General features: G+C 61.2%; 50 protein-coding genes and 3 tRNA genes (1 of these 53 running past the window's edge). 25 read left to right on the plus strand and 28 right to left on the minus strand.

Annotated elements, in window-relative coordinates; genetic code table 11:
• Positions 1 to 65: 65 nt before the first annotated feature.
• A tRNA-Gly gene (locus tag BFN10_RS26660) sits at positions 66 to 141 on the plus strand.
• 89 nt (positions 142 to 230) lie between these two features.
• Here BFN10_RS26660 and BFN10_RS26665 read toward each other — a convergent pair.
• Positions 231 to 1,022 (minus strand): response regulator transcription factor, encoded by a 792-nt coding sequence (locus BFN10_RS26665; protein ID WP_071492228.1) that lies wholly within the window; start codon positions 1,020 to 1,022, stop codon positions 231 to 233.
• 139 nt (positions 1,023 to 1,161) lie between these two features.
• Between BFN10_RS26665 and BFN10_RS26670 the strand changes: the two genes are divergently transcribed.
• Together BFN10_RS26670 and BFN10_RS26675 are read left to right on the plus strand one after the other, a co-directional pair.
• A complete protein-coding gene (locus BFN10_RS26670) occupies positions 1,162 to 2,265 on the plus strand; it encodes a polyamine ABC transporter substrate-binding protein (RefSeq protein WP_071492229.1) in 1,104 nt (367 codons plus the stop codon).
• A gap of 59 nt (positions 2,266 to 2,324) precedes the next feature.
• Complete coding sequence (locus tag BFN10_RS26675; RefSeq protein ID WP_071492230.1) at positions 2,325 to 2,576, plus strand: hypothetical protein; 252 nt, start codon at positions 2,325 to 2,327, stop codon at positions 2,574 to 2,576.
• 11 nt (positions 2,577 to 2,587) lie between these two features.
• On the opposite strand, the gene pdxR is transcribed toward BFN10_RS26675, so the two are convergent.
• Complete coding sequence (gene pdxR, locus BFN10_RS26680; protein ID WP_071492231.1) at positions 2,588 to 4,093, minus strand: MocR-like pyridoxine biosynthesis transcription factor PdxR; 1,506 nt, start codon at positions 4,091 to 4,093, stop codon at positions 2,588 to 2,590.
• Positions 4,094 to 4,170: 77 nt separating this feature from the next.
• Between pdxR and BFN10_RS26685 the strand changes: the two genes are divergently transcribed.
• Complete coding sequence (locus tag BFN10_RS26685; protein WP_071492232.1) at positions 4,171 to 5,832, plus strand: M24 family metallopeptidase; 1,662 nt, start codon at positions 4,171 to 4,173, stop codon at positions 5,830 to 5,832.
• A gap of 140 nt (positions 5,833 to 5,972) precedes the next feature.
• On the opposite strand, the gene BFN10_RS26690 is transcribed toward BFN10_RS26685, so the two are convergent.
• From BFN10_RS26690 to BFN10_RS26720, 7 genes are all read right to left on the minus strand, one after another.
• Positions 5,973 to 8,141 (minus strand): hypothetical protein, encoded by a 2,169-nt coding sequence (locus tag BFN10_RS26690; RefSeq protein WP_071492233.1) that lies wholly within the window; start codon positions 8,139 to 8,141, stop codon positions 5,973 to 5,975.
• Positions 8,142 to 8,259: 118 nt separating this feature from the next.
• Complete coding sequence (locus BFN10_RS26695) at positions 8,260 to 9,999, minus strand: dipeptidase (protein WP_071492234.1); 1,740 nt, start codon at positions 9,997 to 9,999, stop codon at positions 8,260 to 8,262.
• Between the two features lie 95 nt (positions 10,000 to 10,094).
• Positions 10,095 to 11,312, minus strand: a complete 1,218-nt coding sequence (locus BFN10_RS26700) for a phospholipase D-like domain-containing protein (RefSeq protein ID WP_071492235.1) — start codon at positions 11,310 to 11,312, stop codon at positions 10,095 to 10,097.
• 154 nt (positions 11,313 to 11,466) lie between these two features.
• The gene (locus tag BFN10_RS26705; protein ID WP_071492236.1) at positions 11,467 to 12,114 is read right to left on the minus strand and encodes a MotA/TolQ/ExbB proton channel family protein; all 648 of its coding nucleotides are present in this window, start codon (positions 12,112 to 12,114) and stop codon (positions 11,467 to 11,469) included.
• Positions 12,115 to 12,131: 17 nt separating this feature from the next.
• On the minus strand, positions 12,132 to 14,414 hold the full coding sequence (locus BFN10_RS26710) for a TonB-dependent receptor (protein ID WP_071492237.1): 2,283 nt from the start codon (positions 14,412 to 14,414) through the stop codon (positions 12,132 to 12,134).
• A gap of 24 nt (positions 14,415 to 14,438) precedes the next feature.
• On the minus strand, positions 14,439 to 15,167 hold the full coding sequence (locus BFN10_RS26715) for an energy transducer TonB family protein (protein WP_071492238.1): 729 nt from the start codon (positions 15,165 to 15,167) through the stop codon (positions 14,439 to 14,441).
• Positions 15,168 to 15,169: 2 nt separating this feature from the next.
• Entirely contained in the window at positions 15,170 to 15,577 is a 408-nt protein-coding gene (locus BFN10_RS26720) for an ExbD/TolR family protein (protein WP_071492239.1), read from the minus strand.
• A gap of 190 nt (positions 15,578 to 15,767) precedes the next feature.
• Between BFN10_RS26720 and BFN10_RS26725 the strand changes: the two genes are divergently transcribed.
• Together BFN10_RS26725 and BFN10_RS26730 are read left to right on the plus strand one after the other, a co-directional pair.
• Positions 15,768 to 16,322 carry a GNAT family N-acetyltransferase gene (locus tag BFN10_RS26725; protein ID WP_071492240.1) on the plus strand — a complete coding sequence of 185 codons (555 nt, stop codon included), beginning with the start codon at positions 15,768 to 15,770 and terminating at the stop codon, positions 16,320 to 16,322.
• Positions 16,319 to 17,893 (plus strand): alkaline phosphatase D family protein, encoded by a 1,575-nt coding sequence (locus BFN10_RS26730; RefSeq protein WP_071492241.1) that lies wholly within the window; start codon positions 16,319 to 16,321, stop codon positions 17,891 to 17,893. The genes BFN10_RS26725 and BFN10_RS26730 overlap by 4 nt, the downstream gene beginning before the upstream one ends.
• Before the next feature lie 68 nt (positions 17,894 to 17,961).
• On the opposite strand, the gene BFN10_RS26735 is transcribed toward BFN10_RS26730, so the two are convergent.
• Entirely contained in the window at positions 17,962 to 18,588 is a 627-nt protein-coding gene (locus BFN10_RS26735) for an alanyl-tRNA editing protein (protein WP_071492242.1), read from the minus strand.
• Between the two features lie 89 nt (positions 18,589 to 18,677).
• Here BFN10_RS26735 and BFN10_RS26740 point away from each other — a divergent pair, with 89 nt between their 5' ends.
• Positions 18,678 to 19,622, plus strand: a complete 945-nt coding sequence (locus BFN10_RS26740; RefSeq protein WP_071492243.1) for a LysR family transcriptional regulator — start codon at positions 18,678 to 18,680, stop codon at positions 19,620 to 19,622.
• Here BFN10_RS26740 and BFN10_RS26745 read toward each other — a convergent pair whose 3' ends face one another.
• On the minus strand, positions 19,623 to 20,030 hold the full coding sequence (locus BFN10_RS26745) for a PA2817 family protein (protein WP_010211653.1): 408 nt from the start codon (positions 20,028 to 20,030) through the stop codon (positions 19,623 to 19,625).
• Between the two features lie 75 nt (positions 20,031 to 20,105).
• A complete protein-coding gene (locus BFN10_RS26750) occupies positions 20,106 to 22,553 on the minus strand; it encodes an acyl-CoA dehydrogenase (RefSeq protein ID WP_071492244.1) in 2,448 nt (815 codons plus the stop codon).
• 158 nt (positions 22,554 to 22,711) lie between these two features.
• On the opposite strand from BFN10_RS26750, the gene BFN10_RS26755 reads away from it, so the two are divergent.
• The 4 genes from BFN10_RS26755 to BFN10_RS26770 all read left to right on the plus strand — a co-directional run bounded on the left by BFN10_RS26755 (position 22,712) and on the right by BFN10_RS26770 (position 25,889).
• Entirely contained in the window at positions 22,712 to 23,371 is a 660-nt protein-coding gene (locus tag BFN10_RS26755) for a transglutaminase-like domain-containing protein (RefSeq protein ID WP_071492245.1), read from the plus strand.
• A gap of 57 nt (positions 23,372 to 23,428) precedes the next feature.
• Complete coding sequence (locus tag BFN10_RS26760; RefSeq protein WP_058427209.1) at positions 23,429 to 24,046, plus strand: glutathione S-transferase family protein; 618 nt, start codon at positions 23,429 to 23,431, stop codon at positions 24,044 to 24,046.
• A gap of 134 nt (positions 24,047 to 24,180) precedes the next feature.
• Complete coding sequence (locus tag BFN10_RS26765) at positions 24,181 to 25,113, plus strand: ABC transporter ATP-binding protein (protein ID WP_058427204.1); 933 nt, start codon at positions 24,181 to 24,183, stop codon at positions 25,111 to 25,113.
• On the plus strand, positions 25,110 to 25,889 hold the full coding sequence (locus BFN10_RS26770) for an ABC transporter permease (RefSeq protein ID WP_025858807.1): 780 nt from the start codon (positions 25,110 to 25,112) through the stop codon (positions 25,887 to 25,889). The genes BFN10_RS26765 and BFN10_RS26770 overlap by 4 nt, the downstream gene beginning before the upstream one ends.
• 58 nt (positions 25,890 to 25,947) lie before the next feature.
• On the opposite strand, the gene BFN10_RS26775 is transcribed toward BFN10_RS26770, so the two are convergent.
• On the minus strand, positions 25,948 to 26,487 hold the full coding sequence (locus BFN10_RS26775) for a TetR/AcrR family transcriptional regulator (protein WP_071492246.1): 540 nt from the start codon (positions 26,485 to 26,487) through the stop codon (positions 25,948 to 25,950).
• 91 nt (positions 26,488 to 26,578) lie between these two features.
• Here BFN10_RS26775 and BFN10_RS26780 point away from each other — a divergent pair, with 91 nt between their 5' ends.
• The 3 genes from BFN10_RS26780 (at position 26,579) to BFN10_RS26790 (ending at position 30,970) form a co-directional block, all read left to right on the plus strand.
• The gene (locus BFN10_RS26780; RefSeq protein WP_071492247.1) at positions 26,579 to 27,772 is read left to right on the plus strand and encodes an MFS transporter; all 1,194 of its coding nucleotides are present in this window, start codon (positions 26,579 to 26,581) and stop codon (positions 27,770 to 27,772) included.
• A 123-nt stretch (positions 27,773 to 27,895) separates the two neighbouring features.
• Entirely contained in the window at positions 27,896 to 29,044 is a 1,149-nt protein-coding gene (locus tag BFN10_RS26785) for a TDT family transporter (RefSeq protein WP_071492248.1), read from the plus strand.
• A gap of 57 nt (positions 29,045 to 29,101) precedes the next feature.
• Complete coding sequence (locus BFN10_RS26790) at positions 29,102 to 30,970, plus strand: MFS transporter (protein WP_071492249.1); 1,869 nt, start codon at positions 29,102 to 29,104, stop codon at positions 30,968 to 30,970.
• Between the two features lie 109 nt (positions 30,971 to 31,079).
• On the opposite strand, the gene sugE is transcribed toward BFN10_RS26790, so the two are convergent.
• The 3 genes from sugE to rdgC form a co-directional block, all read right to left on the minus strand.
• Positions 31,080 to 31,394 carry a quaternary ammonium compound efflux SMR transporter SugE gene (gene sugE / locus BFN10_RS26795; protein ID WP_071492250.1) on the minus strand — a complete coding sequence of 105 codons (315 nt, stop codon included), beginning with the start codon at positions 31,392 to 31,394 and terminating at the stop codon, positions 31,080 to 31,082.
• A 106-nt stretch (positions 31,395 to 31,500) separates the two neighbouring features.
• A complete protein-coding gene (locus BFN10_RS26800) occupies positions 31,501 to 32,466 on the minus strand; it encodes a bile acid:sodium symporter family protein (protein ID WP_071492251.1) in 966 nt (321 codons plus the stop codon).
• Between the two features lie 137 nt (positions 32,467 to 32,603).
• Positions 32,604 to 33,524, minus strand: a complete 921-nt coding sequence (gene rdgC / locus BFN10_RS26805; RefSeq protein ID WP_065901389.1) for a recombination-associated protein RdgC — start codon at positions 33,522 to 33,524, stop codon at positions 32,604 to 32,606.
• Between the two features lie 159 nt (positions 33,525 to 33,683).
• Between rdgC and BFN10_RS26810 the strand changes: the two genes are divergently transcribed.
• The 5 genes from BFN10_RS26810 to BFN10_RS26830 all read left to right on the plus strand — a co-directional run bounded on the left by BFN10_RS26810 (position 33,684) and on the right by BFN10_RS26830 (position 38,786).
• A tRNA-Val gene (locus tag BFN10_RS26810) sits at positions 33,684 to 33,759 on the plus strand.
• Between the two features lie 19 nt (positions 33,760 to 33,778).
• Positions 33,779 to 33,855, plus strand: a tRNA-Asp gene (locus BFN10_RS26815).
• 303 nt (positions 33,856 to 34,158) lie between these two features.
• A complete protein-coding gene (locus BFN10_RS26820; protein ID WP_071492252.1) occupies positions 34,159 to 35,742 on the plus strand; it encodes a BCCT family transporter in 1,584 nt (527 codons plus the stop codon).
• Between the two features lie 27 nt (positions 35,743 to 35,769).
• Positions 35,770 to 37,776 carry a CocE/NonD family hydrolase gene (locus BFN10_RS26825; RefSeq protein WP_071492253.1) on the plus strand — a complete coding sequence of 669 codons (2,007 nt, stop codon included), beginning with the start codon at positions 35,770 to 35,772 and terminating at the stop codon, positions 37,774 to 37,776.
• Between the two features lie 83 nt (positions 37,777 to 37,859).
• Entirely contained in the window at positions 37,860 to 38,786 is a 927-nt protein-coding gene (locus tag BFN10_RS26830; protein WP_058427309.1) for a LysR substrate-binding domain-containing protein, read from the plus strand.
• 12 nt (positions 38,787 to 38,798) lie between these two features.
• Here the strand turns inward: BFN10_RS26830 and BFN10_RS29910 are convergent, their stop codons facing one another.
• The 3 genes from BFN10_RS29910 to BFN10_RS26840 all read right to left on the minus strand — a co-directional run bounded on the left by BFN10_RS29910 (position 38,799) and on the right by BFN10_RS26840 (position 42,003).
• Positions 38,799 to 38,921, minus strand: a complete 123-nt coding sequence (locus tag BFN10_RS29910) for a hypothetical protein (protein ID WP_256572963.1) — start codon at positions 38,919 to 38,921, stop codon at positions 38,799 to 38,801.
• 110 nt (positions 38,922 to 39,031) lie between these two features.
• Positions 39,032 to 40,198, minus strand: a complete 1,167-nt coding sequence (locus tag BFN10_RS26835) for a catalase family protein (protein ID WP_071492254.1) — start codon at positions 40,196 to 40,198, stop codon at positions 39,032 to 39,034.
• The gene (locus BFN10_RS26840) at positions 40,195 to 42,003 is read right to left on the minus strand and encodes a di-heme-cytochrome C peroxidase (protein ID WP_071492255.1); all 1,809 of its coding nucleotides are present in this window, start codon (positions 42,001 to 42,003) and stop codon (positions 40,195 to 40,197) included. Before BFN10_RS26840 ends, BFN10_RS26835 begins: the two co-directional genes overlap by 4 nt.
• A 258-nt stretch (positions 42,004 to 42,261) precedes the next feature.
• Here BFN10_RS26840 and bamJ point away from each other — a divergent pair, with 258 nt between their 5' ends.
• The 4 genes from bamJ to BFN10_RS26860 all read left to right on the plus strand — a co-directional run bounded on the left by bamJ (position 42,262) and on the right by BFN10_RS26860 (position 44,577).
• Entirely contained in the window at positions 42,262 to 42,993 is a 732-nt protein-coding gene (gene bamJ, locus BFN10_RS26845; RefSeq protein ID WP_071492256.1) for a BamJ family beta-barrel-assembly machinery protein, read from the plus strand.
• Between the two features lie 323 nt (positions 42,994 to 43,316).
• Positions 43,317 to 43,775, plus strand: coding sequence for a YkvA family protein (locus tag BFN10_RS26850; protein ID WP_071492257.1), 459 nt, complete (start codon positions 43,317 to 43,319; stop codon positions 43,773 to 43,775).
• Between the two features lie 92 nt (positions 43,776 to 43,867).
• Complete coding sequence (locus BFN10_RS26855) at positions 43,868 to 44,209, plus strand: helix-turn-helix domain-containing protein (protein ID WP_071492258.1); 342 nt, start codon at positions 43,868 to 43,870, stop codon at positions 44,207 to 44,209.
• Positions 44,206 to 44,577, plus strand: a complete 372-nt coding sequence (locus tag BFN10_RS26860) for a hypothetical protein (RefSeq protein ID WP_005786715.1) — start codon at positions 44,206 to 44,208, stop codon at positions 44,575 to 44,577. Before BFN10_RS26855 ends, BFN10_RS26860 begins: the two co-directional genes overlap by 4 nt.
• On the opposite strand, the gene BFN10_RS26865 is transcribed toward BFN10_RS26860, so the two are convergent.
• Together BFN10_RS26865 and BFN10_RS26870 are read right to left on the minus strand one after the other, a co-directional pair.
• Entirely contained in the window at positions 44,574 to 46,343 is a 1,770-nt protein-coding gene (locus BFN10_RS26865; RefSeq protein ID WP_071492291.1) for a bifunctional diguanylate cyclase/phosphodiesterase, read from the minus strand. The two genes, BFN10_RS26860 and BFN10_RS26865, sit on opposite strands and share 4 nt — an antisense overlap.
• 118 nt (positions 46,344 to 46,461) lie before the next feature.
• Complete coding sequence (locus tag BFN10_RS26870) at positions 46,462 to 48,543, minus strand: carboxy terminal-processing peptidase (RefSeq protein WP_173668602.1); 2,082 nt, start codon at positions 48,541 to 48,543, stop codon at positions 46,462 to 46,464.
• 138 nt (positions 48,544 to 48,681) lie between these two features.
• Between BFN10_RS26870 and BFN10_RS26875 the strand changes: the two genes are divergently transcribed.
• Positions 48,682 to 49,644 carry a zinc-binding dehydrogenase gene (locus tag BFN10_RS26875; RefSeq protein WP_071492260.1) on the plus strand — a complete coding sequence of 321 codons (963 nt, stop codon included), beginning with the start codon at positions 48,682 to 48,684 and terminating at the stop codon, positions 49,642 to 49,644.
• A 126-nt stretch (positions 49,645 to 49,770) separates the two neighbouring features.
• Here BFN10_RS26875 and BFN10_RS26880 read toward each other — a convergent pair whose 3' ends face one another.
• The 6 genes from BFN10_RS26880 to BFN10_RS26905 all read right to left on the minus strand — a co-directional run bounded on the left by BFN10_RS26880 (position 49,771) and on the right by BFN10_RS26905 (position 55,131).
• Positions 49,771 to 50,424, minus strand: coding sequence for an HAD family hydrolase (locus tag BFN10_RS26880; protein ID WP_071492261.1), 654 nt, complete (start codon positions 50,422 to 50,424; stop codon positions 49,771 to 49,773).
• A 30-nt stretch (positions 50,425 to 50,454) separates the two neighbouring features.
• A complete protein-coding gene (locus tag BFN10_RS26885) occupies positions 50,455 to 51,444 on the minus strand; it encodes an ABC transporter ATP-binding protein (RefSeq protein WP_071492262.1) in 990 nt (329 codons plus the stop codon).
• Positions 51,441 to 52,241 (minus strand): ABC transporter permease, encoded by an 801-nt coding sequence (locus BFN10_RS26890; protein ID WP_071492263.1) that lies wholly within the window; start codon positions 52,239 to 52,241, stop codon positions 51,441 to 51,443. Before BFN10_RS26890 ends, BFN10_RS26885 begins: the two co-directional genes overlap by 4 nt.
• Positions 52,228 to 53,064, minus strand: a complete 837-nt coding sequence (locus BFN10_RS26895; protein WP_071492264.1) for an ABC transporter permease — start codon at positions 53,062 to 53,064, stop codon at positions 52,228 to 52,230. The genes BFN10_RS26890 and BFN10_RS26895 overlap by 14 nt, the downstream gene beginning before the upstream one ends.
• A complete protein-coding gene (locus tag BFN10_RS26900; RefSeq protein WP_071492265.1) occupies positions 53,061 to 53,867 on the minus strand; it encodes an alkaline phosphatase family protein in 807 nt (268 codons plus the stop codon). Before BFN10_RS26900 ends, BFN10_RS26895 begins: the two co-directional genes overlap by 4 nt.
• A 187-nt stretch (positions 53,868 to 54,054) precedes the next feature.
• Complete coding sequence (locus tag BFN10_RS26905; protein WP_071492266.1) at positions 54,055 to 55,131, minus strand: ABC transporter substrate-binding protein; 1,077 nt, start codon at positions 55,129 to 55,131, stop codon at positions 54,055 to 54,057.
• 347 nt (positions 55,132 to 55,478) lie between these two features.
• On the opposite strand from BFN10_RS26905, the gene BFN10_RS26910 reads away from it, so the two are divergent.
• Positions 55,479 to 56,204 carry a UTRA domain-containing protein gene (locus tag BFN10_RS26910; RefSeq protein WP_033900319.1) on the plus strand — a complete coding sequence of 242 codons (726 nt, stop codon included), beginning with the start codon at positions 55,479 to 55,481 and terminating at the stop codon, positions 56,202 to 56,204.
• Here the strand turns inward: BFN10_RS26910 and BFN10_RS26915 are convergent.
• On the minus strand, positions 56,185 to 56,786 hold the 3' portion of the coding sequence (locus BFN10_RS26915; protein ID WP_071492267.1) for a metal ABC transporter substrate-binding protein. Its footprint extends 313 nt past the window's final position; the window shows 602 of its 915 coding nt (coding positions 314-915); the start codon falls outside the window, past its right edge; its stop codon occupies positions 56,185 to 56,187. The two genes, BFN10_RS26910 and BFN10_RS26915, sit on opposite strands and share 20 nt — an antisense overlap.

The raw sequence follows: 56,786 nt of genomic DNA on the forward strand, positions 1-56,786 counted from the left end.
GTGGCCTAGGACACCGCCCTTTCACGGCGGTAACAGGGGTTCGAGTCCCCTAGGGGACGCCATTTGCGGGAATAGCTCAGTTGGTAGAGCACGACCTTGCCAAGGTCGGGGTCGCGAGTTCGAGTCTCGTTTCCCGCTCCATATTCGACAAAAACGCCGATCAGCAATGATCGGCGTTTTTGTTTGTGCGTGATTTGTGCAGAGCCGCCGCAGGCCCGCTGCGGCAGCGTTCAATGCGCCGTCTGGGCCTCCTGCGCCGGCATGAAAAAACGCGCAAACAACTCGGACTGAGACTTGATGTTCAGTTTGTTGTAGAGGTTGCGACGGTGAACTTTGATGGTCTCTGCCGACAGGTTCAGCTTGCCGGCGATTTCTTTGTTGGAAAAACCGCTCAACAGCAACTTGAGCACATCTTTTTCGCGCGCAGTGATTTGTGTGCCCAGTTGCACGATGGCCTCTGACCAGGGTGGCGGTTCGTCCTGGCTTTTTTCCGCATCAGTCTCAAAGCACATGCGTTGATGCATCAACGCCATCACCCATGGCTTGATAATGTCCAGGGTCGCGATCTGCTGTGGGCTGTATCGCGCGTTGCTGCCGAATGAAATGCACAGCGTTCTGTCGGCGTCGAGTTGTACGTTGTACTGCACCTCATCCACGCTGATGTACTGGGCGAAATACTGGTGGTAATACTCGGTGGTCAGGAAGTGCTCCGGCGCAATGTCGGACAGATGAAAAAAGCCGCTCTGCGGGTTTTCGCGGTTGGCAATGTAGAACGGGTCGAGCAGGTACAGCCCTTTTACGTAGCGCTGGGTCAACGCGTCCACTTCGTCCGCATCGGCGACCTCAGTCACGCTGACCACCCGTACCTGGTGGTCGCTGAAGATCAGCACGACCCAGTTGTCGATCTGGACGTATTCCTTTAGCACGCGAACCAGTGAGCTCCAGAACGCCGGTCGGTTCAGTTGCATGATCAGCGTCCCGGCCGACCGATGCCAGGCCAGGTTGTGAAGGTCGAGCGACATGTACTACCCCTTTAGGGTTAGGCATTCATGGGGCTGGGCTAAGTACTTCTAGGTATTTACTAATCGGACGTGCCGAGTATATTCACCCCTCAGCGGATGAAGGCCATGATGGCCTGTCGTTTTTGACAAGGATAGCGATATGAGTCAACCCCGTTTGCGCGCCATGTTCATGGCGGCGCTGGTCTGTATGGGCGCGAGCGCGCCGGTCTCGGCGGCCGAACCCCGGGTCAACCTCTACAACTGGTTCGGGCTGATCGCCCCGGAAACACCCAAGGAATTCGAGCAGAAAACCGGCACCCGGATGCACATGGATGCCTTCGACAGTGCCGAGATCATGCAGAGCAAGGTCATGGCCGGGCGTACCGGGTATGACGTGGTCGTCGCCACGTCGAATGTCTTGCCCAGCCTGATCAAGGCCGGCGTACTGGCGCCGCTGGACCGCTCTCAACTGAGCAACTTCTCGCATATCGATCCGGAGATGCTGGCGCTGCTCTCCGCCAATGACCCGGGTAACCGCTACGCCGTGCCCTACCTGTGGGGCACCACCGGCATTGGTTACGACGTGGATAAGGTCAAGGCCGCCCTGGGCGAGAATGCCCCGGTGGACAGCTGGGACCTGATCTTCAAGGAAGAGAACATCAGCAAGCTCAAGTCGTGTGGCGTGGCGATGCTCGATTCCCCGAGTGAAATCATTTCGATCGCCTTGCATTATCTCGGGCTGCCCAGCAACAGCCAGAACCCTGAGGATTACCAGAAAGCCCAGGCGCTGCTGCTGAAGATCCGCCCTTACGTCCTTTACTTTGATTCATCCAGAACGGATGCCGACTTTGCCGATGGCAACATCTGTGTGGTGGTGGGCTGGGCGAGCGGGGCGCTGACGGCACAGGCCATCAATGAAAAAAACAACACCGGGCGCAAGATTGCCTACAGCCTGCCGCGCGAGGGCGGGTTGGTGTGGTCGGAAAACTTCGTGCTGCTCAAGGATGCGCCGCATGCCAGGCAGGGTCTGGCGTTTATCAACTACATGCTTGAGCCGCAAGTGATTGCCAAGAGTTCCAACCACACGCTGTACCCCAACGCCAACAAGGACGCTACCGAGTTGGTCGAACAGAAGCTGCGCGACAACCCCTGGATTTATCCGTCCAAAGAGACCATTGCCACACTGGTTCCCCTTGAACCGCTGCCCTTGAAGTTGGAGCGAATCCGCACGCGTGTGTGGACCAAAGTGAAGAGCGGCACGTGACCGGCTGAATGACCAGGCATGCCGGGCGGTTGCAGGCGTGCCGTTGAAGGAGATCAATCATGGGCCAAGCGGAATATCAGCGCGACGTGAAGTCGGACGATGACGAGGCGTACACGCAAATCGAAGAACAGATCGGCCACTGTACGCCCGAACAAGCCTGGGCCATGTATTACGTCTCGACCGGCATGGTGCGTGAGTACATTACACGGGCGGTGATGGAGCATATTGGCCGGGGCAACCGGGCGCTGCTGCTGGAGTTCCCGGAATTGGCCCGGGCCGAAGAGAAATCCCGCTTCCTGCTGCCGCTCTAACCCCATGCCGATCAGCGATGATCGGCATTTTTGTGCGCGCGCGGGTTTGCCGCTTTGGCCAGGCGCACCGTGGCCTCACGAATTTCCGCCTGATTGAGTGAGGCAAAGCCCAGGCGCAACGCATTTTCCGGCCGGTCCATCGGCGAAAATTGCCGACCACTGCGTACGACCAGCCCATGCTCCAATGCGGTGGCCACCATCTGATCGACGTTTATCCGATCTTCAAAACGCACCCACAGCGCCAGCCCGCCTTCGGGTTCGCGCACCATGATCCGATCACCGAATGCCGCATGTAGACAGCCCTGCAAGGTTTCGCGGCGGGCGCGGTATTCCTTGGATACCCGACGCAGGTGTTTCTTCAATTCACCCGCGTTGATCAGGTCCGCGAGCATCTTCTGCGCCACCGCGTCGGCATCGCCCAGCATCAACGCAGCGTTGCCGTGCAGGGCTTCAATGACGGGTGTGGGAGCCACCACATAGCTGCAGCGAAACGTCGAGCCGAGCGCCTTGGACAGCGAGCCGACATAGAGCACATGGCGCTGTGAGCGGTCGCTGGCCAGCGGCAGGTAAGGTCGTCCGTTGAAGTGATATTCGTGGTCGTAATCTTCTTCGATGATGCAGAAGTCATGCAGCGCCGCCAATGCCAGCAACTGTTGCCGCCGCGCTGCGTGCAGGCTCACGGTGGTGGGGAATTGGTGGTGTGGTGTCAGATAGATCATCCGCACCTTGTGCTCGCGACACAGGTGATCGATCTGGTCGGTGCGGCAGCCTTCGTCGTCGACGTCCACCGTGACCAGTTGCGCGCCCAGCTTGCGGAAAATCTCCCAGGCCGGCGGGTAGCTCAGGCGTTCCACCAGCACCACGTCGCCAGGCTTGAGCAGCAGGCTGGCGCTCAGGTACAGCGACATCTGGGTGCCTTGGGTCAGGCAGATATTCTCGGCGCTGACCGTCAACCCGCGGTTGTTGCGCAGCATTTCGGCCAGGGCGCAGCGCAACTCATAGCCGGTGCCCTCACTGCCATAGCGCACCGTATTAGAGGCGAAGCTGTTGCGCAGGGCATTGCGGTAGTGGCGGTGCAGCACGGCTTGGGGCAGCAGGCGGTGGTCACTGGTGCCGTTGTCGAAAAACAGTGCGCCATGCCGGTGCTGCAGTGCCTTCGCCTGGGCGTTCTGGGTGAAGTACGGCGCGTTCGCGTGGGCCAGGATGGGCGGTGCGAAGGACGGTTGCGCGCGATTCGGCACTAGCTTGGGCGCCAATTGCGCATTGACGAAGGTCCCGCGTCGCGGCTCGCTGACCAGCCAGCCTTTGGTCATGGCTTCTTCGTAGGCCAGGATCACGGTCTTGCGGTTGACGTCGAGCAATTGCGCCATTTCCCGCGTGCCCGGCAGCAAGGTGCCGGGCGGCAAGCGGCCCTCGACGATTGCCGTCACCAGGCCTTCGGCGATCTTGCGGTAGGACGCCTGGCTGGCGCTCTCGTCCAGCTTGAGCAGCGGCCGCCATTTACGCATCTGGACCATCTGAAGTATCCAAAACTGGAGGTTTTAATGGGCCTAGTCTAGCGCAACAATCAAGCCTCACTCACCCCGAGGTTGTTATGAATACACGTCATGTCATCGAACTGTCCCCCTCGGGGAAAACCTTTGAGGCCGGTGATGAGCTGTTGCTCGATGCGATGCTCGCCAGTGGCCTGTCCGTGCCGTTTTCCTGTCGGCGCGGTGCCTGTGGATCGTGCAAGGTGGTGGTCGCAGAAGGGCAGTACCGGGCCAGGCAGTTGGCGCCGAACGCCCCCGCGCCGTGCTATCCGTTGGCGGCGAATGAAATGTTGTTGTGCCAGAGCCACGCCTGCGGCGACATGCGCCTGGAAATTCCCGGCTGGTCCCTGGACACTCCCGCGCTGAGTGTCGAGGCGCAAGTGCTGAGCAAGTGCGCATTGAGCCCTGACATCATTGAGCTGGTGCTGATGCCGGACCTGCCATTGGCGGTGCGTGCCGGCCAGTACCTCAAGTTCCGTCTGGTCGACGGTGACTCGCGGTGTTTCTCGATCGCCAACCTGCCGGCCGAAGATGACGGGCGCCTGGTCTTTCAGATTCGCCAGGTGCGCGGCGGGCTGTTTTCCGAGGCTGTTCTGGGCGACCTGGAGGCCGGCGACGTGCTGCAACTGGAGGGGCCTTTTGGTGCCTGCACCTGGCAGGACGTGGATGACAGCCCCGTGGTCCTGTTCGCCACGGGCACCGGCTATGCCGGCATCAAACCAATCCTGTTGAGCGCCTTGAAGCGCAATGTCGAGGTGACGTTGTACTGGGGCGGCGCGCAGCCGGCAGACTTCTATGACCGCGTGTTCCTGGACCAGTCCGTCATCGATCACCCGCGTTTTCACTGGCACCCGGTGCTGGCTTCGCAGGGGCGCGTGCAGGACGTTGCGCTGGGTCATGGGCATCACTGGCAAGTCGCCCAGGTGTACGCGTGCGGCAACGGCGCAATGATCCGCCAGGTCCGCGAGCAGTGCCTCGACGCGGGCTTGCCGGCTCACCGGTTTGTCGCCGAAGCCTTTGTGCCCAGTGGTGGCGCAGGCACGCAAGCGCCTACACCTGCGTTCGACCCGATCTGGGAAAAAATCGGCCCCCGTTATTCGTTTGACGGCATGCTGGCGGCCCGTGACCAATCCATCCGCGCCCTGGCGGCCATTGCCAGCCGACTGCGGGTCGGCATGACCACCGGCGAAGCCCTCGACATGGCCGCCGAACAACTGCAGGCCATGGGCGCATCGCACACCTGGCACCCGACCTATATTCGCTTTGGCGCCGACACGGTCCGCCCACCCCGCGAAGGGATCGACCGCCAGCGCAGGCTGCGCGCCAGCGATATCGTCGTGGTTGATCTGGGCCCGGTGTGGGACGGCTACGAGGGCGACTATGGCGACACCTTCGTCTTCGGTGACGCGCCGCTGCACCTGGGGTGCACGACTGCGCTGCACGAAGTGTTCGATGAAACCCGTGACGCCTGGTTACGTGGCCTCACCGGCCGCGAACTGTATGACTTCGCCGAGCAGAGCGCCGTGGCAAAAGGCTGGAGGCTGGCGCGCAACCTCGCAGGGCATCGCCTGGCGGACTTCCCCCACGCGCTGTTCGAGAACAAGGAACTGGCGGATCTGGATATCCCGCCGAGTGAAATGGCCTGGGTGTTGGAAATCCAGCTGTGCCATCCGACCGAGCCGATCGGTGGGTTCTTTGAGGATATCCTGATGCTTGATGCCTGAAGGCATGTGTGCGATGGAGCGTTTCTCCCGGTCTTTTCCTGGAGAACGGAGTCTTCTCAAGCAGGGCTACCCGCAACCCTTTTTACGCGCAGGTGATTACCGTCGCGCATCCCGCCGGGCCGGCGCCTACGACAACCCCGTCAAAGTGATTCATCGTGACGCCGCCACGGCGCCCCGTTCTGGCGTTTAAGCATGGCTTGCGGGCTCATGTACAGCTCCACCTGTTGCAGTATTTCCACGTGGCGAAGCTTGAAGTTGCTCGTGGGGGTGCTGATCGAGCCGTGCTCGAACAGCCTGTAGAAATGGACATCGCCCTTCAGCCGAAAGTTGGCTTCTTGCTGCGCTGCTTCGAAGTCATCATCCGGTAATTGCACCAGGAAAAACGACAGCAAAGGCCAGCGTTTCCATCGTTCCTTGTCTGATCCGGCGCCGACCGCCTGGTACGCGCGCCGCATCCCGAGCACACGCTGATGGTACTGCTCGGTGCTGGTGTGTCCGGTCATTGTCAGCGACAACTGGCTGGTCAATGCGGCTTGCGTGTAATCGCTGTATTCATAGGCTTCGTACTGGATCAAGGGGCGGCCTTCGACCTCAACCCATGTAGGTCCATGACGGCCATCCCAGCCCGGACTACCCGGCGATCCGATTTCGCTGTCCGTCAGCGGGATGGTCGTGGCCGAAACACTGCGCGGTTCGAATGTGCGGGTCGAATCCGGCGCTACACCAGGCCAGTAGGAACCCAGCGCAGCACAGATACGTGCATCCTCGGTAAACGGGCTGGCCAATTGATAGCCGCACAGCACATTGGTAAACGGCGCATCCACCAAACCTCGGCCAACTTCCCAGCCAGGACCGAATACACCGCTGGCAAAATCCGGTAGCCAGGATTGTCGCTGGGCATGCGCCACCTGGGGGGTTGCACGGGATGTTGTGAAGGACTGGGGATGGGAGACGATTGCGGTGACTCCGCGATCTTCCAGGGCAAAATAATTCCCCTCAAGGGACTGATTGATATAGAAGCGCACGTCGGAGAGCGGATTGATCCGCGTATGCCACACCTCCGGGCAGGGCGGCGTCGGGCAGGGGAATACCTCGGGGTCACTGGACCACTCCTTGAGCTCCCGTTGTCCGCACAGTGGGAAAAAGTCCGGGGCACCGATGATGGAATAGGCGGCGATGCTTTCCAGCGTCAACTGCGGGCAATGCGCGCGTACCCAACCCTCCGCCATTGAGTCCTGATAGTGCAGGGCGCGATAGCCGCCAGCCTTGACCATCGCGTCGACATTCTCCAGATCATTCAGGTCTTCGATCGAACCGTCATCGCGTACACGGTGCCGCCCGTGGATCAGGCCACCCGAGTCCGGCGGCATCATGAACGACAGTGGCTGTCCTTTGTAGTAAGCCGCTTCGACCAGGGTCTGCTTGGCATCAGGCACCAGCAACCCCGGCGCGAATGCTTCGGTATCTGCCCAATGGCTTAGCCCTTGGGTAATCACGAACGGCGCGTTGAGAATGTCAGGCTCTTGCCAGCCGGTACCACGAAAGCGCCTGTGGATCTGTCCGATCTTTTCATTGATCTGATGGTTTTCCAACTGCACCCTCAGGTCGAATCCCGCGAGGCATTCATCGCCATCAAACAGCTTGTGCAACGGTACCCAAAATGCCAGCTCCTGATCGCCAGGCTGGGCGTTCATCGGACCGAAACGCTCTGGCTGGCCAGCGCATTTTGCGGCAATAAAAGCGCCATAGCGCGCCGGAATAACGCGCATTCGATTGGGCTGGCCCTCAACGAATGGCAAGAACCCTCGCCGTATCGGATCGTAAAGCGCGTCGGCTGTTCCAACCCTTGCGACGCCCGCACGTGAAAAACACAAGTCCGCGTGGCAACGGTGCACGGTTTCAGGTTGTGGCCTGTATTCATAGGCGAACACGGCGATTGCCAGTTTTTGATCACCGAACGCCTCTAGGCTTGGTGGAGCGGCGCCGTAAACATAATTGAGCACCTGTTCGATTTCTGCAGCCGTCGGGAAAACTGTCAGTGCTTCGCCGCTGGCTCCGGTGCTTACATTCGGCGACGCGAATGCATGAAACAGCAGGCTATCAGCCGGTCGTCCAGGAGCAATGCCGTGCATTGCGCTGATGGAAAAATCTTCGAAGCCTGCCAGCGTGCGATTGATATGCAACGGTTTGGCGAGTTCTTCACGCAACGTATTTGAGGTGAGATCCAGACCATGCTGCAGCAAGAGGTCGCGCCACCCGAAGGGCGCCAGACGGGCACACGCGCGTTCGACAGCATTGAGCAAAGACACTGCGATTCCCCCGATAGAGTCAGAGGGCAGGGTACGCAAGAACATTCGGCGCGGTAACTGACCGAACGGCTAGGTCCGCGTAAAAAAGGACCCGCCAGGCTGGCGGGTCCGGTGAGGCTCAGAGCTTCGGCAGCTGGCCGATACGGCCCATCATTTCGGTGACGATCTGCAGGTCGAGCAGGAACTGGTCGACGGTCTTGAACTCGCCGTCGGTGTGCCCGGTGTACTTGACTTCCGGGCGCGCCAGGCCGAATTGCACGCCGTTGGGCAGTTCATGCACGGAGGTTGCGCCGGCGGAGGTGCCGAACTTGTGCTCCATGCCGAGGTTTTCCGTGGCGACTGCCAGCAGTGCCTTGACCCATTCACCTTCCGGGTTGCGGTACATCGGCTCGGCCACCGAGTAGGCGAAGTCCACCTTGACCTTGGCTTTCTTGTCCCAGGCGCTCAGCTTGTCGGCGATCTCGGCCTTGAGTTTCTCTGGCGACTTGCCCTTCGGCACCCGCAGGTTCACCGCCAGCTTGAAGGCTTTTTCATCCAGGCCGACAAAAGTCAGCGAGGTAGTCAGTGGCCCCATGAACTCGTCGGAGAAGCCCACGCCCAACTTGCCGCCCAGGTAGTCCAGGCCCCAGTTGTCGGAGGCATACCGCGCCGCGTCTGTGATGTGGTTGTGCTTGAGGGCGATCTTGCCGTCGACGCTGTGGATCAGCTCCAGCATGCGCGCCACCGGGTTGACCCCGGACTCCGGCTCGGAGGAGTGAGCGGACACGCCGGTGACGGTCAGCTTGACGTCTTTGCCGTCGACCTTGGCGGCCACTTCAAAATCGCCGCCGTTGCGCTTGGCGTATTCGCTGCCGGCCTTTTGCAGGCTGGCGGCCAACTCGGCAGGCTTGTCGCTGACGAAGGTCGCCACCGATGCCGACGGAATCTGGTTGGTGGCCATGCCGCCGGTCATCGCGATGATTTCCGCGCCTTTGCCTTCACCCTTGCGGCGCGGGAAGGTTGCCATCACCGTGCCGTAGCCTTTCTCGGCAATCACCACCGGGTAGCCGCCATCCAGCGCCAGGTTGTATTGCGGTGTCGGGTTCTTTTCGAAGTAGTAGGGGATCGCGTCGCCGGAGGTTTCTTCGGTGGTGTCGACCAGCAGCTTGAAATTGCGCGCCAGTGGCAGCTTTTCTTCCTTGATCACCTTCATGGCATACATCGCCACGACGATGCCGTTCTTGTCATCTTCGGTGCCACGGCCATACATGCGGTTGCCGATCAGGGTGACCTTGAACGGGTCGAGTTTGGTGCCATCTTTGAGCACCCAATTTTCCGGCGTCACCGGCACCACATCGGCGTGGGCGTGGATACCGACGACGTCGTCGCCACTGCCTTCCAGGGAAATTTCGTACACGCGGTTGTCGATGTTGCGGAAGTTCAGGTTAAAGGCCTTGGCCAAGTCCTGGAGCTTGCCGGCGATCTTGATGAATTCCGGGTTCTTGTACTGCGGCAGGCCATCCACGTTGAAGGTCGGGATTTCCACCAGCTCGCGCAGGGTTTCGAGGGCGGCTTTGCCGTACTTCACCCGGGTGTAGATGCCCAGCAGGCGATTGATTTCGTTCTGCTGGTCGGCGCTCAGGGTTTTGTTGTCGAGAAAGGCACTGATTGCCGGGCCTACGTCGCTGGTCTTGCCCAGGTCGCCTTTAGCCAGCGCGCCGAGGAAGCCGCGAAAATCGGTGACGGACGTTTCGTTGAAGTTCTTGAGAATCGCCGTGCTTTGCTCGGGCGTGATGTTGGCGAAGGCGGGGCAGGTAACAGCCGAAAGGCTCGCCGCAAACAGGGTGGCAGCCGCCAATTGCTTGAGTGGAAAGTGCATGGAGAGACGCATTCCTTTGCAGGTAGTGAGTAGGAAGTTTCTGATCGATCTGTCAGAAACATTTCCACACACTACCATTAGTCAGGTGCCTCTGGTCAATGCTGGCCAGGGTGGGGCTCGGGGTACTCAGCGGTCATGTCCAAGGCTCTGGCGTAGGGTCCATCCCACAACTGCTCGTGCAATTGCCCCACACGCTTGGCCATCGCTTCGTCGCGCATCACCACTTCCAGGTTGCGCGAATTATCCAGGTAGCCACCCAGCCAATTGCTGGTGCCGACCCACGCCACCTGGCCGTCGATCTCCATGGTCTTACTGTGGATCACCCGCGCATAAGGAATGAATCCCTGCCTGGCCTCGGGCAGGGTGACGATCTTGATCTGCACGTTGGGCAGCACCGCCAGGCTCTTGAGGTAGGGCAGTTCCAGCTTGTCGGTGTTCCAGTTGGACACCATCAGCTTGATCGACACCCCACGCGCCGCCGCCGCGCGCACGGCATTGTCGATCACCGCGTAGTACGGACGGGTCTTGTCCGGTCCGTAGGACAACGGTGCGTAGTCCAGCAATTGCACGCGCACTTCCTGTTTGGCTTCATTCAACAAACGCGGCAGTTCCAGCTGCGAGTCGCCCACGCCGGGCGGGTTGTAGCGCTGCGGGCTGGCGACCAGGTAGTTGCCGGTGCGCGGTGGTTCTTTACCCGCGACGGGCAGTGGCACCGGCTGGTTGTCGGCCAAGGCCTGCTGGGCTTTCCAGTCTTGTTCGAAGATGGCCTGCACCTGCCCCACGACCGTCGGATCAGTGATGCGCAGGCCGGTTTCGTGGATGTGCTCCAGCGAGCGCCAATCGAAATTCTGGCTGCCGACAAACGCCTGCTTGCCATCCACCACCAGGTACTTGGCGTGGATGATCCCGCCGCTTACACGGGCGTAGGGCAAGACGCGAAAGGTCAGGTTGGGGATCGCGCGCAGGCGTTCCAGGGTGGAGGCCTCCGACAACTTGATGCCTTTTTCTTCGAGCAAAAAGCGAATCTTCACACCGCGTTTGCCGGCGGCTTCCAGGCGCTCGATGACACGATCCATCACCGAGCCGGGGTGATCGGCGGCGTAGAACTGGCCGATATCTATGCGGCTTTTGGCGCCGTCGAACAGTTCGCTCCATACCGGGCCGGGCTGGCGCAGGTCGTCGGTGCCGAGGGCGGTGTCCACCGGTACGGTGTGTACCAGTTCAAACCCCGGAATCGAAAAGTCCGCCTGGGCCAGCGGACTGAGGAGCAAGCCGGCAAGGCCGGCGATACGCAATTTCAAGGAGACGGACATAACACTCTCTTCACTGATGTAGTGAGCGGGCTTGCCCCGCGCTGGGTGGCGCAGCCGCCCCAAACAGTCCACCGCGTTGTCCCAGAAAGACCGAGGTGCCTGGCTATGGGGTGGCTGCGCCACCCAACGCGGGACAAGCCCGCTCACCACAGGTTTATGCGGTGCGGCTGTGCAGCGGCGTCGGTACCCGATGCGGCACTTCACTCTGCACACGGGCACCGGTGGCGGCGCGGATCAGCAGGATTTTCAGCTGGTCGTTGATGCGCTCCAGGCGGTCCTGGAAGAAGTTGTGGAACACCACGCAAAACAGTGCGATGGCGATCCCCAGGCCGGTGGCGAACAGGGCCGTACCGATGCCACCGGAGATCTGGCCCGGGTCCGACACGCCTGCCGTCGCCAACGCCTTGAAGGTGTCGATGATGCCGAGGATGGTACCCAGCAAACCCAACAGCGGCGCGGCGGTGGTGATGGTTTCGATGATCCACAGGCTGCGGGCCAGCGGCGCGCGGGTGGTCAGGTACTGGGTCTCGATGACGTCATCCAGGTCCTTGCGCGAGCCGTTCGACGCCTTCTGTACCAGCACCGGCAGCACCATGCTCAACGGCAGGCTGTCACGACGGGTCAGGCTCTCCGGCAGGTCGCGTTCGCTGTGCACGTTGGCGCCGAGCACTTCGGTGAGTGCATGGGCCTGGCGGCGTACATACGCGAAATAAATCCCGCGCTCGATGGTGATGAAGATCGCGATGGCCATCGCGGCATACATCACATAGAAGGTGATGTCGTGGAGCAGGTTCATGTCCATGTTCAGTTACCTCGCAATTAGAAATTGGCTTCCAGGGAAACCGTCACGGTGCGTTCCAGGCCCACGATATAGGCCGGGTCGCCGTCACGGAAACCGCCGTAGGTGGCCGCGTTGGTCTTGGTGGTGTACACGCCGTCCAGGTACTTCTTGTCGAACAGGTTGTCGACGTTCAGGCGCAGGGTCGCGTCCTTGACCACTTTCTTGTCCACCGGCAGGTAGATACCGGCGCCGGCGTTGAATACGGTGCGCCCGGAGATGGCTTCGTCGTTGGTCAAATCGCCGTAGAGCTTGCTGGTGTACTTGCCGCCGAAGGTGCCGTAGAAGCGGCCGTCGTCGTAGCCGATGTTGGCGGCCAGCATGTTTTTCGGCACGTTGGCGAACTGCTTGCCGCTGGTGGGCAGTACGATCGCTTTGCCAGCGTTGTACACGGTCAAGTCGTCTTGCTGCTCGGCCTTGGTGTAGGTGTAGGAGGTGTAGTAGTTGAAGTGATTGGGCAACAGGCCGCTCCACTCCAGTTCCAGGCCGCTGTTGTTGACGGAGCCGGCGTTGATGTCGGCGAAGTCGCCGTTGATATCGCGCGACGACACCTGGCGATCCTTGAACTGCATGTAGAACAAGGTGGCGGCCACGGTCATGTCTTCATCGGTGTAGCGCCAGCCCAGTTCGTGGTTCCAACTGGTTTCCGGCTTGGCGTCGATGGAGCCTGCGCCCTTGTCGTACAGCACGTAGTTCTGCGGGATGCGCATGTTGCGTGACAGGCTGTAGAACACCTGGTCGCGTTCATCCACCTGGTATTTGAGGCCGGCGTTGGGCAGCAGTTTGTTGTAGGTCTGGTTACGTTTTTCTGCTTGCTCGGTGAGGCTGCCATGGTTGGTGCCGTCACGCTTGACGTTCATATAGGCCAGGCCGCCGATCAGGGTCCAGTCCGAGTTGATGTACCAAGTGTCCTGGGCCCAGACCTTTTGCGCTGGGGTGATGGTGAAGCGGTCGCGGCCCTGGATGGTGTTGCCATTGGCATCCACCACCGCCTCGTTGGAATCCGGCCAGGTGTCGACCGGCTTGCCACTGGCCTTGAGCGGAATGAACGGCTGGGTCTGGCTCTGGCGTGCGCGCTCGTACCAGTAGCCCACTTGCAGGCTGTGATCGCCCAGGTCCCAGTTAAGCTTGGTGGTGATGCCCGGACGCCAGGTCTGGGTGCGTGAAGGGCGATAGTACACGCCGCTGTTCGGGGTGCCGTCGGCGTTGTATTGAGCGCCGGTGGGCAGGTTGCCCAGGTCGAACACGCCGCCCTGGTTCGAGCCGCGGTTCAGGGCATAGCTGGACGAGCCGACGCCGCTGCCGTTACCCCAGTAGTAATACGGGATCACCGACAGCGCGAGGTTGTCGGCCAGTTTGAATTGGGTGTTGAGCACCGCGGTAAACGTCTGGAACGGGTTCTGCGCCAGGGCGTAGTAGCTGTTGTACTTGCCGTTGCTGCCCACGGTGGGGGTGGCGGGGTAAGGGTCGTATTTGCGGCCGTTCTGCTGGAACTGGGCCTTGGTCAGTTGGCTGTAACTGTTGTTGTCCTGCTCGTGGTATTTGAGGATCAGGTTGGCGGTGTTGCCATCGCCGGCGTCGAAGAAGCTGTTCCACTCGACTTTGTCCGCGCGCACGGCCCCCGAACCGCGCCACATCTGGCCTTCGGTATGGGAGGCCGACAGCCAGTTGCTCAGGCCGTTGATCTCGCCGGTGTTGAGGCGGGCGAAGGTCTTGCGGGTGGCGTTGCTGCCCATGATCTGTTTGACGAACGCACCGGTTTCCTTGGTCGGGCGAATGGTCACGATACCGATGTTGCCGCCGCTGGAGCCGATGTGCGGGCCGTCGGCTTCCGAAGAGCCCTGGGTGACGAAGATCTGCTCGATGTTTTCCGGGTCGCCCAGCAGGTTGGAGTACAACGCGTAGTTGCCGGAGTCGTTGATCGGCATGCCGTCCACCGACATCCCCACCTGGTCGGAGTTGAGGCCGCGCATGGTAAAGCGAAAGCCTGACAGACCGGTGTTGTCTTCACTGGAAATGTTCAAGCCTGGGGTGTACTTGAGCTTGTCCACGGCGTTGCCGGTGGCGGTCTGTTTATCCAGCGCTTCCTTGGTCACGGTGGAGCGGCCCTTGATGCTTTCTTCCTGCACCATGTAGCCGCCACCTGCCGTGGCCTTGCCCTGAACCCCAATGGTCCCGACGTCACTGTCACTGGTATCGGCCATGACCATTCCATGGCCCATGCTTGCGGCAACAAGTGCCAGATGAATCCGTGTGAACCTCATCTCTGTCGTCCTGGTGTCGGGTGCTTATTGCACGCTGTAGTTGAAGGTGGCGGTGAAGCGCTGCTCATTGCGGCCCCCGAAGGCTTGCTCGGGGAACGGCTTGACTTGCTTGATGCGACGCAAGCTGTTGGTGGCGGCCCGGTTGAGCAACATGCTCGAGGCCTGGGTTTGCAAGCCGGAGTCGAGAACCCGACCCTGGCGGTCGACCAGCAACCACACCACCACTTCGCCGCTCGGGCGTTCGAGGGAGGCCTGGCGCCCGGTGGGGTACTGTTTGTAGGTGTCCAACTCGTTGCGCAGCCCCTTGAGGTAACTGCCTTCCAGCGCTTGGCCGTCGACCTTGGGAGGGGCGGGCGGCGCGGGTGTCGGCGCGGCCTGGGCCACGGCCGCAGGCGCCGGTCTGGCGGCGACCGGTGGCGGCGTCGGCGCAGGCGTTGGCTTGGCCACCACGGGTTTGGGCACGGGCTTGGGTTTGGGCTCAGGCTTGGGTTTTGGCAGCGGCTTGGGCGGCGGCGGCGGCGGGGCCGGCTCGGCCTCTTCATCCTCGATCACCGGCGGTGGCGGCTCTTGTTCCACCACCGGTTCCGGGATCACCTCCGGCTCCGGTTCGACCAGCGCCAACTCGACGGCGGACTCGTCATACACCGGTTCGACCTTCAAGGTCTGGGACTGGATACCCAGTGCAATCAGCACCAGAGCGATCAGGGCCGGGACGCTGCCCAGCAGCTGACGCGCACGAAACAATACGTACATGATCAGGACTTACGCGTGGCAATGGACACGGAGGTAAAGCCACCCAGACGCAGGGTGTCCATCACCTCCACCAGGCGCGAAACCTCGACGCCTTTGTCGCTGTTCACGATGATGGTCGACTTGGTGTCAGGCTTTTCGGCCGCTTTCAACGCCGGCACCAGCCCATCGACCGTGAGGTCCTTGCCATCCAGTTGCAACTGGCCTTCCAGGCCCAGGGTCAGGATGAATTTGTTCTGCGGCTTGAGCTGCTGCGAACTGCTGGCGCTCGGCAGTTGGGTCTTCATGCCGAGGGCCGGAATCACGTTCAGGCTCACGAGTACGAAAAACACCAGGAGGAACATCATCACGTCGATCATCGGGATCAGTTCGATGTGCGCCTTGCGTTTTTTCGGTTCGTCCCAGGTTCTCATTCCGCTACCCCGTTATTGAATTAGGGGCGACACGCTAACAACCAAAAATGACCGATTGGTTAACTTTAATTGACGTTTTGAGGGCTCTAGGACGGGTATTACAGGCGACTCTTGGGTCATTTTTGTGACGTAACAGAATTGAAACCCGACAGGGGCATTCTCAAAAACTTTACATCGAGGGCCCCCAAAGATGAGTAGCGAATTGCCATGTCTTTCCACTCCGCGACTTCTATTGAAAGCACTGGAAAAGCACCAGGCCGAGACGTTGTGCACCCTTGCCAACGGGCCGAAGATCGCCGATAACACGGCGAGCATTCCGTCGCCCTATACCCTGCAAACGGCGCAGGATTTTATCGACGGCATGCAGGAGAAATTTCGCTCGGTGGGGTTGTTGAGCCTGGGCGTGCATGTGCGCGACAGCGGCGAACTGATCGGCATCGCCAGCCTGCGCATCAATGCGGCTCATCACTATGGGCACCTTGGCGGCTGGACGGCGGCGGATGCACGTAACCTGGGGTATGCGACCGAGGCGGCGACCGCGCTGATGGACTACGGCTTTGGCGAACTTGGCCTGCACCGTGTGGGCAGCCAGTGTTTCAGTCGCAACAAGGAATCGGCGCGGGTCATGGAGAAAATCGGTCTGCAGTACGAAGGCTGCATGCGCGGGGCGTTCCTCAAGAATGGGGTGCATGAAGACATGCTGGTGTTCGCCACCCTGCGTGAGGATTGGGAGTTTCGGCCGTGAGCGGCGACGTCGATCACGGTCGGCGGCGGGTCCTCGCCGGGCTGGCCGTTGCCACCACCTTTTCGATCCTCAGCCCGTTTGCGCGCAGTGCCGGGGTGGACTACCCGTTCACTTTGGGCGTGGCCTCCGGCGATCCATTGCCTGACGGGTTTGTGATCTGGACGCGCCTGGCGCCGCTGTTCAATGCTGGCGATGGCCGGGGTGGCTTGAGCCGCCCGGTGCCGGTGCGTTGGCGGGTTGCCCACGATGCGGCGATGACCCGCGTGGTGCGCCAGGGCGAGGTCATGGCCAGCGAGCGCTGGGGGCATTCGGTGCATGTGGAGGTGGCGGGCCTGGAGCCGGGCAGGTCGTACTGGTACCAGTTCGAAGGGCTCGGCGCGCAAAGTCCGGTGGGGCAGTCGCGCACGGCACCGGCGGTGCATGCCATGGTGTCGGCACGCTTGGGGTTTGTCTCGTGCTCCCATTGGGAGCGTGGCTATTTCAGTGCGTATCGCCACCTGGCGCAGGAGCAACCCGACCTGGTGTTTTTTCTCGGGGACTATATCTACGACAGTTCCTACGCAGCGGACTCGGGCAAGATCATTCGTCCCCATGGCAGCGGCAACGCGGTGAGCCTGAGCGACTACCGCAACCGCTATGCCTTGTACAAAACCGATCCTGATCTACAGGCCCTGCACGCTGCTGCACCGAGCGTGGCGACCTGGGACGATCACGAAGTGCAGAATGATTACGCCAATCGCTGGTCCCAGGACCCGAAGGTCGCGGTGGGGCAGTTTCTGCAGCAACGGGCGGCGGCGTACCAGGCCTTTTATGAGCACATGCCGCTGCGTGCCAGTAGCTTGCCGAAAGGGCCGGACATGCGCATTTATCGGCGTATGGATTACGGCCGGTTGGCCCGTTTCCACGTGCTGGACGGCCGACAGTACCGCTCCGAACAACCGTGCGTCCTGGCCAATGGCAGCCACCAGGGGCATATCGCCGATAACCTTTGCCACGACTTGCGCGACCCTGCCCGCACCCTGCTCGGCTGGCAGCAGGAGGCCTGGCTGGACCGGGGCTTTGCCCAATCGAAGGCACAGTGGAACATCATCGCCCAGGACTTGCTGGTGGCGCCGTTGACCCAGCGCGACCTGACCAACCACAAGCCGGGGCGCTGGACCGATGGCTGGGATGGCTACATGGCCAATCGTTCGCGGATGCTGGCTTCCCTCGAGCGCAACCGGGTCAACAATCCGGTGTTCTGGGGCGGCGATATCCATTCGTTCTGGGTGACGGACTTGCATGCCGATGGCAACAACCCGGATTCGCCTGTGGTCGCCACGGAGTTCGTCGGTACGTCGGTGACGTCCGACGGGCCGCCGTTTGAGGCGTTCAGCAAGATCCTGCCGCTTAACCCCCATGTGAAATTCTTTGACAGTCGCCAGCGGGGGTATGTGTCGGTGGAGGTGGAGGCGGGCAAGATGCTAACGCACTTGCGCGTGATTACCGACCCGCGTGATCCGGCGGCCAGGGTGTCGACGCTGAAGTCGTTTGTGGTGGAGGCGGGGCGGGCGGGGGCGGTTGAGGTGTAGGGAAGTTTGTTCTGACAAGCCAATTTTCTGTGGCGAGCCCGCTCGCCACAAGGGTGAATGGGGCTGGTTCAGGTGATTTCGTAGCGTACCGACAACGCGCCCTTTTTCTCCGATAACGCCAGGATGGTGATTTGGCCCAGTTCACCCAAGGTCTGCACATGAGTGCCCCCACAGGCATACGCAGGCAACTGCCCAAAGCCGACCTGGCGGGTACCGTCTTCCAGGTTCATATGGCGCGGGTAGTCCGCAGCGACCCATTGGTTGACCTGTTGCTGGATCGTCTCGGCGTCCATGCTCTGCGCGGCTTCACCACGGATAAAGGTGATCTTGCCTTCGCCTGGCCAGTGATGAGCCTTGATGGGCATCCAGCCCAGGGTCTCGCCCACGTTGCCGATCAAGTGCCCGGCGGAGTGCAGACGGGTGTGCAACGCCCGGCGCTGTTCATCGACCCGTGCGGTGGCGGGGCCCGGCGCCAGCGGGCGGTCGACGTAATGCACCACATGATCGGCTTCCTGGGTCACGCGCAGCACGCTGCTTTCACCGAGCCAACCGGTATCGAAAGGTTGCCCGCCGCCCTGTGGATGAAAAATCGTCGACTGCAGGATCACCGCGAACTGGTCTTCGTGGGGCGTGCAACTCAGCACCTCCAGTTCGGCAGTCAGGTGGTCGTGGGTGAAAAACAGGCGTTCGGTCATGATCTACATCCGCATCAGGGTTCTGCGGGCAGTATAAATAGTGCGCAGATGGGTGATAATCCGCTCAATTATCAATGGACCTGTGCACCATGAGCATCAATCTACCGTTGCCACTGCTGGGCGAGATGGCGATCTTCGTCAAAGTGGTGGAAACCGGCAGCTTCTCCGAAGCCGCCCGGCAACTGGGCGCTTCGCCGTCCTCGGTGAGCCGCAGCATCTCGCGCCTGGAAAAGGCCCTGGCCACGCGTTTGTTGCAACGCACCACGCGCAAATTGCGCCTGAGCGAGGGCGGGGAAGAGGTGTTCAAGCGTTGCCAGGAGATGGTCAACGCGGCGCGTTCGGTGATGGAGATCAGCGGCCAGTTCACCCACGAAGCTGAAGGGCTGGTGCGGGTCAGCGTGCCCAAGGCGGTGGGGCGGTTTGTGGTGCACCCGCATATGCCGGAGTTCCTGCGGCGCTATCCCAAGGTCGACGTGCAGTTGCTCCTGGAGGATCGGCAGGTGGACATGATTGATGACAATGTCGACCTGAGCATCCGCATCACCGACAGCCCGCCGCCGGGGTTGGTTGGCCGGCAGTTACTGCCCATCGAGCATTTGTTGTGCGCGACGCCGCAGTACCTGGCCGAGCATGGAGTGCCGGGCCATCCCCATGATCTGTCGGAACACAGCTGTATCTACCTGGGGGAAACGCCGGGGGACTCGCGCTGGAAATTCCGCCAGGCGGGCAAGGCGGTGACGGTGGTGGTGCGCGGGCGGTATGCGGCGAACCACACCGGGGTGCGGTTGGATGCGGTGTTGCAGCATGTGGGGATTGGCAGCCTGCCGTACTTTACGGCGCGCCATGCGCTGGAGGAGGGGCGTTTGGTGCAGGTGTTGCCGGCGTGGGACTTTATCGCGTCCTATCATGGCGAAGCGTGGTTGCTGCATTCGCCCACGCGCTATCTTCCGCCGAAGTTGCGGGTGTTTATTGATTATCTAGTGGCGTGCATGGCGAAGGAGCCGACATTGCGACGGCCCATTCCGGATCGCTGATCAGTGCTTGCTTTGGTCGTCGGGCATGGCCAGCAGCTGTTTTTCCTGGTTCCAGTCGAACGGTTCGTCGTTCTGTTCGGCTTCGAAGCGGCGCTCTTCCAGGGCCTGGTACAGGTCCAGTTCTTCATCGGGCATGAAGTGCAGGCAGTCACCGCCAAAGAACCACAGCAGGTCGCGTGGCACCAGGTGGGCGATCTGTGGGTAGCGCAGGATGACCTGGCTCATCAGGTCCTGGCCCAGGTACTGGCTTTCGATCGGGTCGATCGGCAGCAGGGCGCGCAGTTCGTCGAAACGCTCCAGGAACAGGGAGTGGCTTTCCTCGGGCACCTGTTCGGCTTCGCCGACGGCAACCAGGATGCTGCGCAAGTGGTCGAGCAAGACGAGATGATCGGCAACGACGTTGGACACGAGATAAGTCCTCTAAAGCAAAAACGGGCGCGAGAGTATATGCCCCTCGCGCCCGTTTTTATATGACCACTCGACTCAGCGGACTTTACCCTCAGCCTGGGTCAACTCTTCCTTGCTGAAGTCATCCACGTCGATCACCTTGCGCCGCGCTGCTTCAGCGTCACGCAGGGTCTGCGCTTCGGCGGGTTGCAGCACGCCGGCGTGCAATGCCGCATCAATGGCATGCTCGCCGGCAGCAGGTTTGACCTGGCCGCTCTTGAGCGCGGTGTGCAGTTTCTTTTGCAGCGGATGGCTGGCGCCCAGCAGGTCGTAGGCATGTTGCAGGGCACCCACCGGGTCTTCCGCCGATTGCGGGCGGTAGCAGCCGGCCAGCAACTCTTCCAGGGTCGGGTCGCCTTTGGCGCGGCCGATCACGGCGGCGACTTCGGCGTCCAGCGCATCGGACGGGCCGGTATGGCGACGCCCGAACGGGAACACGATCACCCGCAGCAGGCAGCCCAGCACCTTGTTCGGGAAGTTGCTCAGCAGCTCATCCAGTGCGCGCTCCGATTCGCCCAGGCTTTCTTCCATGGCCCAGGCGAACAGCGGTTCCAGGTGATCCGGCGAATCCAGGTCGTGGTAACGCTTCAGTGCGGCCGACGCCAGGTACATATGACTCAACACATCACCCAGGCGCGCCGACAGGCGTTCACGACGCTTCAACTCGCCACCCAGCAGCATCATGCTCAGGTCGGCCAGCAGTGCGAACGCGGCGGCCTGGCGGTTGAGTGCGCGGAAATAACCCTGGCTCAAACGGTTGCCTGGCGCTTTTTCGAAATGGCCGACGCCGAGGTTGAGCACCAGGGTGCTGGCGGCGTTGCTCACGGCAAAACCGATGTGTTGCATCAGCAGGCTGTCGAATTCCTTCAGCGCCTGGTCATGGTCTTCGCGACCGGCCAGGGCCATTTCCTTGAGCACGAACGGGTGGCAGCGGATCGCGCCCTGGCCGAAGATCATCAGGTTGCGCGACAGGATATTCGCGCCTTCCACGGTGATGAAGATCGGCGCGCCTTGCCAGTTGCGGCCCAGGTAGTTGTTCGGGCCCATGATGATGCCCTTGCCGCCGTGCACGTCCATGGCGTGGCTGATGCACTCGCGGCCGCGCTCGGTGAGGTGGTACTTGAGGATCGCCGACAGTACCGACGGTTTTTCCCCCAGGTCCACCGCATTGGCGGTCAGCATGCGCGCGCTGTCCATCAGCCAGGCGTTGCCGCCGATGCGGGCGAGGGCTTCCTGGATGCCTTCGAAGGCCGACAGTGGCACGTTGAATTGTTCGCGCACCTGGGCGTACTGGCCGGTCACCAGGCTGGTGAACTTGGCCGCGCCTGTGCCGACCGCCGGCAGGGAAATCGAACGACCCACGGAGAGGCAGTTCATCAACATCATCCAGCCCTTGCCGAGCATTTCCTGGCCGCCGATCAGGAACTCCAGGGGTATGAACACGTCCTTGCCGGAGTTGGGACCGTTCATGAACGCGGCGCCCAGGGGTAGGTGGCGCCGGCCGATTTCCACGCCAGGGGTGTCAGTGGGGATCAGCGCCAGGCTGATGCCCAGGTCTTCCTCGTCACCCAGCAGGTGATCCGGGTCATGGGCCTTGAAGGCCAGCCCGAGTAAGGTCGCGACCGGGCCAAGGGTGATGTAGCGTTTTTCCCAGTTCAGGCGCAGGCCGAGGGTTTCCTTACCCTCCCATTCACCCTTGCAGATCACGCCGGTGTCGGGCATCGCGCCAGCATCGGAGCCGGCCAGCGGGCCAGTCAACGCGAAGCACGGGATATCATCGCCACGCGCCAGGCGCGGCAGGTAGTAGTTGCGTTGTTCTTCGGTGCCGTAGTGCAACAGCAGCTCGGCCGGGCCGAGGGAGTTGGGCACCATCACGGTGGAGGCCAGGTCGCCGCTGCGGGTGGCGAGCTTCATTGCGACCTGGGAGTGGGCATAGGCGGAGAATCCCTTGCCACCGTATTCCTTGGGAATGATCAAGGCGAAGAAACCGTGGGTCTTGATGTGTTCCCAGGCGGCGGGCGGCAGGTCCATGGCCTGACCGATTTCCCAGTCGCTGACCATGGCGCACAGTTCTTCGGTGGGGCCGTCGATGAACGCCTGTTCTTCTTCGGTCAGTCGGGCCTTGGGATAGGCCAGCAACTTGTCCCAGTCGGGGCGACCGCTGAACAGCTCGCCGTCCCACCACACGGTGCCGGCGTCGATGGCATCGCGCTCGGTCTCGGACATCGGCGGCAGGACTTTCTGGAACCAATTGAACAGTGGCTTGGTGAAGTATTGGCGGCGCAGGTCAGGCAACAGCAGGGGCGCGGCCACCACGGCGATCAACACCCAGAAGATCAGCAGCAGCCAACCCGGTGCGTGGCCCCAGGCGCCCATCGCCAGCAGGTAGACGGCGACCACGCCCAGGGCGGGCAGGGGGGCGACGCGGCGGTGTGCGAGGTAGGCAATGCCGACCACCAGCACCAGTATCCACAACAACAGCATATTCAATCCTCCGTGAAACCAGGGGCGAAACCACCAGGGAGCTTAGTCGGCATCCGAACAAGCGGGGTGATCAGGGTGTAACGAGATTTGGCCGATTCGTCGTTATCTCCCCGGCAGACCTGTGGTTAGACTCCAGGCTTCCTTCGGAGATAAAGCTCATGGATACGTACCTGAGTCCCAGCCGCTTCATCGATAGTGACCACCCTGCGGTGGTGGAGTTCGCCGAAAAACATCGCGGAACCCACGCGGCTCCAAGTGACCAGGCAGTCAGCCTTTACTACGCCGTGCGTGAGGCGATTCGCTACAACCCCTACACCTTCAGCCGTGATCCAGACACCTTGAGTGCCAGCTTCGCGTTGAGCACCGGCGAAAGCTATTGCGTGCCCAAGGCCACCTTGCTCGCAGCTTGCGCCCGACACTGCGGCATCCCGGCGCGCATCGGCCTGGCGGATGTACGCAATCACCTGTCGACACCGCGCCTGATCGCCTTGCTCAAGAGTGATGTGTTCGCCATGCACGGTTACACCGAGCTTTACCTGAACCATCGCTGGGTCAAGGCCACGCCCGCATTCAACCAGCAGCTGTGCGATCTCTTCGATGTGCCGCCGCTGGACTTCGATGGCGTTCACGACAGCGTCTTCCATGCGTTCAACCGCCAGGGCCTGCGCTCGATGGAGTATGTGGTCGACCATGGGCAATTTCCCGACGTGCCCGAGGCGTTTTTCTTCGCGCATATCCAGCAGTGTTACCCCCACCTGTTTGCCGAGGAAATGCCGCCCCTGCTGGGTGATATGCAGAGCGATTTGAGCCGCGCGTGAACCGGCGTATGCTGCTGCCTTCATCAAGCCATGTTCATCAACAATAAAGGCGCGGTCATGCTGAAGATCTGGGGTCGTAAAAATTCATCAAACGTCAGGAAGGCACTGTGGTGCGCCGAGGAACTCGGCCTGGACTATGAAGCAATTGATGCGGGCGGGGCTTTTGGCGTGGTCGACACGCCGCAGTACCGCGCGCTGAACCCCAACGGTCGGGTGCCGATGATCGAGGACGGCGACTTTGTGCTGTGGGAGTCCAACACCATCGTGCGCTACCTCTGCGCCAGGCAGGCCTCCAGCTGGTACCCGAGCGACCTGAAGGCTCGCGCCAATGCGGAAAAGTGGATGGACTGGACCACCTCCACCTTCGCCGAACCGTTCAAGATCGTGTTCTGGGGCGTGTTGCGCACCCCGGCGGAAAAACAGAACTGGGACAACATCCACGCCGGTCGCCAGGCCTGCATCGATGTACTCCAAACCGTTGATCAAGCCCTGGCCACACAGCCGTATCTGTCGGGCAACGAGATCGGCATGGGCGATATTCCGTTGGGCAGCTTTATTTACGCCTGGTTTGAAATGCCTATCGAACGGCCTGCGATGCCCCATCTCGAGGCATGGTACCAGCGCCTGCAGCAACGCCCGGCCTACCGCAAAGCGGTCATGACCGCGTTGACTTAATACCCACTATTAATACGGGTGACTGTACTTGTGCGGCGCGGACAAGCACCATGCTTGTCATGCGCCGCCGTTGAACTACCTGGGCTGCGCCCCCATCTACTCTTTCTATTCCCTTCTTTGGTGCGTATTCCGATATGAGTTCCGCTCTGTCCATCCGGCAGCTAACCAAAACCTACGGCAACGGTTTCCAGGCCCTGAGTGGTATCGATCTGGACGTTGCCGAAGGTGACTTCTTCGCCTTGCTCGGCCCCAACGGTGCCGGCAAATCCACCACCATCGGTATCCTCTCCACCCTGGTCAACAAGACCAGCGGCACGGTGAATATCTTCGGCCACGACCTGGACAAATCCCCGGCGGCGCTCAAGCGCTCCATCGGCGTGGTGCCCCAGGAATTCAACTTCAACCAGTTCGAAAAGACCTTCGATATCGTGGTGACCCAGGCGGGCTACTACGGCATCCCGGCGAAAATCGCCAAGGAACGCGCCGAGCAGTACCTGACCCAACTGGGCCTGTGGGACAAGCGCGATGTGCCTTCGCGTTCACTCTCCGGTGGCATGAAGCGTCGCCTGATGATTGCCCGCGCACTGGTGCATGAACCGCGCCTGCTGATCCTCGATGAGCCCACCGCGGGCGTGGACATCGAGCTGCGCCGCTCGATGTGGACCTTCCTCACCGAGCTGAACGAGAAGGGCATCACCATCATCCTCACCACCCATTACCTGGAAGAGGCTGAGCAACTGTGTCGCAACATCGGCATCATCGATCACGGCACCATCGTCGAGAACACCAGCATGCGCAACCTGCTGGGCCAGTTGCATGTGGAGACCTTCTTGCTCGACCTGAAGAATAACCTGTCGGTGGCGCCACAGTTGCTCGGCTACCCGAGCCGCCTGGTGGACAGCCACACCCTGGAAGTGCAGGTGGACAAGGCCGTGGGCATCACCGCGTTGTTCACGCAGTTGGCGACCCAGAACATCGAGGTACTGAGCCTGCGTAATAAAACCAATCGCCTTGAGGAGCTGTTCGTGTCCCTGGTGGAGAAAAATCTGACGAAGGTGGCGGTATGAGTTCCGAACTGCAACCCAACCTTGTCGCACTGCAAACCATCGTCTACCGCGAAGTGAAGCGCTTTACCCGGATCTGGCCGCAGACCCTGCTGCCGCCGGCGATCACCATGGTCCTGTACTTCGTGATCTTCGGGAACCTGATCGGCCGGCAGATCGGCGACATGGGTGGCTTCACCTACATGGAGTACATCGTGCCGGGCCTGATCATGATGTCGGTGATCACCAACTCCTACGGCAACGTGGTCTCGAGTTTCTTCGGCAGCAAGTTCCAGCGTTCCATCGAGGAACTGATGGTGTCGCCGGTGTCGCCCCATACCATCCTGATCGGCTACACCCTGGGCGGTGTGCTGCGGGGCCTGATGGTCGGCGTGATCGTGACTTTGCTGTCGCTGTTCTTCACCCACCTGCAGGTGCATCACCTTGGGGTCACCATCCTGGTGGTGGTACTGACGGCGACGATCTTCTCGCTGCTGGGCTTCATCAACGCGGTGTTTGCGCGCAACTTCGATGATATCTCGATCATCCCGACCTTCGTGCTCACGCCGCTGACCTACCTGGGCGGGGTGTTCTACTCCATCACCTTGCTGCCGCCGTTCTGGCAGACCGTGTCGCTGGCCAACCCGGTGCTGCACATGGTCAACGCCTTCCGCTACGGCATTTTGGGTGTGTCGGATATCAAGATCAGCGTGGCGATCACGTTCATGTTGATTGCCACCGTGGTGCTGTATATCGGTTGTGCACGGTTGCTGGTGAGTGGGCGCGGGATGCGTACGTAAACGCGGTCAAAAATGTGGGAGGGGGCTTGCCCCCTCCCACATTTGTATTTGAGTAATGTCAGGCTTTCAGTGCCAGCTCGATCAGACGGTGCAGCTCTTCAACCGTCAGCGGCGCGTTCGAGAACAGAATGCGAAACACCGTCGGCGCTGCGATCAGGTTGATCAGATGGTCCACGTTCGGTGGCATCTCGTCCGGATAGCGCTCGATAATCGCCTGAAACTGCCCGCTCAGAATGCTCACGCAGTACCCCGGCGTGATCAAGCACTGCAAGTCGCGCATCATGTTGCGACCCGGTTCCGAACTCATTTCATCCAGGTACTGCTCGGCCCAGGCCTGCAGGTCGCCGCGCAGGCTGCCGGTGTTGGCAGGCTCGCTGTCGGGGCGCATGCGTGCCAGTGCCACGTCCGCCAACAGCACGGACAGATCGCCCCAGCGTCGGTAGATGGTGGAGGGCGTAACCCCCGCGCGCGCCGCAATCATCGGCACGGTGACGCTGGAGCGCTCATGGGTTTCCAGCAGTTCGCGCACCGCGTTGTGCACTGATTCTTGGACCCGGGCACTGCGGCCCCCCGGGCGAAGGCCTTCTTTAATCGCCATGCTGGTGACCTTAACACAAAGAATTTGCTTTAAGCGCTGGCCGGTAGCACACTCCGCAAAAGCAAAATATTAGCTTTAGCGGAGCGTGCGTATGTCCAGTCCTGTTTCCCATCGTTCCAGCCTGGTGTTCCTCGCGATCACCTTGCTGACCTTCCTGGCCGCTTCGAGTGCGCCGACGCCGTTGTACCACCTGTATCAGGAGGGCCTGCATTTTTCGGCAGGCATGCTCACGCTGATCTTCGGGGTCTACGCCCTGAGCCTGCTGGCGGCACTGCTGACCGTTGGCTCATTGTCGGACCACCTGGGGCGCAAGCCGGTGATTTTTGCTGCGCTGCTTCTGAATATGTTGGCGATGTTGCTGTTTATCAATGAAGGCAGCGTGGCCTGGTTGATTGCCGCCCGTACCCTGCAAGGGTTTGCCACCGGCATGGCCACCGCCGTGCTGGGCGCGGCATTGCTCGACACCGACCGCCAGCAGGGCCCGCTGGTCAACAGCGTGGCGCCGCTTCTGGGCATGGCCTGCGGGGCGATGGGTAGCAGTCTGCTGGTGGAGTACGCGCCGTTGCCGACCCAGTTGATCTACTGGGCGCTGCTGGCCTTGATGCTGTTGCAGGCCCTCTACGTATGGCGTTTGCCGGAGACCGTGAGCCGCATCCCCGGCGCGCTGGCGTCGCTGCGCCCGACGTTGCACGTACCGCCCCAGGCGCGCCGGGCATTGTGGCTGTCGTTGCCGGTGGATATCGCCGTCTGGGCAATGGGCGGGTTCTACTTGTCCCTTGCGCCATCGCTGGTGCGTGCGGCCACCGGCTCCACTTCCAACCTGATCGGTGGCGGCCTGGTGGCCGTGCTGACCCTGAGCGGCGCACTGATGATCTTTACCCTGCGCAATCGTGCGGCCGACAAGGTGCTGCGTCTGGGCGCCAGCTTGCTCGCCATCGGCGTGACGCTGATCCTCACCGCCGTGCACAGCGCCAGCCTGGCACTGTTCTTCATCGCCACCCTGATCGCCGGCAGCGGCTTTGGTGCGGGCTTTCTCGGCGCCTTGCGCAGTGTGGTGCCACTGGCCTTGCCCCATGAACGTGCGGGGCTGATGTCGGCGTTTTATGTGCTCAGCTACCTGGCGTTCTGTTTGCCTTCATTGCTGGCAGGCAACCTGATTCGCAGTGTTGGCCTGATCGCCACCACCGACGGCTACGGCGCGGTCCTCATCCTGCTGGCGCTCGGCGCACTCGTCGCATTGTTGTGGCAGGATTCAGCGCGGGTGCGGGTGACCACGGACAGCTGACGGTAATAGTTACTGCCCGTATATTTGTAAAACAGATAACAGTTAGAGATATTACCCGTTATATAGATATTCGATCAGGTTCTATGATGGCCTCAACCTCATACGAGAAAGAGGCACGCCATCATGCCCTGCACGAATACCCTCAGCTACAAACCCTTCAGTCACCTGGCCCGTCCACGGGAAGTGATTCGCCAGTTCACCCCCAACTGGTTTGCCGCGACCATGGGCACCGGCGTACTGGCGCTGGCTCTGGCGCAACTGCCGGTCAACCTGCCAGGTTTGCACGCCATCGCCGAAGCGCTGTGGTTGTTCACCATCGGCCTGTTCGTGTTGTTCAGCGTGCTGTATGCGGCCCGTTGGGTAATGTTCTTCCACGAGGCGCGGCGGATTTTCGGGCACTCCACGGTGTCGATGTTCTTCGGCACGATTCCCATGGGCCTTGCGACGATTCTCAATGGTTTGCTGCTGTTCGGCTTGCCGCGTTGGGGCAGCGACGTGATACCGCTGGCCGAGGCCTTGTGGTGGCTGGACGTGGCCATGGCCATGGCCTGTGGCGTACTCATCCCGTTCATGATGTTTACCCGCCAGGAACACAGCATCGACCAGATGACCGCCGTGTGGCTGCTGCCCGTGGTTGCCGCCGAAGTCGCTGCCGCCAGCGGTGGCCTGCTGGCGCCGCACTTGGCAGATGCGCATTCGCAACTGGTGATGCTGGTGACCAGCTACGTGCTGTGGGCGTTTTCGCTGCCGGTGGCGTTCAGCATCCTGACCATCCTGATGCTGCGCATGGCCTTGCATAAACTGCCCCACGCCAATATGGCCGCGTCGAGCTGGCTGGCCCTGGGGCCCATCGGCACCGGTGCCCTTGGCATGTTGCTGCTGGGCGGCGATGCGCCGGCGATCTTCGCGGCCAACGGTTTGCCGGGCGTGGGTGAAATGGCCAACGGCCTGGGGCTGGTGGCCGGTATTACCCTGTGGGGCTTCGGCCTGTGGTGGATGCTGATCGCAGTGTTGATCACCCTGCGTTATCTGCGCGCAGGCATCCCGTTCAACCTGGGCTGGTGGGGCTTCACCTTTCCGTTGGGGGTGTACGCGCTGGCCACGTTGAAGTTGGCGAGCCTGTTGCACCTGGGTTTCTTCAGCGTCTTCGGCAGTGTGCTGGTGATGACGCTGGCGCTGATGTGGCTGATCGTCGCCAAGCGCACGGTGCAGGGTGCCTATAAAGGTGAGCTTTTTGTTTCGCCGTGCATTGCGGGACTAGGGAATAAGTAAGCGGAGTTAGGTAAAGTCGTGGCCTGATAACTATTAGGCCACGCAGGAACACGGACGATGAGCCACCCCTCGCAATTCACCTTGCTGCGCACACGGCGTTTCCTGCCGTTTTTCATCACCCAGTTGCTGGGCGCGTTCAACGACAACATCTTCAAGCAATCGCTGATCCTCGCCATTCTCTACAAGCTCACCATCGACGGCGACCGTTCCATCTGGGTCAACCTCTGCGCCTTGCTGTTTATCCTGCCGTTCTTCCTGTTCTCGGCGCTGGCCGGGCAGTTTGGCGAGAAATTCAACAAGGACGCGTTGATCCGCGCGATCAAGATCGGCGAGATCGTGATCATGGCCGTGGGCGCCACCGGTTTTCTGTTCAATCACCTGGAATTGATGCTGCTGGCACTGTTTGCAATGGGGACCCACTCGGCGCTGTTCGGGCCGGTGAAGTACTCGATCATGCCCCAGGCCCTGCATGAAGATGAGCTGGTGGGCGGTAACGGCCTGGTGGAAATGGGCACGTTCCTGGCGATCCTGGCCGGCACCATTGGCGCCGGGATCATGATGTCTTCCACCCATTATGCGCCGGTGGTGGCAGCGGCGATTGTCGGCGTGGCGGTGTTGGGTTACCTGGCCAGTCGCAGTATTCCCCGGGCGGCGGCGTCGACCCCGGGGTTGCGCCTGAACTGGAACATTTTCAGCGAATCCTGGGCCACCCTGCGCCTGGGCCTGGGGCAGACGCCGGCCGTTTCGCGTTCCATTGTCGGCAACTCGTGGTTCTGGTTTGTCGGTGCGATCTACCTGACGCAGATCCCGGCCTACGCCAAGGAATGGTTGTACGGCGACGAGACCGTGGTGACGCTGATCCTGACGGTGTTCTCTGTCGGCATCGCACTGGGCTCGATGCTTTGCGAAAAGCTTTCCGGGCGCAAGGTGGAAATCGGCCTGGTGCCGTTCGGTTCATTCGGCCTGACGGTGTTCGGCCTGTTGCTGTGGTGGCACTCCGGCGGCTTCCCGCAGAACGTACAGGCCAATGACTGGCTCGCCGTGCTCAGCTACGGCCAGGCCTGGTGGGTGTTGTTCGATATCCTCGGTTTGGGCGTGTTCGGCGGCTTCTATATCGTGCCGCTGTATGCGCTGATCCAGTCGCGCACCGCCGAGAACGAACGCGCGCGCGTCATCGCCGCCAACAACATTCTCAATGCGCTGTTCATGGTGGTTTCGGCAATCGTGTCGATCCTGCTGCTCAGCGTGGCCAAGCTGTCGATTCCCGAGCTGTTCCTGGTGGTATCGTTGCTCAACATCGCGGTCAACGCCTACATCTTCAAGATCGTCCCCGAGTTCACCATGCGTTTCATGATCTGGCTGCTCAGTCATTCCATGTACCGTGTGGAGCATCGCAACCTGGAGGCGATTCCGGATGAAGGCGCGGCGTTGCTGGTGTGCAACCATGTGTCGTTCGTCGATGCGCTGTTGATTGGCGGCGCGGTGCGTCGGCCGATTCGCTTTGTCATGTACTACAAGATCTACCGCTTGCCGGTGCTCAACTTTATCTTTCGTACCGCCGGGGCGATTCCGATTGCGGGGCGTCACGAAGATATCCAGATCTACGAAAAGGCCTTCACGCGGATTGCGCAGTACCTGAAGGAAGGGGAATTGGTGTGCATCTTCCCGGAGGGCAAGTTGACCGCCGATGGCGAGATGAACGAATTCCGCGGTGGCGTGACGCGCATCCTGGAAGAGACGGCGGTGCCGGTGATTCCGATGGCGTTGCAGGGGTTGTGGGGGAGTTTTTTCAGCCGCGATCCGAACAAGGGCTTCTTTCATCGGATCTGGTCGCGGGTGGTGTTGGTGGCGGGCGAGCCGGTGGAGGGGCCGACGCCTGCGAGGTTGCAGGAGGTGGTCGGTGGTTTGCGGGGGAGTGTCAGGTAGTTTTGGTTTTGGCTGTACCGGCCCTATCGGGGGCAAGCCCCCTCCCACCTTTGATGTGTGAACACAGTCAACATGTGGGAGGGGGCTAGCCCCCGATTGCGGTAGTGGCTCAGGTGCTGAGCTTGAGGCCAATCAGCCCGCAGATGATCAACGCCACACTGGCTAACCGGAACAGCGCCATGGACTCGCCAAACAGGATAATCCCCGCAATCACAGTGCCCACGGCACCCACACCGGTCCAGATCGCATAGGCGGTGCCCAGCGGCAGTTCCTTCATGGCCAGCCCTAGCAGGCCGAGGCTGATGGCCATGGCGGCAATCGTCAGGGCGGTGGGCAACGGCTTGCTGAAACCGTCGGTGTACTTCAGGCCGACGGCCCAGCCGACTTCGAACAACCCGGCAAAGAACAGAATGATCCAGGACATGGTGATTCCCCTTCTATAGATGGGGTCGTCCCCGGATTCTGCGCTATGGAGCGTCGCAGGGTCGTCCCCGCGAAGCTCGGTAGAGTGCCGAAAAGTGCCCGGCTGATCAAGTTTGCGGCGTGTTCTCCAGCACGCGACGGTCTTCCTTTTCGCTCATGCGGCGGAAGTAGGTCGACAGCAACGCCCCGGAAATATTGTGCCAGACGCTGAACAGTGCACTGGGCACGGCCGCCAACGGCGAAAAATGCGCACTGGCCAGCGCGGCGCCCAGCCCGGAGTTCTGCATGCCCACTTCCAGCGCCAGCGACTTGCGCTGTGCCAACGGCAACTTGAACACACGGCCGGTGAAGTAACCCAGCAGGTAACCGAAGCTGTTGTGCAGCATCACCACCGCCATGATCAGCAGGCCCGACTCGGCGATCTTCGCCTGGCTGGCGGCAACCACCGCCGCGACGATGATCACGATGCTCACCACCGACACCAGCGGCAGCACGTCGACCGCATGGCGGACCCTCTCACCGAGCACGCGTTGCGCCAGTACGCCGAGCACGATCGGCAGCAGCACCACTTGCAGGATCGACCAGAACAACTCCATGAACGACACCGGCAGCCAGGCCGACGCCAGCAGCCAGATCAATGCTGGCGTCAGCAGTGGGGCGAGGAGGGTGGTGACGGCGGCGATGGCCACCGACAACGCCAGGTCGCCACGGGCCAGCCAGGTCATTACGTTGGACGATGTGCCGCTTGGGCAGCAACCGACGAGGATCACGCCGACGGCAATTTCCGGTGGCAGGTGGAAGGCCTGGCACAGCAGCCATGCCACACCCGGCATGATCACAAAGTGCGCGACCACGCCCAGGGCGACGCGCCAGGGATGGCGGGCGACCTCGGCGAAGTCATCGAGTTTGAGGGTCAGCCCCATGCCGAACATCACCAGGCCCAGCAGAGGGACGATGGCGCTTTTCAGGCCGATGAACCAACCAGGTTCGAGGAAAGCGACGACGGCGAAAATCAACACCCAATAGGCGAAGGTATTGCCGACGAAGCGGCTCAAGGCGGCGAGAGCGCGCATGGGATGTCCTTTTTTGTTGGATTCGATCAAATGTGGGAGGGGGCTTGCCCCGATTGCAGTCTGTCAGTCATAGGTGTTTTAACTGACAGAATGCTATCGGGGGCAAGCCCCCTCCCACATTTTGAATTTCACACGGTTTAGATACCCTGCGGGGTCTCTTCACCACCCAGTGCTTCAACCAGCGCCGGCAGGAAGTCGCCGAACGTCAGCATCATCAGGGTAAAGCTTGCGTCCAGCTGGCCCAGGGCTTCTTCACCGCCGTCCTGTTCCGCCTGGTCTTGCAGCAGGTCTTCGAACTTCAGGCGCTTGACAGTCATCTTGTCGTCGAGCATGAAGGACAGCTTGTCCTGCCAGGCCAGGGACAGTTGGGTCACGACTTTGCCGGTGGTCAGGTGCAGCTGGATCTCTTCGCCGGTCAGGTCCTGGCGCTTGCAGCGCACGATGCCGCCGTCTTCGTGGGTGTCGCGCAGTTCGCACTCGTCGAGGACGAAGAAGTCATCGGCCGGCTTCTGGGTGGTGACCCAGTCGGTCATGATCGCAGTCGGTGCCGTTTTTACGGTCAACGGGCGAACCGGCAGGGTGCCGATCACTTCACGCAGGGTCGACAGCAGGTCTTCGGCGCGTTTCGGGCTGGCGGAGTTGACCAGGATCAGGCCCTGCTTTGGCGCGATGGCGGCGAAGGTCGACGAACGACGGATGAAGGCGCGGGGCAGGAAGGCCTGGATGATTTCATCCTTGATCTGGTCGCGTTCCTTCTTGTAGACCTTGCGCATTTGCTCGGCCTCGATCTCTTCGACTTTCTCTTTAAGTGCGTCACGCACCACGCTGCCCGGCAGGATACGTTCTTCCTTGCGCGCGGCGATCAGCAGGAAGTCGCCGCTGACGTGAACCAGGGGAGCGTCTTCACCTTTACCAAACGGCGCGACGAAACCGTAAGTGGTCAACTCCTGGCTGGCACAAGGGCGCGCCAGCTTGGTGGCCATGGCCGCTTCCAACGCCTCGGCATCAACAGGCAGATCTTGGGTCAGGCGATAGATAAGCAGGTTCTTGAACCACATGGGGTGAGTCTCTCCTTTATACAAAGGGGGGCATTATTCTCTTGATAACGTCCCAGGCCAACCCTGCCTAAGCCATTGGAAGCTATCAAAAAAAAGATTTAAGAAAGTGCTTGCCAGACTTAAGGTCGCTCCGTAGAATGCGCGCCACACCGAAACGAAGGGTGATTAGCTCAGCTGGGAGAGCGTCTGCCTTACAAGCAGAATGTCGGCGGTTCGATCCCGTCATCACCCACCATTCGCTTCAAGTGTTACGCGCAGCGGTAGTTCAGTCGGTTAGAATACCGGCCTGTCACGCCGGGGGTCGCGGGTTCGAGTCCCGTCCGCTGCGCCATATTCGGTCACCTGGAACACTGAACGCCAGGTCACCCCAGGAAGCCCGCTCATTGAGCGGGCTTTTTTTCGTCCGCGATTTGACCTCCCTTGCCTTGACGTTGTGCACTGCCTATTCGCCCTGAACTGTGCTGGTGCGTCATGACGTGAGGGAATACCCCCATGCACATTGGTCGATTGCGCCCCTTGCGGCTTAAACGTTTATCTATAGCCACGCGAAGACTTCCAGGTGAGTCATCAGCAGCAGGAGGCTGCGGTGCCCGCTCTCCAACATAAAAATAGTCTGCAAGGGGAATGGCTCTAGATGAAATATCCACTGCGTCCGTTGGTGTTCTGGCCAACTTTCCTGATCCTGCTGGCGGCGGTGATCGCCAGCTACATTGACCTGAATGCGTTCCTGGCGATCAGCAAACAGCTCAACAACCTGATCCTCAAAAACTTTTCCTGGCTGTTCAGCGCCGGCTCCTTTGCCATGGTGGTGCTGACCGCCATCGTCTACTTCTCCGCGCTGGGCAGGGTGCGTATCGGCGGTGAAGATGCGCAGCCTTTGCTGAGCAAATGGCGCTGGTTCATGGTGGCGTTGTGCACCACACTGGCGGTGGGTGTGCTGTTCTGGACCACCGCCGAACCGCTCTACCACTTGTACGGCCCACCCACCAGCCTGCCGATTGAGCCCGGCAGCGCGGCGGCGAAGAGCTTTGCCATGTCGACGATGTTCCTGCACTGGACCATCACGCCCTACGCGATCTACCTGGTGCCCTCGCTGGTGTTTGCCCTGGTGTTCTACAACCGCCGCAGCCGTTTCTCCATCGGCGCCATGCTCGAGCCGTTGCTCGGTGAAGCGCGGGTCCGGCGCTATGCCGGGCTGATCGACACCCTGGCGATGTTCGCCCTGGTCGCCGGTATGGCCTCGTCCCTGGGCACAGGCGCGCTGACGCTGGCCGGTGGCCTGGCCCAGTACATCGGCGGTGAAACCACGCCGTTCCGCCTGGCCATCATCATTGCAATCATCGTCATCACCTTTGTCGCCTCGGCCGCCAGTGGCCTGCAAAAAGGCATTGTGATGCTGTCTTCGTTCAATACCTGGATCATGCTGGCCCTGGGTCTGTTCGTGCTGTTGTGCGGGCCGACCCTGTACATGTTCAGCCTTGGCGTCGAATCCCTTGGCATCTACCTCGACACCTTCTTCAGCCGCAGCCTGTTCACCGGCGCTGCCAGTGGCGACACCTGGCCGCACAGTTGGACGGTGTTCTACTGGTCGGTGTGGTTTGCTTGGGCGCCGGTGAGCGCGCTGTTCCTCGGCAAGATCGGACGTGGCTATACCGTGCGCGAATTCATCCACATCAACATGCTCTACCCGGCGTTGTTCACGGCGGTGTGGATCTGCATCTTCTCCGGCGCCAGCCTGTATTTCGATGCGCTGGGCGACGGCAGCCTCAACCGTGTGCTCAACGAACAGGGCGTGGAACACGTGCTGTACCAGATGTTCCAGCAACTGCCGGCCAGCGGCCTGATGATCGCGTTCCTGCTGTTCGTGGCGTTCATCTCCTTTGTGACCGCGGCAGACTCCAGCACCGACGTGATTGCCAACCTGTGCAGCAAGGGCGTGACTGCCGATTCCGACCTCGACGGCAACCCGCTGTTGAAGATTGTATGGGGCCTGATCATCGGGACGGTGTCGTGGGTGATGGTCGCGTTTGTCGGGGTGGACGGGGTGAAGATGCTCTCTAACCTCGGCGGTTTGCCGGGCATGATCCTGGTGTTGCTGGCCAGTACCTCGCTGATCTTCTGGTTGAAAAACCCCGCCTTGCTGGACGTGAAACGCCTTCAGCGGACACCTGAAACGGAACTGCGTGGCGTCAGCCCTGTGCCCGATTTCGCCCGCTGATCGATTGAACTGCTGTTGGAGTTACTGATGGAAATCGTTACTGAATTTTCTTACACCGTGCGCGAAATCGAGCACTGCCTGATCCCCTTGAGGGACGGCACCCAACTGGCCGCACGCATCTGGCTGCCGGAAGTCGCCGACCCCCAGACCTTCCCGGCGATCCTGGAATACCTGCCATACCGCAAGCGCGATGGCACCGCCGTGCGTGATGCGTTGACCCATCCGTGGATGGCGGGGCAGGGCTATGTGTGTGTTCGCGTCGATATGCGTGGCAATGGTGAGTCCCAGGGCCTGATGGCCGATGAATATCTGTTGCAGGAACAGGAAGACGCCCTTGAAGTGATCGATTGGCTGTGCCGGCAGCCGTGGTGCGATGGCAACGTCGGCATGATGGGCATCTCCTGGGGCGGCTTCAACGGCCTGCAAGTCGCGGCACGCCAACCCGAGGCGCTGAAGGCGATCATCACGCTGTGTTCCACCGATGACCGCTTTGCCGATGACATCCACTACAAGGGCGGCAACCTGTTGATGGAGAACTTCGGTTGGGCCGCCACCATGCTCAACTTCAGCGCTGCGGTGCCCGATCCGCTGTTGGTCGAGGACTGGAAAAGCCTCTGGCACCAACGCCTGGACGCCATGCCGTTGCTCGCCGAAACCTGGCTGCAGCACCAGACCCGCGATGACTACTGGCGCCATGGCTCGGTGTGCGAGGACTATGCGCAAATCAAGGCTGCGGTGTATGCGGTGGGCGGCTGGGGCGATGCCTACCGCAATACCGTGTCGCGCCTGATGGAAAACCTGCCGGGGCCGAAGAAGGCCATGCTCGGCCCGTGGATTCATAAATACCCGCATTTCGCGGTGCCCAATCCGGCCATCGGCTTTCTGCAGGAGGCCAAGCGGTGGTGGGATCACTGGCTCAAAGGTGTGGATAACGGCGTGATGGATGACGCGGCGTGCACCTTTTACCTACAGGATATTCTGCCGCCGAAGGGCAGTTATGCCGAACGGCCGGGCGTCTGGGTACAGACCGCCGGCTGGCCGGACCCTCAGGTGCAATGGACCGATTTCAGCCTGGGCGAACATGGCCTGAATCCTGGAGCACAGCCTTTGGTCACGACGCGCAGCATTTGCTCGCCGCTGACTACGGGCCTGCACCAGGGCGAATACTGCGCCATCTGGTTTGGCCCGGACGGCCCGACGGATCAGCGCCGTGATGATGCCCACTCGCTGTGCTTCGATTCCCAGCCGCTGACCGAGCCATTGGCGTTGCTGGGCGATGCTCGCCTCAAGCTGCGCCTGGCGAGTGACACGGCCTGCGGCCAATTGGTCGCCCGGCTGAATGCCGTGGCACCGGACGGGCAGGTGACGCAGATCAGTTATGGCGTGCTCAATCTCACGCTGCGTGAAGACTTCTCCCGCGTAACACCGGTAGTCCCGGGTGAACCGATGGACGTGCATCTAAACCTCGACCACATCGGCATGCGCTTGCCGGCCGGCTACCGTCTGCGCCTGGCCCTGAGCACCGGCAGTTTCCCGTTGCTGTGGCCGAGTCGCGAGCTGACCACGTTGACCTTGCTGCCGACCCTGCAAAGCCTGCAACTGCCGGTGTTCACCGGTGCGGCGGTGGACTGCCCGTTCGAGGCGCCGCAATCGGCGACGCCAGTGGCGATGGAAGTCCTACGCGCCGCTGCACCGAAACGCACCCTGATCGAAGATGTGGGCAGTGGCGAAGTCTGCGTGAAGATCGAAGACGACCTGGGCGCGGTACGGTTTACCGATCACGGCTTGTCGGTGGACCAGCGTTGCACCGAGCAATATCGCACCTTGCCTTGGGACCCGCTGTCGACGCGGGCGGATATCGAATGGCACTACCGCGTCGGCCGTGACCAGTGGGCCGTGGAGGTGGAAAGCCATTTGAGCGTGCACGCCGATGCCGAGTGGTTCTACATCGAAGCGGAGCAGACCGCCTGGGAACAGGGCCAGTTGGAACACCGTCGGCAATGGAGCAAACGCGTGGCGAGGGTCGCGCTGTAAGCGGGCAACTGGCAGGATGCTTGCCATCGTGATCGCTGCGGGCCTGGGGCAACCCGGGCTCGCCATTGCCAATGGAACTGTTCATGTCGCGCCGAAACGTCGATCTTCCACCGCTCAACTGCTTGCAGACGTTCGAAGCGGCTGCCCGCCATTTGAGCTTTACCCAGGCCGCCCATGAACTGAATCTGACCCAGAGCGCGGTCAGCCGTCAGGTCAAGCGCCTTGAAGAAGACCTGGCCCGCCCGCTGTTTTATCGACTGGCCCAGGGCCTGAGCCTGACGCCCGCCGGTGTGCGTTACTTCCGTACCATCCAGCGTCTGTTGCGCGAGCTGGATCGCGAGTCCGCCGAGTTGCGTCGGCGTGGCGCCGACCGCCAGTTGACCCTGGCCAGCACGCCCACCATCAGTACGATCTGGCTCGCCGGCCTGTTACCGCAATTCCAGCGCGAACACCCGGACCTGGACATTCGCATCCTGTGCAGCGAAAGCCCCAGCCATCTGGACGTCAGTGAATATGACCTGGGCCTGTTCTATCACTTGGATGAACTGGCCGCGCCCCACGGCCTCGAGCTCTCGCCGGTGTTCGACAGCGAGCAGGTCATCACCGTGTGCAGCCCGGTCTACCTCGAACACCACGGCCCGATTCGCGATATACACCATTTGCTGCACGCCCACACCTTGCTGATCGTGGAGGACCACTACCACGATTGGCTGACCTGGGCCGATTGGTTCACCGATGCCGGTGCCGACTATTACACCCCGCGCCACGCGTTGCGGACCAACAGCTACCAACTGCTGATGCAGTCGGCGGTGATGGGCCACGGCGTCGCACTGGGCTGGAAGAGTCTGCTGGAAGACGATCTGGCGTCCGGGCGCCTGCAAATGGCCTTGCCTCACACCATGCACAGCCGGGGCCGCCTGCATCTGATGCAACCCCACCACCGCAACCCGCCGTCGGCTGCGCGCAGTTTTCGTCAATGGTTACTGGCCAAGGCTGCCGAGGTCGAGTGATCGGGCTTAAGGTCAACGTTGGCCGGTTTTTTTCTTGCGGGTCTGACGCGTCGCCAAGTGCTCGAAACAAAAAGACGCGGTGCCGAACACTGCAATCAGGGTGAGTACGAGCATGCCGAGGGTTGAGCTTTCCACGGTGGTTTCCTACAGGTGATGGAGTAGGACTTCACGGTAGAGGCGGGGAGAAAGCGGCTCAATAGACCCGACGCAATCCTTATGCGGGCGGGCCTATTGTTACGCACTTTTTACGGGGCGTTGCGGCTGTGGCGGTAATCGCTGACCGCTTCATACACCGCCTTGCGCAAGCGGTTGATGCCGCCGATGGGGCGATGCTCTGCTACGCCGAACCAGGGGTTGAACGACTGGTTGTCGCACGCCAGGTTCTGCTCGGGGGTATCGAAGTCCTGCGCCGGGATCCGCACCTTGGCCACCGTCTCATACGGCGCGTCGCTTTCCTTCCACTCGATGCTGGTATCTTCGATGGGCATGAATTTCTGCGGGTTCTGCCGCTGGATCTGCAGCACGAAACACGCCGGCACGCGATCCGTAGACAACTGCTGGCTCAAGGCGCTGCGCAGGAAATTCGGCAGGTCCTGATTCTGTTTGGGCAGTGCGTATTCCGGGCAACTCTGTGGGTCGGGGGCCACGCGGAACTTGGCGTTGGCCGCGCCGAACTTGTAGGGCGAGACCGAAAAGTACGTGGTCTGTGTCGGGCTCGCCGGTGCCGGCGCCAGGGTGGCGAGGGCGATGAACAGGTGACGGACCTGCCAGGTACGCGGGTCGACCTTGGGGAAGAACGCCAGGACTTTCTTGCCATCCGCCTGGGCGCCGATGTTCTGTGCGTACTCCGCGACATCACTGACAAAGAAGTTCGGGTGGCTGAACATCACGAAGTCCTGTTCGGTGCGGGTCTGCTGGTCGGCCAGCAGTTGCTTGCCCGGCACGTCCAACAGCTTGAGCGCCATGCCCCGTGCATCGCGGATGCTGTCGAACTGCGGGTAGGCGTTGCCGTTGGACAGCCGTATCAGCGCCTGCCAGGTCTTGCCCGGCTCGGCAAACACGCCCTGGCGCAGCGCCGGATCGAGATCGGCCATTACGCTGACTTCGGCCTTCACGCAGCCATGGGCCTTGGCGTGGGCGTCGCGCAGGTAGCGCGTGCCTTCGCGGTGCTGGTCGACGATGCGCACCGCCGTCTGGATGATGCCCTGGGTCATCGCCGCTTCGCCGGGCGGAACCTGCTCATTCGGCGACACCGGCCCGCTGTGCTGCCAGGCATACCAGGCGGTGGCGGCCAGCCAGCCGAGCAGGCCGAGGCCCACCAGCCAGACTAAGGTCTTGCCGAGAAACGCACCCATGCGCAGCCACAGGCGGGCGAGCAGGGAAGGTCGGTCGTAGGGGGATCGAATCATCATGGCAGTTGTTGCTCCAGCGGGCCGCCCAGCACTTTGAGGTATTCCAGCAGCGCCCAGCGTTCCTGCGGTTGCAGGTAACGGCCGATCACGCCATTGCCACGTTGCCCGGCACGGAATTCGTGGCCGCTGTTGTGGTTGCCGGTGATTTTGGTATCGAACAGGAAGGCATTCTTGAACGCACCGGTCTCGAAGCCCAGATGACGCGGATCGTAGTTGAAGGTGCCTTTATAGAAGGTGGTGCTGCGCTCGTCCTGAGGCGAGAGCAATTGATAGATCGTCGGCACCGAACCGTTGTGCAGGAACGGCGGCGTAGCCCATACGCCAGCCAATGGCCGCGCCTTATAGGCCCGCAGCTCGCGCACGCCGATGGGCAAGCCGTAGCCATCCAGGCGCGGACGCTCGGCCGGGGTCACGCCGGCGGCACGGTAGGCATGCTCTTCGACAAAGGCGGTGACGTAAGCCAGGCCCTTGGCCACGGACATCTTTTTCACGTCCAGCGGTTCGGTCGGCGTCGGGTGCAGCTCGACGTTGAGTGTGGCCAGTTCCGCCGGGTCCCATTGCAGGGCGCTGAGGTCGTAGCGTTGGTCGGCAATGTTGCTGGCAGTACCGGGGTCGGTGCCGATGTAGTCCACCGGCAGCATTTTAAGCGCCTGCACCGGGCGGCCGTGTTCCTGGGTGACGCTGGGCACATGGCAGCCGGCGCAGTTTTCCGCGAACAGTGCACGGCCCTGGGCGGCGAGGGGCTTGTCGATGGCGCCGAACAGCTCCTCGGGCCAGGTCGGCGGCTTGAGGCGTTGCAGGGTTTCTTCGATGAGGTTGAGGTCACGCACGCGGACGCTGGACGGGTAACGTGCATCGCCCTGGAGCGGCTGGCCGGCGGCGTCGAAAAAGCTCAGCGTGGCGCCGACACCCAGGGCCTCACCGATATTGCGCGCCATGGGTTGCTGGGCCGAACCGTTCCATTGCACCCAATCGAAAGTCCAGATGTCCCACAACTGCGGGTAGTCCACCGGCGCGTTGGCGACGCGATAATTGTCGGGGGAAATCGCATCGCCAAAGCTGGCGTTGGCGATACGGCCAAACGCGTCGGTGCGGCCCGGGCCTTCCTCGGTGGGGTAGAGGCCGCGATGGGTGTCATTCCAGGCCACCTTGAGGAACTGGTTCAGCGATTGCTTGAAGTCCTGGCGCAGTTGTTTGTGTTCGGCGTCGTAGCGATCGCCGAGCACTTGGCGGGCAAAACGCTCGAACTTCCACGGGTTGTAGTAGGTGGCGGCGAGGCTGGCGACCAACGCCTGGCCGAAACTGCCGCCGCGCAGGGTCGGAACGCTGGAGGGCAGTACATGCTGGGCCGAGCCGCCGTCGATGCGCAGGGCCTGGCCTTTGAAGTGCAGCTCGCCGGTATGGCAGGCGGCGCAGGTGATATCCAGGTATTCAACGTTGCTGCCGGCGTTTTTATGCCGGGCGAAACCCACGGGCAAGTTGCCGGGGTTTTGCACGGTGGGCACCTGCCTGGGGTCGACCAGGAAACCGAAGCGCGCCAGGTAGTCGGGCGTGGCAAAACGTTGCTCGGAAAACGGCAGTTCGAGGGCGGTGAACCAGTCGTAGTGCAGGCCTTTCACTTGCGTGCCCTGGGGCGTGAAGTAATAGGTCTGGCGGTCGGCGGCACTCCATTGGTCCTGGTAGTGGACCTGCTCCACAGGCACGTAGTCCGGCAGCTTGGGGTTGATGGTGTAATAGAGCACCACGGCCAGCACCAGGGCCAACATGGCGAATATCAGGAGTAAAACACGGGAAAAAATGCGCAAGATGGCTATCCTTGTCTCGGCCTTGTCGAGTGGTCGCGTTGTTATGCCACTACGCCACAAGGGCGGCAAGTGGCCATGAGCCTGGTAGTAGGTGGCTCCACGACCCGTCGCGGCCCTGCATCATGAATGAAAATGCTTTTAAACACGTGAACTTATCGGAAGTTTCCTGCTCACATGCCGGTAGCCATTGGTCGTGGCCGCCTGATAAGCTCGCGACTTTATTCGAATGCCCTTTTGGCGCATGAACAAGGAAATAGCATGAAACAGCATCGGTTGGCGGCGGCGGTGGCCCTGGTTAGCCTGGTACTTGCGGGTTGTGATTCGCAGACCAGCGTAGAGCTGAAAACCCCGGCGCAGAAAGCTTCCTACGGTATCGGCCTGAACATGGGCAAGAGCCTTGCCCAAGAAGGCATGGATGACCTGGATTCCAAAGCGGTAGCCCAGGGCATCGAAGATGCCGTCGGCAAAAAAGAGCAGAAGCTCAAAGACGACGAACTGGTTGAAGCGTTTGCCGCACTGCAGAAGCGTGCTGAAGAACGCATGACCAAGATGAGCGAAGAGTCGGCAGCCGCCGGCAAGAAATTCCTCGAAGACAATGCCAAGAAAGACGGCGTCGTCACCACCGCTTCCGGTCTGCAGTACAAGATCGTGAAGAAGGGCGATGGCGCCCAGCCCAAGCCGACCGACGTGGTGACTGTTCACTACACCGGCAAGCTCACAAACGGCACCACCTTTGACAGCTCCGTGGATCGCGGCAGCCCGATTGACCTGCCGGTCAGCGGTGTGATTCCGGGTTGGGTCGAAGGCCTGCAACTGATGCACGTGGGCGAGAAGGTCGAGTTGTACATTCCTTCCGACCTGGCCTACGGCGCGCAGAGCCCGAGCCCGGCGATTCCAGCCAACTCCGTGCTGGTCTTCGACCTGGAACTGCTGGCCATCAAGGACCCAGCCAAGGCTGACGCGCCTGCTGCACCAGCCGCCAAGAAGTAATCGGCGCCTGAACATACAACGCCCCGTCTCGACGGGGCGTTGTTGTTTCTGTGGTCAGCAAGCCCTCTCCCACATCAGAGCCCGGCGAATTCAAACGAACGTCTGCAACCTGCAACAGTCTGATATAAGACTCGAGTACGGGTAGCCGCACATCAACGCCAAGTCAATGAAATCTTGGGTTTTTTTTCAGTGCGCAAAAAACGCCCGATCTGACTGCAAGCCTTGTATTACGTGGCTTTCAGCCCGGAAAACAGGCTCTGTTCACAAGGTTATCCACAATTTGTGTGGATAACCTTTTATGTCATATGGAACTGGAGTGACGAATGAAACCACCGTTCAATTTCACCCGTTTCCTGCCCATGGCCGCGCGCCTTCTGGGTCGCGGACGCTTGCCTACGCTATTGTTCGCGGTCGCTGCCAAAGGCTCGAGCCAAGGCAATCGCCTGGGCAAGCTCAAGGATGATCTCAGGTTGCTCCAGGCCCTGTGCCTGGCTTACTGGCGCGGTGAGTACCGGGCCATCAGCCCCAAGGCGCTGATCTCGGTGGTGGCGGGGCTGATGTATTTCCTCAGCCCGATTGATGCGATCCCCGACTTTATCCCCATGTTCGGCATGCTCGACGACATTGCCGTGCTGGCATGGGTCATGAAGACCCTGGACGGCGAACTGAACGCGTTTCGCGCCTGGCGCGACGCCCAGCGTCCGGAAAAGCTCGCCGTGGTTGAGCGGCTGCCTGCGACGCCCGCGCTGCTGGCCCAGGAAAACCCGCAAAAAAACCCATGACCTGGCTATCCCCTGCGACCTTTGTGGCTGTTAGGATTACACTCCTAAGGAAAGAGCTTACTTAGTAAGTGCAGTTATCCTACGGGGCAGTCATGGATATTCAGATAATTTCACGCAATGGCGAACCCGAATACGCGGTGTTGCCATGGGATCAGTACCAGGCGTTGCTAAAAGCGGCCGGTCAGCAACAGCCTACGCCACCTCTTTCCGTATCGACTGCTCAAGCCACCCCTGCGCAGGATCTGCGCCTGCTCGCCGACCTGCGCGGCTTGCGCGAAGCCAAAGGCCTGGCGATCGAGACCCTGGCCCGCACCGTGGGCATCAGCCCGTCATATCTTGGATTGATTGAAAGTGGTGAACGCCAGCCGGATGCCGCGATCCGCCGCAGCCTGGCCTGGGAATTGGGCGTTGCAGGTTGGAGGGATGAATCTTGAGCCTACGTATCAGCCGTCAACACTGGGATGGGTTACTCAACGAACTGGACCAGGCGCGCCGCCAGCGCCATTTGCTGACCTACCGCGCGCTGTTGGAGCGCCTGCAATTTCCCACCCCTGCCATGCAAACCCTGGCCGCTGCCCTGGAACACCTGGCAGCGCTGGACGCCAAGGCCGAGCAGCCATTGCGCAGCTCGCTGGTGATCAGCCAGGGTGCCAGCCGTTTGCCGCGTACCGGTTTCTTCGAGTGCGTAGAGCGCCTGGGGCGTTTCAGCGGGCCGTCCGATGGCGTGGCCGCCGCCTCCTGGCACGCTTCGGAAGTGGTGCGGGTGTTTGAATACGAGTATCCCGAGTCCGCCGAGGCTTAAAGCGCCTGGGGCAGTGCGTCCATGCTGTCGATCACATGGATGCTGTAGCCGGCCATATCCTTGGCATGGTGTTTGGCTTGCGACGCCAACTCCGCCAACTGGCTGGCATCGAGTTGTCCACAGGCCTGTGGATACAAATGCACCACCCCGATGGACAGCGACAGCAGTGCGAACTCCTGGCGCACGCCCTGGCGGTTCAACGCCACGAAACAGCCGGCCTCCAGATGCTCGGCGCGGTAGAAGCGCCGGCATTGGGTGTGGAAGTCATCCAGCAGCTGGTTGAGCCGCTTGCGCCAGTCCTGCGGGCCGAGCACCAGCAAAAAGTCATCACCGCCGATATGCCCGACAAAGTCACGGCTGGGATCGACCCGGTCGTTCAGGCACTGCGCCAGGCACAGCAACACCTCATCCCCACGCCCATAGCCGTAGATGTCGTTGAACGGCTTGAAACTGTCGATATCCACGTAGCAGATCACCGACTCGCGCTGCTGTTGCAGAAGACGTGTGAGGCACTGCTGGATCGGCACGTTGCCGGGTAGCAGGGTCAGTGGATTGGCGTAGCGCGCCTGCTGGATTTTCCGTTCGGTGATCAGCTTGAGCACATCGATCACCCGGCCCAGACCCAGGTAATCGCCATTGAGGGTGATGATGAAGTCTTCTTCGATACGTTGCCGCGCACGGCTGGTGAGCAGGCGGCTGACCTGTTGCAGCGACTGGCTCAACTCCACCGCCAGGAAGTCGGTGCTCATCAAGCGGCTGATGGGCTTGCGTGCAAACAGGTCGGTGGCGAACGGCTTGAGCAGCGCATCCGACAGCGAATGCCGGTGCACGATACCGATCGGGTGCCCACGCCCGTCCAGCACTGCCAGGGAATTGAGGTTGGCCTGGCGGCGGAACGCTTCGAGTACCTGGGCGGTGGCGGTATCCTGGTCCACCGCCGGCTGTTCGCTCAGCAGGGCGCTGAGGTCGCTGCCTTCATCGTTCAGTGCCACATTGGAACTGTCGGGCTTGGGCAGCATCAGGCGGGCTTCCTGCGGCGGTTGCTCCTGTGGTCGGCAGAGCAGGTAGCCCTGGACCAGGTCCACACCCATTTCCGTCAGCACCGCCAACTCCTCGTGCAACTCAATGCCTTCGGCAATCACCTGGGCGCGTGACGCCTTGGCGATCTGCAGGATGGAGCCGACAAACTCGCGTTTGAGCGCATCCTGATGGATACCGTCGATAAAGTGCCGGTCGATCTTCACGTAATCCGGACGCAGCTCCGACCACAAGCGCAGGCTGGAATAACCGGCGCCCAGGTCATCCAGGGCAATCGAGAAGCCCATGTTGCGGTAGTGATGCAGGGCGGTTTGCAACAGGTCGATATCGTTGGTGGGGGTTTGTTCGGTGAGTTCGATCACCACCTGGCTCGGTGGAATGCCGTAGTCATGCAGCAGTTGCAGGGTGCGTCCCGGTTGGTGCGCGGTTTCCATCAGGGATTGAGGCGAGACGTTGAGGAACAGCTTGCCCGGTAGCTTCTGCTCGCTGAAGCGCCGGCACGCGCTTTCGCGGCAGGCGATCTCCAGTTCACTCAGGCGTCCGGCCTGGCTGGCCACGGAGAACAGGGCGACGGGGGAGTGCAGCGGGCTGTTGGACGGGCCGCGGCTGAGGGCTTCGTAGCCGAGAATGCGCCGTTCAGACAGGCAGATGATCGGTTGGAACAGGCTGTGCAAACTGCCTTGAGCCAGGATAGAGCCCAATGCATTCAGCTGTTCGGTCATGGTCATGGCGATCTCGATCGAAAAAAAAGGACCGCAGGCTTGAAACCTGCGGTCCTTCATTTCACGACAGAATGATGTCTATATGATGACACTCCAAGGAGCAATCACATTAAATCGCCATCATTTACTGCTTGGCCACCTGCTTGCTGATCTTCAGGTAGTCCAGCAGGATCCGGCCGGTCTCGGCCAGGTAGGCGTCGTCTTCCGGCTTGGTTTTTTCCGCTTCGGTCGGCAGCGCATCTTCGTCTTCTTTCTTCAGCTCCTTGAGTGGATCCTCACCCTTGGCCTTGCGGCGGATGTTTTCCAGTACGAGTTGCTTGTTTTCGATGTCGGCATGCTGCGCGCGACGGTCCACTTCGTTGAGGCTGACGGTTTTTTCTTCCATCAACTTCTTGGCCAGGGCCAGCTTGTCGCGGATGAACACGAACTCGGCATCCTTGGCGGAGCGGGTGTCGTGGTCGGCTTTCAACTGCGCCAGGAACGGCTTGAACGGATCCGACGCCGGCTTGATCGCCGGGCGGATGGTATCCCACGGCATGGCTTCCGGCAGGGCGCTTTCGCCGATTTCCTTGGTGTCGATGATCGACGGAAAATCGATGTCCGGCAGTACGCCCTGGTGCTGGGTGCTCTGCCCGGAAACCCGGTAGAACTTGGCCAGCGTCAGTTTCAGCTCGCCATGGTTCAGCGGCTGGATGGTCTGCACGGTGCCTTTGCCGAAGGTCTGGCCGCCGATGATCAAGGCGCGGTGGTAGTCCTGCATGGCGCCGGCGAAAATCTCCGAGGCCGAGGCCGAGAGGCGGTTGACCAGCAAGGCCATCGGGCCTTTGTAGAAGGCGCCCGGGTTCTCGTCTTCCAGCACGTCGACACGGCCATCAGCGTTGCGGACCAGCACGGTCGGGCCTTTGTCGATAAACAGGCTGGTCAGCTCGGTAGCTTCCTGCAGGGAGCCGCCGCCGTTGTTGCGCAGGTCGATGACCACGCCGTCGACTTTTTCCTTCTGCAGTTCGGTGAGGATTTTCTTCACGTCGCGGGTGGTGGACTTGTAGTCCGGGTCGCCGGCCCGGAAGGCCTTGAAGTCCAGGTAGAAGGCCGGGATCTCAATCACGCCCAGCTTGTAGTCCTTGCCATCCTGCTTGAGGTTGAGGATTTTCTTTTGCACAGCCTGGTCTTCGAGCTTCACCGCTTCACGGGTGATGGACACGATCTTGCTGGTCTGGTCGTTCGGTGCATTGGTGTGCGGAATCACTTCCAGGCGCACCACGCTGCCTTTCGGCCCACGGATCAGCTTGACCACTTCGTCCAGGCGCCAACCGACCACGTCGACCATCTCTTTGTCGCCCTGGGCCACGCCGATGATCTTGTCGGCCGGAGCGACCTGCTTGGTCTTGTCGGCCGGGCCTGCCGGTACCAGGCGCACGATCTTGACCTGGTCATTGTCGCTTTGCAGGACGGCACCGATGCCTTCCAGCGACAGACTCATGTTGATATCAAAATTTTCCGCGTTATCTGGCGACAGATAATTGGTGTGCGGGTCGTAGGACATCGCGAAGGTGTTGATGTAGGCCTGGAAGATATCTTCGGCACGGGTCTGGTCCAGGCGCGCCAACTGATTCTTATAGCGCTTGGTCAACAGCTCCTGGATGGCCTTGGGCTCTTTGCCGGCGATCTTCAGGCGCAGCACTTCGTCCTTGACGCGTTTGCGCCACAGGTCGTCAAGCGCGGCGGTGCTGGTCAGCCAAGGCGCGTCCTTGCGGTCCACCAGAAGGTTTTCCTTCTGGGTGAAGTCGAGCTTGTCGACGCCTTTGTCCAGCTCACCCAGTGCGAAGTCCAGACGCGCTTTGACGCGGTCCAGGTAACGCTTGTAGATGGTGAACGCGGGCTGCAGGTCGCCGCTCTTGAGGAAGTCGTCGAACTGGGTCTTCCACTTGTCGAACTCAGCGATATCGCTGGCCAGGAAGTAGCTGCGCGACGGGTCCAGCAGCTTGAGGTAGCTGTCGTAGATGATCACCGAGCGAGCGTCGTCCAGCGGCGGCTTGCTGTAGTGATGGCGCTTGAGCAACTCGACGACGTTAAGGCTGGCAATCACCTCATCGCGATCAGGTTGAAGATTGTCCCAGCTGTTGGCTGCGAACGTATTGGTCGACATCGACGCGAAGCCGAGACCAATGAATAGAGCGAGGGCGGTGCTGGGGAACAGATGCTTCATGCTGATTCGACGCGGGGGCAATTGATAACGCATATTAGGCCGTCTTTGAGGGAGCCGGTTCCATATGGTCCGGTCGCATAATGCAAAAAGCCCGGCGATACAGCTACGGGCTCAGTCCAGACTCACTATGGAGGCACTGTGAAAGCATTGCAAGGCGTTGACGGTCATGTGGAGTGGTTGGAAGAACCCGGTCTTACTTGCGATGTAGGACAAGTTCGTATTCGTGTGGCGGCAGCGGGCCTCAATCGCGCCGATTTATTACAGCGGGCGGGGCTCTATCCGCCGCCGCCGGGTGCCAGCCACGTGCTGGGTCTGGAGTGTTCCGGGGTGATCAGCGAAGTGGGCGCCGGCTCGTCCTGGCAAGTCGGTGACCGGGTTTGCGCACTGCTCGCCGGTGGCGGCATGGCCGAAGAAGTGGTGGTGGATGCGCGCCACGTGCTGCCGGTGCCGGAAGGCCTGTCGCTGGTCGAAGCGGCGGCGCTGCCCGAGGTGTACAGCACGGCGTGGCTGAATCTGTTCCAGTTGGCGGGCCTCAAGCCTGGCGAAAAAGTGTTGCTGCATGCCGGCGCCAGCGGCGTGGGCTCGGCGGCGATCCAGTTGTGCAAGGCGTTTGGCAGCCCGTGCTGGGTCAGCGTCGGCTCGGCAGAGCGCCTGACCTATTGCGAGGAGCTCGGCGCACAGGGCGGCGTGGTGCGTACCGACGGCATCGAAGGGTTGCGGGATTTCGGGCCGTTCGATGTGATCCTCGACCCGGTCGGTGGCAACTATGCGGCGCTGGACCTCAAGCTGCTGGCCCTCGATGGTCGTTGGGTGTTGATCGGCTTGATGGGCGGGCGTGACGCGCAACTGGACCTGGCCCAGGTACTGGGCAAGCGCATTCAGTTGCTGGGCTCGACCTTGCGCAGCCGCAGTGATCAGTTCAAGGCCGACCTGCTCAGCGACTTGAGCCAGCATGTATGGCCGCTGTTTGTTGAAGGGCGGCTGAGCCCGCAGTTGGCCAGGACCTTTGCGATCAGGGATGCCGAAGCGGCGTTTGCCGAGCTTGCGACCAACCGGATTTCCGGGAAGTTGGTGTTGGTGATTGACGAAAGCCTGAGCTGAATTGTAATGCGTTTAATAATGTGGGAGGGGGCTTGCCCCCGATGACAGTGGGACAGTGAAGAATTCTTCATCTGACACACTGTCATCGGGGGCAAGCCCCCTCCCACATTTTTGATCTCGGTTCAATCAGATCCAGTGATGGATCGGCCAGCCGGCTTTTTCGGCATGCTCGCGCAGCACCGGGTCCGGATTGACCACTTGTGGATGCTCCACCTTCAGCAGCAACGGCAAATCATTGCGCGAATCCGAATAGAAGTACGCACCGTCCAGTGTTTCACCTTCCTGCGCCAGCCATTCCAGTAAACGCGTGATCTTGCCTTCACGGTAGGTCAATACACCCTGAGTATGGCCGCTGTACACGCCGTGCTTTACTTCAAGCTCAATCCCCAGCACTTCATCAATGCCGATCCGCGCCGCAATCGGCGTAACCAGGTGCGTGCCCGAGGCGGAGATCACCAGGATCCGGTCGCCATTCGCACGGTGGTGGGCAATGGTCTTGGTGGCGTCGCTGTAGATCAGCGGCTCGATCACATCCTCGACCCACGGCTCCACCAAGTGCTCGATTTCCTCCGGCGTGCGGCCGATCATCGGCTCGAGGCTGAAGTCCATGAAGTCTTCCATCTTCAACTGGCCCTGGCTGTAGGCGTCCATCAGCTCGTTGTTCCTGCGCATGAACGACTCAGGGTCGACCCAGCCCAGGCGGCCCATCTGCTCGCTCCACAGGGTGGCGCAGTCGCCATGGATCAGGGTGTCGTCCAGATCAAAAATTACCAATGCCATCCGTCACGCTCTCTCAATAATCGTCGCTGCTCAGGCTACTTCACACAGGGCGCTGGGGTCGATGGAAAGTGCCAGGCGTTGCCCATCCGGGTGCAAGTCGTCAGCCGAGCGGTTGAGCACGTCCACCACCAGTTCCACGCCGCGCGCTTCGATGCGGTAGCGAATCACGTTGCCCAGCAGGCTGTGGCTGCGAACCAAGGCGTCCAACTCGCCATTGCGGCTCAGCTCGATGGCCTCCGGGCGAATGGCGATACGGCTGTTGATAGGGCGTTGCAGCAACTGGGTGGCCTTGTCGGCGTCCAGCAGGTTGTAGTTGCCGATGAAACCGGCGGCGAACACGTCCACCGGCGCGGTGTAGAGGGTCTCGGCATCACCGCTCTGCACGATCTTGCCTTGGTTCATCAGGAAGATCCGGTCGGACATGGTCAGGGCTTCTTCCTGGTCATGGGTCACAAAGATCGTGGTCAGCCCCAGCTCGCGCTGGATCTGGCGGATCTGCTCGCGCAGGTGCTTACGGATTCGCGCATCCAGTGCCGACAGCGGTTCATCCAGCAGCAACAGGCGCGGGCGCGTGACCAGAGAGCGGGCGAGGGCCACGCGCTGGCACTGGCCGCCGGACATCTGGTGCGGGTAGCGGCCGGCGAGCTCCTTGAGTTCCACCAGTTGCAGCACTTCCTGCACGCGCTTGTGGCTGTCGTCGGCGTTGACCTTCTGCATGCGCAGGCCGAAGGCGACGTTCTGTTCCACGGTCATGTTGGGGAACAGCGCATAGCTCTGGAACACCATGCCGATATGGCGTTTCTGCGGGCTCAGCGGGACGATGTCCTGGCCATCCAGCAGGATTTTGCCACTGTCCACCGAGGTCAGCCCGGCGATGCAGCGCAGCAGCGTGGACTTGCCGCAACCGGACGGGCCGAGCAGGGTGACGAACTCGCCCTTGGCGATTTCGCAGTTGATGTCACTGAACACCGGGGTGCCGGCGTAGCTTTTTTGCAGGTGTTGGACGCTGACGAAGCTCATTGGCTTTTGTCCTTGTTCAAGATATTGGCGGCCCAGGTCAGCACCAGCACAAAGAAGAAGTAGGAAATCACGACGGCACTGGTGAAGTGGCCGCTGCTGTTGCGCATGTTGTTCAGGTAGACCTGCAGCGTTTCGTAGCGCGTACCCACGAGGATATTGGCGAACACGAACTCACCGAACAGGAACGAGAACGACAGCAACAGCGCCACCATCAAGCCTTTGCGCAGGTTGGGCAGCACCACCAGGATCGCCGCCTGCCAGGTGCTGGCACCGAGCAGTTGGGAGGCGTCCATCAGGTCGCGCAGGTTGATCGCCTGCAGGTTGTTGGTGATCGCCCGGTACATGAACGGCAGTGCCACGGTGAAGTAGCAGCCGATCAGAATCCACGGCGTGCCCACCATCGCAAAGGGACCTGAGCCATACAATTGCAGCAGGCCCACCGACGACACCACGGGCGGCACCGCGAAGGGCAGCAGGATCAGGATGTTCATCAGCGCGTCGAGTTTGGGAAAGTGGTAATGCACCACGAACAGCAGCGGCAAAATCAGCACCACCGACAGCACCAAGGCGCCCACGCACACCAGCAACGATTGCCCGAAGGCCATCAGGAAGCGCGGGTCGCTCCACAGCTGTACATACCATTTCACCGTGAAACCAGCGGGCAGGATCGTTGCCGACCAACTGCTGGCGATGGAATAGACGAAGGTGCCGATCAGCGGCAGCACCAGGATCGCAAACAACAGGCACACCACCACGCGGTGGTAGAGGGAGGCCTGGCCGGCTTCAGCGCGAGACATGGTAGCTCCTCTTGAGCAGCAGTTGATGGACCACGGTGACCACGGTCATCAGGGCCACCAGCACCACGGCCAGGGCACTGGCCAGGTTCGGGTCGAGGGACACGTCACCGGACACCAGCCCCGCGATGCGGATCGGCAGCACGTTGAAGTTGCCGGTGGTCAGCGCATACACCGTGGCATAGGCCCCAAGGGCGTTGGCCAGCAGGATCACAAAGGTGCCGAGCAGGGCCGGGGTGAGCACCGGCAAGCCGATGTGTCGCCAGAACTGCCAACCGTTGGCACCCAGCAGCGACGCCGACTCACGCCAGTCCTCGCGCAGCGCATCGAAGGCCGGGTACAGCAGCAGTACACCGAGGGGAATCTGGAAATAGGTGTAGAGAATGATCAACCCGGTCTTCGAATACAGGTTGAAGTCCTGAATGATCCCCGCCTGCTTGAGCATGATCGTAATGCTGCCGTTGAAGCCCAACAGGATGATGAAGGCGAAGGCCAGGGGCACGCCGGCAAAGTTGCTGGTCATGTTGGCAAAGGCGGTGACGAAGTTGCGCAGCGGCGAATCCACCCGACGCAGGGAGTAACTGCCGAGGGTGGCGATGATGATGCCGAACACGCTGGAGTAGAAGCTGATCTCCAGGCTGAACTGGATGGCTTGCAGGTAGAACTTCGAGCTGAAGATGCGCGTGAAGTTTTCCAGGCCCCAGCCAGCCTCTTCGGTTTGCAGGCTGTTGATCAGCACCCATACCAGCGGGGCGATTTCGAACACGATAAAGAACAGTGCGAAAGGCACCAGGCACAGCAACGCCAGCCATTTGCCTCGGTTCATTTCAACAGCTCCCGGCATACAGGTTTGTCGTGGGGCACGCCCAGCAGCTCACAGACGGTGCCGCACAGCTCGGTCTGTTTCGGTGCGGCGCGGCTGTCCAGGCTGAACGCATCGCCCAGCACAAACAGCGGCACTTCGCGTTCTTCGGGGAGCAGGCCGTTGTGGGAACGGTCGTTGTTCATGCCGTGGTCGGCGGTCACCATTACCTGGTAGCCGGCGTCGAGCCAGGTGTGCAGGTAATCGGCCAGGATGATGTCGGCCGAGCGTGCGCTGTTGCGGTACTGCGGGGTGTCGAGGCCGTGCTTGTGGCCGGCGTCGTCGATGTTCATCGGGTGCACCAGCAGGACGTTCGGCGCGTGCTTGAGGCGCAGGCTTTCGGCGTCGGCGAACAGGTGGGAATCCGGGTAGTGGTCATTCCAGTAGAAATGCCCGTGCTGGATCGCCAGCGCCGGGTCGTCGGTATGACGGTCGCGGGCGGCGAGAAAGGGCGTGCGGTTATACAACTCGCTGACCCAGTGATAAGCCGCCGCCGCGGTAGTGAGGCCGGCGTCGGTGGCGTAATGGAAGATGCTGCGCTGGTTGGACAGGCGCGAGACGTTGTTGTGCACGATGCCGCTATCGATCGGCGGTACACCGGTGAGAATGCATTCGTACAACGGGCGGGACAGGGCGGGCAGTTCACATTCCAGTTTGTACAGGGCTGCGCGTCCTGCGCCGACATAGGCCTGCAAGTGCCCCATGGCGTGCCGCGCAACCTCGAAGTTCAGGCCGTCGAGCACGACAAGGATGACATTGTGCTTCATGGGGGGAGGCGCTCCGCAACGATGGACTTGGCTCGATATTCCTGATGCATCTGGGTTCAAGTGTGGGAGGGGGCTTGCCCCCGATAGCGGTGTGTCAGTTTGAATATCTGTCACTGATCCACCGCCATCGGGGGCAAGCCCCCTCCCACATTGGATCTCCAGTGGAGTCCAATGTGGGGTGGCAGGCTTACTTCATCTCTACGATGACCTGCTCGTTCCACAGCTGAGGCAGCTTCTTGGAGGTGGCTTCCCAGGCATCGGCATCCTTGATCGGCTGCGGGTTGGCCTTGGTGTACTGCTCGCCCGGGATCAGGTTCTTGGCGATCTCGGCCGGCAGTTTCAGGTCGGTTTCAGCACGGATCGGACGCGCATTGCCTTTGGCCAGGTTGAGTTGGCCGGCGTCGCTGAAGATGTACTCGCGGGTCAGCTTGGCGGCGTTCGGGTGCTTGGCGTATTTGTTGATGAGGGTGGTGTAGCCGGATTTCACCGAGCCATCCGATGGGATCAGCACCACGTAGTCATCCGGGTTGGCCATCTTGGCCTTGTAGCTCAGGCCGTTGAAGTCCCAGACCACGCCCACTTCGGTTTCGCCTTTTTCCATAGTGGCAATGGTCGGGTTGGACAGTGAGAGGCGGCCTTGCTGGGCGATCTTGGTGAAGAATTGCAGGCCGGGGGCGATGTTCTTTTCGTCGCCTTCATTGGCAATGGCGGCTGCCAGTACGCCGTTGGCCGCTTGCGCCGCAGTGCTCACGTCACCGATGGAGACCTTGTATTTGCCGTTTTGCAGGTCAGCCCAGCTAGTGGGCACTTCAGAGCCGTGCAGCAGCTTCTTGTTGACGATAAACGCGATGGTGCCGGTGTAGGCCAGGGCCCAGTGACCGTCCTTGTCTTTCGCCCAATCCGGGACCTGGGCCCAGGTGGACGGTTTGTACGGCTGGGTCACGTCCTGCTTCACCGCAATCGGCCCGAACGCCGCGCCCACGTCGCCGATGTCGGCGCTGGCGTTGTCTTTTTCAGCCTTGAACTTGGCGATTTCCTGGGCCGAGCTCATGTCGGTGTCGATGTGCTTGAGGCCGTAGGTCTTGGCCAGGTCTTCCCAGGTGCCTTTCCAGTTGGCCCAGTCATCGGGCATGCCGACGCTGTTGACAGCGCCTTCTGCCTTGGCGGCAGCTTCCAGGGTTTTTAGATCGGTATCAGCGGCCATGGCGGCGGTGCACATGGCAATGGTCGAGCCTAACAGTGATGCCAGGAAAAGCTGTTTCATCCGAAGCTCCTTTGGGCGTTTTCAACGCGGCGGTTGTTTCTGCGGTGTTGTTGGTCTAGGTCAGAGCAATACCTGAGCCAATCTAGGCTCGATGGATGACAGTTTCATGTCGATGTCGTTTTTAAAATGCTGATGTCGCTTGTCGCAGAGTCAGCGTAGACCATGCTCAACTGCCCGTGGGGAAGGGACTTGGCCGACGTATTGCAGGGTGTGCTGCGACGGCTGCACACGGACTGTCATCTGTCGGTCATCTGTACTACCTAGGCTGGCACTCAACCGTGCAAGCCCATTTACGGAGCGGTTTGTGCACCTTGTCGGTGCTGGTCTAGTCCAGATAGGTAACGTTGATGCGTGATGAGGCAATCAAGGCGGTGACATCCATCGGCCTGGCGCTGCAAGAGCAGATCGACCACGGCCTGTTGCCGCCTGCCAGCAAACTGCCGGCCGAGCGCAAGCTCAGCGAGTTGTTCGGTACCACCCGGATTACCGTGCGGGAAGCCTTGTTACAACTGGAAGCGCAGGGTCAGATTTATCGCGAGGAGCGACGCGGCTGGTTTGTCTCGCCGCCACGGTTGGCCTACAACCTGATGCAACGCAGCCACTTTCACGCGATGGTCAGCGACCAGGGGCGGGTGGCGTCCACCGAGGTCATCTCCGCGCGGCTGCAACCGGCGTCGGCGGCGGTGTGCGCCTGGTTGCAGCTGCCGGCACTGTCGAGCGTGATCCAGATCTGCCGGGGCCGGCGCATCGATGGGCGCCTGGTGTTGTATGTGGAGCACTACCTGAACCCGCAGTATTTTCCGGGGATCCTGGCGTGTGATTTGAATCAGTCGATGACCGAGCTGTATGCACGCAAGTACGACCTGCACTACGGGCGGGTGCGTTTCGAGATCGTGCCGACGTCACTGCCGGTGGAGGCCGCCGCTGCGTTGCGTGTGTCGGTGGGCAGCCCGGGCTTGCGTATCGCCCGGGTCAACTATGACCAGCACCAGCGGTTGATCGACTGCGACCTGGAGTTCTGGCGGCATGATGCGATTCATGTCGGTGTGGATGTCATGGGGTCAGCGCCTTGATCACCTGGTCCACATTGGTTTCCAGCTCCGCCACCGGTTCCGCACCGTCCACGTTCAGCACCAGCAGCCTGGCGCCACTTGCCGTTACCGCTGCCGTCACCGCCTCACTCGGCTGGCGATGATGCAGCACCACCGCCACATCGTTGTCCTTCAGCTCGGCCGTGAGTTTCTGTAGCGCCTCGGGCGTCCAGTCGGCATCCGGCCGTGCATCGGTGCTGAGCGCTTCGAGGTTCAAACTGCTGATCAGATAAGCAAAGTGATCGCTCAGGCTGACCACACTCAGGTTATCCGCCTTGGCCAGGCGCGCTTCGCTGTCGGCGGTGAGTTTGAGCAGGCGCTGCTTGAGGGCGGCGAGGTTGGCGTCGATCTTCGGCTTGGCGCCCGGGGCCAGGCGGCTCAGGTCGGCAGCCAGTACATCGGCCATGCGTCCCATATTGTTGCTCGACTGCCATGGCTGGCTGTTCAGGCCATCGGCAACGCCCGGCTGTACGGCGATGCCAGGCAAGCCACCATCCACCGGGCGGGCGGCGTCGACTTCGACGATACGGATATTGCTACGCCGCGCCACCGGGTACAGCGGGT

Origin of the sequence: Pseudomonas extremorientalis (genome assembly GCF_001870465.1) — a bacterium.
Lineage (GTDB): Bacteria > Pseudomonadota > Gammaproteobacteria > Pseudomonadales > Pseudomonadaceae > Aquipseudomonas > Aquipseudomonas extremorientalis.

Excerpts from the sequence above, each read along its gene's own strand:
- BFN10_RS26665 (WP_071492228.1), bottom strand. The coding sequence starts at position 1,022 with ATGTCGCTCGACCTTCACAACCTGGCCTGGCATCGGTCGGCCGGGACG.
- BFN10_RS26670 (WP_071492229.1), top strand. The coding sequence starts at position 1,162 with ATGAGTCAACCCCGTTTGCGCGCCATGTTCATGGCGGCGCTGGTCTGT.
- BFN10_RS26675 (WP_071492230.1), top strand. The coding sequence starts at position 2,325 with ATGGGCCAAGCGGAATATCAGCGCGACGTGAAGTCGGACGATGACGAG.
- pdxR (WP_071492231.1), bottom strand. The coding sequence starts at position 4,093 with ATGGTCCAGATGCGTAAATGGCGGCCGCTGCTCAAGCTGGACGAGAGC.
- BFN10_RS26685 (WP_071492232.1), top strand. The coding sequence starts at position 4,171 with ATGAATACACGTCATGTCATCGAACTGTCCCCCTCGGGGAAAACCTTT.
- BFN10_RS26695 (WP_071492234.1), bottom strand. The coding sequence starts at position 9,999 with ATGCACTTTCCACTCAAGCAATTGGCGGCTGCCACCCTGTTTGCGGCG.
- BFN10_RS26700 (WP_071492235.1), bottom strand. The coding sequence starts at position 11,312 with ATGTCCGTCTCCTTGAAATTGCGTATCGCCGGCCTTGCCGGCTTGCTC.
- BFN10_RS26705 (WP_071492236.1), bottom strand. The coding sequence starts at position 12,114 with ATGGACATGAACCTGCTCCACGACATCACCTTCTATGTGATGTATGCC.
- BFN10_RS26710 (WP_071492237.1), bottom strand. The coding sequence starts at position 14,414 with ATGAGGTTCACACGGATTCATCTGGCACTTGTTGCCGCAAGCATGGGC.
- BFN10_RS26715 (WP_071492238.1), bottom strand. The coding sequence starts at position 15,167 with ATGTACGTATTGTTTCGTGCGCGTCAGCTGCTGGGCAGCGTCCCGGCC.
- BFN10_RS26720 (WP_071492239.1), bottom strand. The coding sequence starts at position 15,577 with ATGAGAACCTGGGACGAACCGAAAAAACGCAAGGCGCACATCGAACTG.
- BFN10_RS26725 (WP_071492240.1), top strand. The coding sequence starts at position 15,768 with ATGAGTAGCGAATTGCCATGTCTTTCCACTCCGCGACTTCTATTGAAA.
- BFN10_RS26735 (WP_071492242.1), bottom strand. The coding sequence starts at position 18,588 with ATGACCGAACGCCTGTTTTTCACCCACGACCACCTGACTGCCGAACTG.
- BFN10_RS26740 (WP_071492243.1), top strand. The coding sequence starts at position 18,678 with ATGAGCATCAATCTACCGTTGCCACTGCTGGGCGAGATGGCGATCTTC.
- BFN10_RS26750 (WP_071492244.1), bottom strand. The coding sequence starts at position 22,553 with ATGCTGTTGTTGTGGATACTGGTGCTGGTGGTCGGCATTGCCTACCTC.
- BFN10_RS26755 (WP_071492245.1), top strand. The coding sequence starts at position 22,712 with ATGGATACGTACCTGAGTCCCAGCCGCTTCATCGATAGTGACCACCCT.
- BFN10_RS26760 (WP_058427209.1), top strand. The coding sequence starts at position 23,429 with ATGCTGAAGATCTGGGGTCGTAAAAATTCATCAAACGTCAGGAAGGCA.
- BFN10_RS26765 (WP_058427204.1), top strand. The coding sequence starts at position 24,181 with ATGAGTTCCGCTCTGTCCATCCGGCAGCTAACCAAAACCTACGGCAAC.
- BFN10_RS26770 (WP_025858807.1), top strand. The coding sequence starts at position 25,110 with ATGAGTTCCGAACTGCAACCCAACCTTGTCGCACTGCAAACCATCGTC.
- BFN10_RS26775 (WP_071492246.1), bottom strand. The coding sequence starts at position 26,487 with ATGGCGATTAAAGAAGGCCTTCGCCCGGGGGGCCGCAGTGCCCGGGTC.
- BFN10_RS26780 (WP_071492247.1), top strand. The coding sequence starts at position 26,579 with ATGTCCAGTCCTGTTTCCCATCGTTCCAGCCTGGTGTTCCTCGCGATC.
- BFN10_RS26785 (WP_071492248.1), top strand. The coding sequence starts at position 27,896 with ATGCCCTGCACGAATACCCTCAGCTACAAACCCTTCAGTCACCTGGCC.
- BFN10_RS26790 (WP_071492249.1), top strand. The coding sequence starts at position 29,102 with ATGAGCCACCCCTCGCAATTCACCTTGCTGCGCACACGGCGTTTCCTG.
- sugE (WP_071492250.1), bottom strand. The coding sequence starts at position 31,394 with ATGTCCTGGATCATTCTGTTCTTTGCCGGGTTGTTCGAAGTCGGCTGG.
- BFN10_RS26800 (WP_071492251.1), bottom strand. The coding sequence starts at position 32,466 with ATGCGCGCTCTCGCCGCCTTGAGCCGCTTCGTCGGCAATACCTTCGCC.
- rdgC (WP_065901389.1), bottom strand. The coding sequence starts at position 33,524 with ATGTGGTTCAAGAACCTGCTTATCTATCGCCTGACCCAAGATCTGCCT.
- BFN10_RS26820 (WP_071492252.1), top strand. The coding sequence starts at position 34,159 with ATGAAATATCCACTGCGTCCGTTGGTGTTCTGGCCAACTTTCCTGATC.
- BFN10_RS26825 (WP_071492253.1), top strand. The coding sequence starts at position 35,770 with ATGGAAATCGTTACTGAATTTTCTTACACCGTGCGCGAAATCGAGCAC.
- BFN10_RS26830 (WP_058427309.1), top strand. The coding sequence starts at position 37,860 with ATGTCGCGCCGAAACGTCGATCTTCCACCGCTCAACTGCTTGCAGACG.
- BFN10_RS26835 (WP_071492254.1), bottom strand. The coding sequence starts at position 40,198 with ATGATGATTCGATCCCCCTACGACCGACCTTCCCTGCTCGCCCGCCTG.
- bamJ (WP_071492256.1), top strand. The coding sequence starts at position 42,262 with ATGAAACAGCATCGGTTGGCGGCGGCGGTGGCCCTGGTTAGCCTGGTA.
- BFN10_RS26850 (WP_071492257.1), top strand. The coding sequence starts at position 43,317 with ATGAAACCACCGTTCAATTTCACCCGTTTCCTGCCCATGGCCGCGCGC.
- BFN10_RS26855 (WP_071492258.1), top strand. The coding sequence starts at position 43,868 with ATGGATATTCAGATAATTTCACGCAATGGCGAACCCGAATACGCGGTG.
- BFN10_RS26865 (WP_071492291.1), bottom strand. The coding sequence starts at position 46,343 with ATGACCATGACCGAACAGCTGAATGCATTGGGCTCTATCCTGGCTCAA.
- BFN10_RS26870 (WP_173668602.1), bottom strand. The coding sequence starts at position 48,543 with ATGAAGCATCTGTTCCCCAGCACCGCCCTCGCTCTATTCATTGGTCTC.
- BFN10_RS26880 (WP_071492261.1), bottom strand. The coding sequence starts at position 50,424 with ATGGCATTGGTAATTTTTGATCTGGACGACACCCTGATCCATGGCGAC.
- BFN10_RS26885 (WP_071492262.1), bottom strand. The coding sequence starts at position 51,444 with ATGAGCTTCGTCAGCGTCCAACACCTGCAAAAAAGCTACGCCGGCACC.
- BFN10_RS26890 (WP_071492263.1), bottom strand. The coding sequence starts at position 52,241 with ATGTCTCGCGCTGAAGCCGGCCAGGCCTCCCTCTACCACCGCGTGGTG.
- BFN10_RS26895 (WP_071492264.1), bottom strand. The coding sequence starts at position 53,064 with ATGAACCGAGGCAAATGGCTGGCGTTGCTGTGCCTGGTGCCTTTCGCA.
- BFN10_RS26900 (WP_071492265.1), bottom strand. The coding sequence starts at position 53,867 with ATGAAGCACAATGTCATCCTTGTCGTGCTCGACGGCCTGAACTTCGAG.
- BFN10_RS26905 (WP_071492266.1), bottom strand. The coding sequence starts at position 55,131 with ATGAAACAGCTTTTCCTGGCATCACTGTTAGGCTCGACCATTGCCATG.
- BFN10_RS26910 (WP_033900319.1), top strand. The coding sequence starts at position 55,479 with ATGCGTGATGAGGCAATCAAGGCGGTGACATCCATCGGCCTGGCGCTG.